The organism is Rhizobium sp. BK529 (genome assembly GCF_014194105.1).
Taxonomy (GTDB): domain Bacteria; phylum Pseudomonadota; class Alphaproteobacteria; order Rhizobiales; family Rhizobiaceae; genus Rhizobium.
Genome location: NZ_JACIAU010000001.1, coordinates 3,192,059 through 3,248,685 on the forward strand (window position 1 = coordinate 3,192,059; position 56,627 = coordinate 3,248,685).

Genomic DNA, 56,627 nt, shown 5'->3' on the forward strand with positions numbered 1-56,627 from the left:
TCCGTACGCGGATTGTAGGAGCGATATTCGTTCCGGCACCATTGCTGATGGCGGGTCTGATTGTCAGCCGAAGGCTGCACCCGCTGCACCGGCGGCGGGTCGTAGGTCAGTCTCGGCGGCGGTGTGCCGGGCGGCTGATAATATTTCGGACCGACGGCATTCGGCGGGCGATAGTTCGGCTGGACATAGGCCGGGCGATGCCATTGTTGCGGACCGAAACCAAAACAGCCTCGATAATCGCAGATCGTTGATCGCGTATCGACTGGCCCAAGCGACGGCGAGGCGGCCCCGGCCTCAGCAACAGGCACCGCGGCAAGTAGACCGACAAGAAGAGCAGAGCGAAGGTCGAACATGACATGTTCCTTTCCGATATCTCTTATATAGGTCGGAGAAACAGGCCGCGCCATCCGCAGGGCACGCTGCCGATAAGAGACCTCATGAAGCTTTTTCACCCACTGTCAGCAAAACTTCAAAAACACTGTTGACAGCAAAGAGCCACCCCCTTACATGGCTCTCCGTCGCCCAGATGGCGGAATTGGTAGACGCGCAGGTTTCAGGTACCTGTGCCGCGAGGCGTGGAGGTTCGAGTCCTCTTCTGGGCACCATTTCCTTTCGAAATAGCTTGTTTTAAAATAGCTTTTGTCATGAAGCTGGCCAGAGCGGCCCGCTTCAACATTGCCACATATATGCCAATATGCTCCATTTCTATGGCTCCATGCGGATTCAGGTCTACATCATCGCCTTTCTTCTGAGCGCCATCATGTGGGGCGTGACGTTCGATGCTGCGCGCGACGCGTATCGCGCTGCGCATACGGCCGGGCTCATGCCCAATCTGCAAATCAAGCGTATGCTATTCTAGTCTCCAGTGCGATCCTAACTGCCATTCTTCAACAATTCGCCGTCCGTCCGTTCCACGCGGTGGTTTTGGCTTCATGGCGCGGGCATACTATAAGCGCGATATCTAATTAGGCTTATTGATTCGGGCACTCGCTCGATCAAGGTCTCTGGAACTGGTGCATGACATCCGCTTCCCGGTAGGGTCACGCGTTTGCGGCTACACGCCAAATCGGAGCCTTGTGGAAGGTGAGACGCTAAGGGCAGCTCTGAGTGAACCTCTCGATGATCTCATCCATCCAAAACATCTCTCGCCTGAGAGATAGCCTCTCGCTCCATGCGGACCGTATCCTGTTTCACTGCGATGATGGAACAAACCTCTCCTATTCGAGCCAAAACCACCTGAACGAAAATTCCGCATTTCGCGACACCCGTCGTCGGCTCGTGTTTTGCATGTGCGATAACGAGCCGGGTGGATTGTCGGGTTATCTCAGCCTGCTGTCCGTCGATGCTGTTCCGCTCATGCTCGGGACAAATCTAGCGCCTGCACTATTCCAGAACCTAGTATCAGCCTATCGCCCGGCTTTTGCGTGGCTTCCGGAGAAGCGCGTCAGTGAATTTGTCGATGGAAGGGTGTTGCTCTCTCATTTGGGATACAGCCTCGTCGCCTCCGCAGAGGATGAGACCTATCCCATGGATGAATCCCTGGCATTGCTGCTCAGCACGTCGGGCAGCACCGGCACACCGAAATTCGTCCGACTTTCGCACGACAACATGCTCAGCAATGCCGCTGCAATCGGGCGATATCTCGATATCACGGCCGACGAACGTCCGATCACGACGCTGCCGCCCAGCTATTCTTTTGGCCTTTCGATTCTGCATAGCCACATACTGGCGGGCAGCACGATCGCGCTGACAAACAGGACCTTTTTTGATCGAGGCTTTTGGGACTTCCTGAAGTCGGCCGGGGCAACCAGCTTCGGCGGTGTGCCCTATCACTTTGAAATGCTAAAGAAATTGCGCTTCCACTTGATGGATCTGCCAAGCCTTAAGACATTGACGCAAGCCGGTGCGCGCATGGAGCCGGAACTGACGCGGGAGTTTGCTGAACACTGCGAGCGCAAGGGTATCCGTTATTTCAGCATGTATGGACAAACGGAGGCGACTGCCCGCATGTCCTATCTGTTGCCCGAGAAAACGCAGGCAAAAGCCGGCAGCATTGGACAACCGATCCCAGGCGGTGAGTTCTGGCTGGAAAACGAAGACGGAGAAATAATCGAAGGTCCGGGCGTGGCTGGCGAGCTCGTCTATCGGGGCCGCAATGTTTCAATGGGGTATGCCGAAGGATATCAAGACCTTGCGCTCGGCGATCAGCGCGATGGTGTTTTGCGCACCGGAGACGTTGCTTGCAGAGATTCAGACGGAGATTATTACATCGTTGGCCGTTTGAAGCGCTTCCTCAAGATGTTCGGTCATCGGATCAACCTGCAGGATGTCGAGGCGCAATTGCTGGCTGCCGGTCACACCGTTATTTGCGCCGGCCAGGACGATATGCTTGAGGTGTATATTCCTCAAGGTTCAGGCGAGGCAGGCAAGCTAATCAAGAGCAAAGTCGCCTCGGATTTCGGAATCAATCCAAAGGCAGTCAGCGTCTATGCGATCGCCGAAGTGCCACGAAGTGATGCCGGAAAAATTCTATATAGCCAGCTCAAGCTGCTCGCAGGAAACGCGCTCATATGAGTGGACCAGATCATTCTCACTGGCTTAATCTCGAGCCCTATTCGTTGAATGCTGCTGAAAAATCCCATTCGTTCACGCAGGCAATGCGCGATCTGACCGAATGGCATCGCGGTCGCTGTGGGGAATACAGCCGTATCCTCGATATCGTCTACGATGGGCAAGAGCAGGTGGACGAGCCGGAAGACGTTCCGTTCATACCGGTCCGCCTGTTCAAAGAACTCGATCTGATGAGTATCGAGAAGGACCAGATTTTCAAGACGATGACATCGTCGGGCACGTCCGGCCAACAGGTATCGCGTATCTATCTCGACAAGGAGACAGCGGCGCTGCAGAGCAAGGTGCTCTCCCGGCTGATGGCCGAGCTCCTTGGCAAGAAGCGCTTGCCGATGCTGGTCATCGATTCACCGAGCGTTCTGCGCAACAGAAACGCCTTTTCGGCCCGCGGCGCCGGCATACTCGGCTTTTCCTTTTTCGGCCAGGACGTGACCTATGCGCTCAACGATGAGATGCAGCTCGATCTACCGGCCATCGAAGCCTTTCTCGAACGCCACCCGAATCAGCCAATTTTTCTGTTCGGCTTTACCTTCATGATCTGGCAGCATTTCTACGCGCCGTTGAAAGCCTTAGGAAAACGCCTTGCGCTCGACAATGGCATCGTACTGCATGGCGGTGGATGGAAGAAGCTGCAGGATCAGGCCGTCGGCAATAGGGAGTTCCGGGCGGCCATTTCCGAATGTACGGGCATCGACAGGATCGTAAATTATTACGGGATGGTCGAGCAAACCGGGTCGATCTTTCTCGAATGCGAGGAAGGTCATCTCCACGCGCCGATCTACGCCGATGTCATTATTCGCGATCCCACCGACTTTCAGCCATTGGAAGCCGGAAGCAACGGCTTGATTGAGGTGATGTCCCTCATCCCCCGCAGCTATCCCGGACATGCGCTGCTGACGGAGGATATCGGCCGGATCGAAGGCGAGGATAACTGCCCATGCGGCCGACTCGGCAAATATTTCTCTGTGGCCGGTCGCGTCGCCAAGGCCGAGGTCAGAGGCTGCAGCGACACATATGAAGCAAATTCCTGAACTACCCGTCACGCTTCGCGTTGGTGATGCCTTAAGTGTGCTGGAATGCAGACCGCTGCCACCCTATTCGGAGCAGGCGGTGAACTTCCTATCGGCTCTTTCAAAAGCGCTGCTGGCTTTGCCTGCAAGCCGCCAATATCCCGATATCGCGACATTCGCCTATTGGTGCAGGTCGGCAAATCTCGCAAGGATGTCTCGCGATTTCGGCAAGCAATATCCGCGCCTTGGCCGCGGCCTGGTGTTGCACATCGCACCCGCCAACGTTCCCGTCAATTTTGCCTTTTCCTTTGCCTTCGGACTGCTCGCCGGCAACGCCAATATCGTGCGCATTCCGGAAGCCGACTTTCCGCAGGTCGAGATCATCTGCGATGAGATCAACAGGCTTTTCGCCATGTCGGAGCATAGCAGGATCGGCGCAATGAACCGCCTGATTCGCTATCCGCGCAGCGACGAGATTACCGGAATCCTTTCGGCCCATTGCCAGGCGCGTCTGCTATGGGGGGGCGATGCGACGATAACCCATCTGCGGAAACTTCCCACGCATCCGCGCGGCGTCGATATTGCCTTTGCCGACCGCTATTCATTCTGCCTGATGAACCCTGCGGCTGTTGTCGACGCGGATGACCGGGAGATAACCGAACTTACCAGAGGTTTCTTCAACGATACGTTCCTTCTCGATCAGAATGCCTGCTCATCTCCGCATCTCGTCATCTGGCAGGGAAATGAAGCGCAGGCCGAACGAGCCAAGGATCGATTCTGGTCGGCCATGGCCGAGTATCTGCAAGAGCGCTACAACATTGCACCCGTCCACGCCGTCGACAAGTTCGTCAATCTTTGCCGGGCGGCCAATACGCTGTCGGAAGCAACCGGCAGCAGGCGGCACGACAACCTGATCTATCGCGTCAGCCTGAACGCGCTGCCTGCCGATATCGAACGCCACCGTGGCCAGTACGGCTTCTTCTACGAATATATCACCGAGGATTTAAGCTGCTTGTCCGAGATCGTCGGTGAACGCTACCAGACGCTGACAAGCTTCGGTGTCGACCGGGATGGCCTGGTTCAGCAAATTATCGAACAGGGATTGACGGGTATCGATCGTATCGTGCCGGTCGGCAAGGCACTGGACATGGGTGTCATCTGGGACGGCTACAATCTCGTTCAGGAACTGTCGCGGATCGTCAGTACAGCCTAGCGCAAGGCAGGCGCGACATAGTCGGTCTGAACGTTCAGATCTCCGATGTGATCCGAACGCCTTTGAGCGAGGAAATCAGACTATGAGCAACCGCGAGAAATATCAGGCGGCTTTCACCGAAACCTTCATGCTGGAGCCCGGAAACCTGGGAAATCTGAGATATCAAGAGACCGCAGCCTGGGACAGTGTCGGCCACATGGCTCTGATGGCGGCGCTTGAGGAGACTTTCGGCATCGAGATGGACATCGATGATATCATCGAATTCTCCAGCTACGAGACCGGTCAGGTAATTCTCGCCAAATACGACGTCATCATCGAGCAGGCGGCATGAGCGGCGAACCGAGTTCGATCGCCTTCGACATCAACGGCATCATCCGCCACCAACGGAACCGCTATCCGGTCCTTCTGATCGATCGCGTCACCGCGGTCGATCCGGGCAAGAGCGCCTCCGCCGTGAAGTGCTACACCTACAATGAATGGTTCTTCCCCGGTCACTTTGACGATGAGCCGAACGTACCGGGCTTCGTGCAGATCGAGTCGTTGACGCAAACATTCATCATGACCTTCCTCTGCATGGAGGAATATAAGGGCATGAAAACGAACTTCGTCTCGGTCAACAACGTGAAGTTCAAGCGCAAGATCGTTCCTGGCGATGTGCTGAAGATCGACGCGACGCTGAATTCCTTCAAACGCGGCCTTGCCATGGGCTCTGTCCAAAGCTTCGTCGATGGCGAACCTGCCTGCAGTGCAGATCTAGTCGTCGCCATTCCGGAAATCCTGGACCGGTTCAAGCCCCGCACCGCCTGAGATGTTTTGATACGATGAGAGTTGCCGATTACATAATGCAGCGCCTCTCGCAAGCGGGGATCGGGTATGTCTTCCTTGTCACCGGGCGCGGAGCACTCTTCCTGACTGATGCGCTGGCAAAGCATACCGAGATCAACGCGGTTTCCGTACACCACGAACAGTCTGCTGCCTTCGCAGCGGTCGCCTATGCACACGAGACTCACGGCATCGGCGCCTGCCTCGTGTCAACTGGCTGTGCCTCGACCAACACGCTGACCGGCGTTCTCTCGGCGTGGCAGGATGGCATTCCCTGTATCTTCATCTCTGGCCAGAACATCCTGAAAGAGACAAGCCGTTACACCGGCATTCCGTTGCGCACTTTCGGACAGCAGGAAGCCGACATCATCTCGATCGTGCAGCCGATCACCAAATATGCCCGCATGATCACCTCCGGCGAGGAGATCGTCGAGGCCATGGAGACGGCGCTGGCACTTGCGAATTCCGGCCGCAAAGGCCCAGTCTGGATCGATGTGCCGCTCGACCTGCAGAGCGCACAGATCGATCCGGAGAAAATTCCGCTGCCCGATCTGACGCAGGTCCTTCCAACCGCATCGACCGACGATATCGAAAACGTGACGGCCGCACTTGCCGAGGCGAAGCGCCCAGTCGTCTTAATCGGCAGCGGCGTACGCTCCAGCGGCGCGGAGGCGGAATTCCGACAATTCGTCGAAAGCCGCAACATTCCAGTGACATTCGCGGCCTCGGCACCTGACACCTACGGCAGCGCCAATGTGCTTTCGATCGGATCGGTCGGCTCGATGGGCTGTTCGCGCGCAGGCAACTTTACCGTACAGAACGCCGATCTGCTGCTCGTGCTGGGATGCCGCCTGACATCACTGACGACAGGGCCGGATTTTTCCAAATTCGCCCGCGCCGCAAAGGTCATCGTGGTCGATATCGATGCCGTCGAGCACGACAAGGAAACGGTCCGAATCGACCGGTTCATCAACGGAGAGCTCGCTGATTTCCTGAAGCGGCTGAATGAGACACAAGGCACATCCGCCGACCCGGTCTGGATCGCCAAATGCCAGCACTGGAAGGCCATATTTTCAAGTGTCGAGCCGGCTTTTACCGATTCCGAACGCGTCGACCTCTACGAACTTGCGGCCTGCCTGACCGAGCTTATGCCGAAACCATCGACACTGGTCACCGATTCCGGACTGAACGAAGTCATTCTGCCAACCAACATGCAATTCTCTGATGGGATGACCTGTGTGCACCCTGCAATGCAAGGCGCGATGGGCTTTGCGCTGCCTGCCGCAATCGGCGCCTACTATGCCAGTGGCCAACCAGTAATCGCCGTGATCGGCGACGGCTCGATCATGATGAACCTGCAGGAACTGGAGACGATCCGCTACAACAAGCTGCCGATCAAGATCATCGTCATCAACAACAACGTCTATTCGATCATCAGGCGGCGCCAGCGGGATCTCTTCCGCAAGCGTGTAATCGGAACCGACCCGGCTAACGGCGTCAGCTGCCCCGAATTCTCAAAGGTCGCAGACTGCTTCGATCTCGACTACATCCGCATCGAGAGCCCGCAAGAGCTCCATGTCGGCATCAGAGACCTACTGCAGCGAGATCGGCCGGTACTCTGCGAGATTATGGGTCGCGACGATCAGGAATATATCGAGCTTGGCCAGACGCGCAGCGAAGTGGACAAGCGTTTTGTCCGCCGCCCGCTGGAGGATCAAATTCCATTCCTCGACCGCGACCTCTTCCTCTCAGAAATGGTCATTGATCCCATCGACCAGTAAGCAGCGAGCACATCATGGCAACGATCACCCTTCGCAGCGGCCGCGTCATTGGCGACTATCTCGCCCCCTATGTCATTGCCGAACTGAATACCAGCCATTTCGGCGACCTGACGATCGCACGATCAATGATCGACCATGCTAAGGAAGCCGGCTGCGACTGCGTAAAGTTCCAATCGTGGAGCACCGATTCGCTTTATGCCAGCAGCTACTATCGCGAAAACGCGATTGCAAAGCGCATCGTCAACAAGTTTGCGCTGACTGACGAGAAGCTCGCCGAACTTGCCGAATATGCTGGCAAGATTAGCATCGATTTTGCCTCGACCCCCTACTCGCGCGCCGAGGCTGCTTTCCTAGTTGAAACATGCAAGGTGCCCTTCATCAAGATCGCCTCGATGGAGTTGAATAACCTGTCTTATCTCACCTATCTTGGCAGCTTGGGAACACCGTTGATCCTGTCGACGGGGATGGGTACGCTTGAGGAGATTGTCAGCGCGGTTGCTGCTATCGAAGCAACCGGCAACAGACAGATCATCATCTTACATTGCACATCGGTTTATCCGGCCCCGCCGGAAACGATCCGGCTACAGAACATCCTCGGCTTGCGCAGCGAATTCCCAAACTATCCGATCGGCTATTCCGACCACAGCGTCGGTATCGAGATTCCAGCCGCTTCAATCGCGCTCGGCGCCTGCGCGATCGAGAAGCACTTTACTCTGGATAGCTCGCGCATTGGCATGGACAACCAGATGGCCACCGAACCTGATGAAATGAAGCGGATGATCGAGGCGTGCCGCTCGGTACATGCGGCGCTTGGAGGAACTGGTCGCATTCTTAATCCTTCGGAAAAGGACCAGATTCCAAAGATGCGTCGCAGCGTCATCAGTGCGCGCGCGCTCAAGATGGGCGAAGTGCTCACCGCCGACGATCTCGACGCCAAGCGACCGGGCACCGGCATTGCTCCTACCGAACTGCACACACTCATTGGCAAGCGGATGAAGACCGATCTCGCGGCAGACGAGGTCATCCTGCCGGACCATTTTGAATAGGGGCAGCCGGATGAACGAGACCCAGCAGTATATCCACGACATCGTGCACAATAAGATCACGGCCGTCATCGACCTGAAGGACGAGGCAGGAGAGGTGATCGGCAAGCTCGTGCCACTGACTATCCGGCATCTCGACGATCACGATGTCATCGAAAAGATGACGGAATGGCGCAATGCGAACATGGGTTTCTTCCTGACGCATTTCACAGCGACGGCGGAGCGCACACGTAACTGGCTCGCCAATGTCGTCTTTAAGAACCCGACACAGCTGATGTTCCTGATTTATTCACAAGACCAATTGATCGGCCATTTCGGCTTCAAGGATCTTAGGGATGACGAGGTGCTGCTCGACAACGCCATGCGCGGCGAACGTGGCGGACATCCGAAACTGCTGCCTGTCGCCGGCAGAACGCTGATCGACTGGCTCTTCGAGAAAACGAAGGTCAGTACGGTCTACGGCTACGTGCTGACGACCAATGCCGCCGCGATCATGCTGAACCGCGCAATGGGTTTCGGCCTATGGGAGAAATACCCACTGATCAAGTCCGACCACAATGGGGAAGCGCGTTGGGACATCGGGAAAAAGGGCGAGGTCAGCAACGACAATTCCTATTGCTACAGGGTCGAAGCCACCCGCAAGGGCTGAGGCACGAAGTCACCCGAGATATTCGCTATCCAAGCAACTGGTCGATCTGTTGCGCGCAAAGTAAAGACGACGATTACCCCACGTCAACCAAAGTCCCGGCAAGGCTCGCACAAGATGAATGGCCGATACCGGAATGAACTCGAACAGGTTGCTTTGATGAAACCTATTGCCCCATTTTTCGGAGTTTTCTCTCGATGAAAGTCGTCATTCTCGCGGGCGGCCTCGGTTCGCGGCTTTCGGAAGAGACCACTATTCGCCCAAAGCCACTTGTCGAAATCGGCGGCATGCCGATCCTTTGGCATATCATGAATATCTATGCTCATCACGGGCTGAATGATTTCATTATCTGTGCCGGCTATAAGGGTTATATGCTCAAGGAATACTTCGTAAACCTTGTGCTGCACCATAGCGATATCACCGTCGATCTCGCCTCCAACGCGATCGAATATCACGAAGGCAAGAAGCCGAACTGGCGCGTGACGGTCGTTGACACCGGCATGCATTCTATGACTGGCGGTCGCGTCGGTCGCGTGCGTAAATATCTGACCCCGGGCGAGCCGTTCTGCATGACCTACGGTGATGGCGTCGGCGATATCGATATCGCGGCCGAAGTCGCATTCCATCGCCAGCACGGCCTGAAGGCCACGATGTGCGCCGTGACTCCGCCCGGACGTTTTGGCGCGACAAATATCGAAGGCGAGCTCATCACCTCCTTCTTCGAAAAGCCGCGCGGCGACGGCCAACGTATCAACGGTGGCTTCTTCGTGCTCGACCACTCTGTGCTCGACCTCATTCCGAGCGACGACACGATCTTCGAAGCCGATCCCCTCGAATGGCTCGCGGCCAATCACCAGCTCGCCGCCTTCAAGCATGATGGCTTTTGGCAGCCGATGGATACGTTGCGCGAGCGCAATCATCTCGAAGAGCTCTGGAGCAACGGAAAAGCACCGTGGAAGGTGTGGAAGTGAACGAATTCTGGCAGGGGCGGCGGGTTTTTCTTACCGGGCAAACGGGTTTCAAGGGTTCCTGGCTCTCGCTATGGCTTGAGAAGCTCGGCGCAGAGATTGCCGCCATCGCCCTTGAGCCAGAAACAAGCCCTTCCCTTTACAGTCGTCTCTCGCCTTGGGATAAGCAACGCCACCACATTGCCGACATCAGAGATGCGGTCACATTCAAGCAACACCTCATCGATTTCAGGCCCGAAATCGTCATCCACATGGCAGCGCAGGCGCTGGTGCGGCGCTCCTATGCAAATCCGACCGAGACCTTCGCGACCAATGTGTTGGGAACTGCAAACGTTCTGGACGCGGTGCGCGATGCACCCTCCGTCAGGACAGTCCTCGTCATCACCTCCGACAAGGTCTACGCCAATAACGGTAGCGGCATTCCCTTTATCGAAAGCGATACGCTCGGCGGCAAGGACCCCTACTCCAATTCCAAGGCTTGCACCGAACTCGTCGTTCAGAGTTATCGCGACAGCTTCTTTAGGGAACGCGACATCAATATCGCGACCGTGCGTGCCGGCAATGTCATCGGCGGCGGCGACTGGTCGAAAGACAGGCTGATCCCAGATTTCATCCGCGCGTTTGAAAGCAATCAACCGATCCAGCTTCGTTACCCGCAAGCGATCCGGCCCTGGCAACATGTGCTGGAGCCACTCGGCGGCTACCTCGCTTTCGCCGAGGCGCTGACGCTTTCGGATGAAAATGAGCTGCCCGAGGCGCTCAATTTCGGACCGGACCCACAGAGTTTCGCGACCGTTGCCGAACTTGCCGAAGCGCTCGGCCTCGCCCATGGCGTCAACGATGTCTGGAAGCAAGCACCGGGAATGCATCTGCCGGAAGCTCCTGCCCTGACATTGAGTTCGGATTTGGCGCTTTCGGCTATCGGCTGGCGACCGCGCCTCACCCTGCAGCAGACAATCGACTGGACAGCCGCCTGGTACAAGGCCAACCGCGAAGGAGCCGACATGCGCGCCTTCTCGCTCGGTCAGATCGTGGCCTATGAGGAAGCAATATCATGACAGCGCATAATTGCCGGTTCTGCGGCGCTCCCTTGAAGCATCGTTTCGTCGATCTGGGCTCGACACCGCTTGCCAACGCCTATCTGACGGAAGAGCAGCTCAAGCAGCCGGAACCATCCTATCCGCTGCGCGCCTTCGTCTGCTCCGAATGCTGGCTGGTACAGGCCGATGCCTTCGTACCGCCGGAAGATATCTTCAGCCATTACGCCTATTTCTCATCCTACAGCGACAGCTGGGTGGAGCATGCCCGCCAATTTACCATCGTGGCCCGCAAGCGCTTCGGCCTTAATGAAAAATCGCAGGTTATCGAAGTGGCGAGCAATGATGGCTACCTGCTGAAGCATTTCGTCGAGGCGGGTGTGCCGGTGCTCGGTATCGAACCGGCCGAAAACGTCGCTGAGGTCGCCCGGCAAATCGGCGTGCCGACGGAAGCCCGCTTCTTCGGCAAGGAAACGGCTGCCGATCTCGTCTCGCGCGGCCTTGCTGCCGACATCGTCATCGGCAACAACGTGCTGGCGCATGTTCCTGATATCAACGACTTCGTCGGCGGGCTCTCTGCCGTTCTGAAGCCGGACGGTGTCGTCAGCGTCGAATTCCCGCACCTGTTGCGGCTGATGGAAAACATTCAGTTCGATACCGTCTATCACGAGCATTTCTATTATCTGTCGCTGCTGGCCGTCGAGAAGGTGTTTGCGGCGCACGGGCTCACGGTGTTCGACGTGGAAGAGCTGCCGACGCATGGCGGCAGCCTGCGCGTGCTCGCCTGCCGCGCGACGTCCAAGGCTCATGAGACTGGCCCAGGAGTTGCCAAGGTGCGCGCCGACGAGGCAGCTGCCGGCTTCGACAAGGTCGCGACCTATGAGGCCTTCCAGAGCCGCGTCGCACCCATCAAGGACGGGCTGCTCAGCTTCCTCACCGACGCCAAGCGCAATGGCAAGACGGTCGCTGCATACGGTGCTGCCGCCAAGGGCAACACGCTTCTGAATTTCTGTGGCATCGGCACCGACCTCATCGACTATGTCGTCGACCGTAATCCGCACAAGCAGGGCCACTTCCTGCCGGGCAGCAAACTGCCGATCTATGCGCCGGAAAAGATGGACGAGACGCAGCCGGACTATATTCTGATCCTGCCCTGGAACATCAAGAACGAAGTCGTTGCAGCCAATAGCAGGGTCGGCGCCTGGGGTGGACGCTTCGCCGTCGCCGTGCCGGAACTGACGGTGATCGGATGAAATTCGTTCCCACCGCGGTTTCCGGTGCATTTGTGGTGGAAGTCGATGCTCGTTCCGACGAGCGCGGGCTGTTCGCGCGGACCTTCGACGCCAAGAGCTTTGCCGACCACGGTCTCGTGCCTGTTTACCCGCAGTGCAACATTTCGCAAAACCACAAGCGCGGGACGTTGCGCGGCATGCATTATCAGGCCGCGCCGCGGCCGGAGGTCAAGCTGGTACGCGTGACGCGTGGCAGGGTCTTCGACGTGGCGCTGGATTTGAGACGTGATTCGCCGACTTATCTCAAATGGGCGGCCGTTGAACTCGATGCCACGCGATACAACGCCTTCTACATACCGGCCGGCTGCGCACACGGCTTCCTGACGCTCGAGGACGACTGCGAGCTCTTCTACCAGATGTCGGAAGTCTATGTGCCGGAGCTTGCCCGCGGCGTCCGCTGGGACGATCCCGCCTTTTCCATCGCCTGGCCCTTCACGCCGAGCGTCATCAGCGAGCGCGACGCCGCGCTTGCAAGCTACAGCCAGGAGACAGGCCTTTGAGCGGCATCAAACTCAGCATCTGCATTCCGACCTACAATCGCGAGCTCTTCTTGCGCAACACGTTGGGCTACTGCGAACGCGATTACAAGGCCTTCGACTTCCCGTACGAAATCGTCATTTGCGACAATGCATCCACCGATAGGACTCAGCAGGTGGCCGAGGAGTTCATCGCGCGGGGCCTGCCGATCCGCTACTTCAAGCGCGAAGAAAATGCTGGCGGCGGACCGAATTTCGCCAGCGCATTCCGTCTCGGCAAAGGCGAATATCTCATCTATCTCGCCGACGACGACATATTGATCGCAGATGCTGTGGCAGAGACCGTCCGATACATGGATAACAACTCCGATGTCGTCGCTGCGCAGGCGCCCTGGCTCCTCCATGACGAAGTCGCATCCAGAGATCTGGGGCAGTTTTTCGAACTCGACCAGGACTTCAAGTTTCCGCTGGGCAGCTTCGCCGAAGTGTTCAAGCTGCTATACGAACGGCATATTTTCCCCGAGATCGCGCTCTATCGCGCTTCGGCCCTTCGCTCGGCTTGGGTGCCCAGGGAGTTTTGCTTCTACCCCTTCTCGTTTCTCGCCCATTTCCTCGATCAAGGGGCCGTCAGTTTCCTCAAGAAGCCGTTTTATCGCTCCGTTACCAATCCAAGAACCGCCCGTGATCGTCCCCAGGCAGGCACCGACGAGGTGATGACGAGCTGGGATCGCTATCGCGCCGGTCTCGAATACTTCCTCTTCACCGGTGCCAAGCGTGGCGCGTTGAACCTCACCGGGGAAACGCGCTTTCTGTACGAGGAAATGTGCAAGATTTTCACCCTCAATCGCATGGCGGTCGCCTTCCGATTCTGGATCCAGCACAAGAACTTCCTCAAGGCATATGAACTCTACACCCGGATCGTCTGGGGAGGCATTGCCGACCATCCTGAGATCCGGCCATATAAAGAGAAACTGCCCCTCATGGTGGCAGTGCAAACGCTTGTCCGTGAGGTCAATTCTACGATCGGCGTCAATACGCTCCTGCTCTCGGGCTTTCCTGAAACATCCGGCCTCGAGAGACTGATGCGAGACGTAGGGCTGAAGCCGAACGTGAAGGTTACGACCGAAATCGGATCCGATCCCGTTGAGACAACTGCAGTCTTCATCGCCGAGAGCGGCAACCGAGAGGTTTTCGTTTCACGGGGCTACCTGCCTGGGATCACATTCCACGAGCATGATCTCACCCGTCACGTGATTATGTAAAGCCTGGCCTGCTTAACGCACGAGCTCGATCTGCCTGCCACGATTTTCAGTTTCCATCACGAAGAAGTCAGCGCCATGAACAACAGGATCTTCTACACAAAACCGTCGATCACCGAGCTTGAGACACGTTACGCAGCCGATGCTGCGGCGAATGGCTGGGGCGCGCGCTGCTACGACTATATCATCCGCTTCGAAAAAGAATTCGCGGCCTATCTCGGCAGCAACCATGCGATCGCGACATCGAGTTGTACGGGCGCCATGCATATGGGCCTGGCAGCGCTCGGCATCGGTGCGGGCGACGAAGTGATCCTGGCGGACACCAACTGGATCGCAACCGCTGCGCCGATCCAGCATCTTGGAGCCGAGCCCATCTTCGTCGATGTGCTGCCCGATAGCTGGTGCATAGACCCGGCTGAGGTCGAGCGTCATATCACACCGCGCACGCGCGCCATCATCGCCACCCATATCTACGGCAATCTCTGCGACATGGATGCGCTGCTCGATATCAGTCGCCGCACCGGCGTCCCTGTCATCGAGGATGCAGCTGAGGCCATCGGCTCCGTCTGGCATGGCCGTCGCACAGGCTCGATGGGCATTTTCGGCACCTTCTCCTTCCACGGCACGAAGACGCTGACGACCGGCGAAGGCGGTATGTTCGTGACAAGCGATGCCGACCTCTACGAAAAGGTGCTGACGCTCAGCAATCACGGTCGCGCCCGCGGCCAGACGAAGCAATTTTGGCCGGACGAGGTCGGATTCAAATACAAGATGTCGAATATTCAGGCGGCAATCGGCTGCGCGCAGCTGGAGCGCATTGAGGAACTGGTATCTCGCAAACGGGAAATCCTTGCCGCCTATATGGTACGCCTATCACACCTGAACGGCATTAGTATGAATCCCGAATACACGGGCACGGTCAACGGCGCCTGGATGCCCACAGCCGTTTTCCACCCTGCGATTGGCATCACCCGTGAAATGCTGCAGCAGGCTTTCGAAGCCGCCAATGTCGATGCCCGCGTTTTCTTCCATCCGCTTTCCAGTCTCCCCATGTTTGAGGAAAGGCCGGCCAACATCAACGCCTGGAGTATTCCGGAACGAGCGATCAACCTGCCAAGCTACCATGACATGAGTGAAGCCGACATTGAACGCGTGGCAAACGTTTTGATCGAGGTCGTCTCGGAGAAATTGGATCACGGTCGCGCGACTTTGTCCCGCTCCGCCTGAATGCGAACCCATCGGTCGGCTTTCACCGCACCGGCTGGTAATGGCCGCGCAGTGGTACCCGGCTGTCCATCGACACCACGCCGTCACGTTCGCAGACATACATCAGCGTCGGCATACCGCCGGAGCGGAAGATCTCGTCGTGACGGCGCCGGATCGGCACGGTTTCGGTGTGACAGGCATAGGATTCTTCCTCCTTCTTATCCGGCTGGGCCTTCACGCCCGGAAGATCCTTGTAGGGATACAGCGGCTGCACGGCCTGCTTGCCGGAACTCTGCCAGTCAATAGCAAAGGCGGGCGCGGCGGCAGCGCCGGCAGCAAGCGACAGCAGGAGAACCGCAACAAACCGCATTACAACCTCTTTTCCGGACATCATCCGTTCGTTGCCCGCTCCTGGGATGTAGGAAGATTGGAGGCCGCCATCAAGCGGACGTGCGGGCAGGCTTGCGGAAATAACTTCTGATGACCGGATGAGAGAAGAGGCCTGTGAGGATCGCAAAGCCTGCGCCGACAACAAAGCCGGCGAGCAGGCCGCCGATGATGCCTGCGACGAAGACGATTTTCTTGCTCGGCCCGTCCGGCTTTACCGGGACGTCGGCTGGCGAGACAACGCGGATATTGCTCTGAGTAAGGCTCTGTTCCTCACTGGTCTGGCCGGAGCGTTTCAGCACGGCCTCATAAAGTTCGCGGGTGGCTGTCGCCTTGCGTTGCAATTCGTTGAGCTGCACCTGCTTGTCCGAGGTGGTTGCCTGCAGCGCCTTTTGCACTGCCAGCTCCTTGGCAATATCGTCTTCAGCCTTCTTGGCCTGTTCGTAGTCCGCCCTTGCCGAGGTCGCGACGCGTTGCAGCTCATCCTTGATTTCCGCGCCGATGCTGCTCAGCGAAGAGCGGGCGGATTGAAGGCGTGGATGGCGGGCGCCCATCTGACTCTGCAGGCTGCCGACGACCGCCGCCTGCGCGGCATATTGCTGTCGCAGGCTGACAAGCGGCGATGTGCCGCCGGCCCCGTCCGTCTGACTGCCGGCAACGACATCTTCGACACGCAGGTTTGCCGCGGCATCGGCGCGAGCCTTGGCTTGAATGGTCTTTTCCTGAGCGGTAACGAGCAACGTGTTCAGCGAGGCAAGGCGCTGATCCGAGATCAGATTTCCTTCCGTCGCGGCCATATCATTGTCGGCGCGGAAGGTTTCAACTGCCTGCTCGGCATCCTGCACCTTCTGGCGCAGGTCATTCAGGCGGCTGTCGAGCGTCGATGACGTGCTTTCGTAAAGGCCGTTTGAAGCGCTGTTTTCCTCCTGCATGAAGGAGGTGACGACCTGATTTGCGAGCCTGGCCGATTTTTCCGGATCATGGGTCGTCGCCGCAAGCGAGACGACGTAGGTATTGTTCTCGCGGGTGATCAGCAGAGCTTTCTGAAGCGCGCCGATGACGGCGGCGCCGTCCGTCCTGCCTGCTGTAAATTCCGGATCCTGGTCGAGCTTCATGGCGTCGGCCACGCGGCGCAGCACATTGCCCGAGGTCAGGATTTGCACCTGGCTGTCGATCAGCGTCGAAATCATCTCCGGCGAGGGCGCTGCGTTCTGCGTGCCGCCGTCAGCGAGGCCGATCTGGCGCGGATCGAAATAAAGGGCGGCAACGGCGGTGAATTTCTGCGGTATGCGGGGCGCGATGACCGCGCCTGCGACAGCGCCGAGTACACATAGGCCGGCCACGGCGATGCGCCTGCTCCAGATGGCAGCAACTGCGGATCGTATGTCCAGGAGCGGCACGGCGGCGACCGGCGCCTCCGCGATAGCGGGTGCGGTTTGCGCCGGCACGACAACCGGGGGAACCATGCCGTGCGGCGGCGGAGCCTGCTCGGCGGGACGGCTTTCACGCATTGCCGAACGCACCCGAACGGGTTCGGGTTCAGGCGGCGGGGGAGGAACGAAATCGGTCGGCCGAATGATTGGGCTGCGCGCACGGGCGCCCTCAAGCGCAGGCTGAGACGACTCATAACTGCGCCAGGCAGGCAGACGGCTTACCCTGTTCCGGTCATTCTGATTCATAAACACCGCATCCGCCCGGCGAGAAAGCATGACCGGGACACGGCGACTTTAGAAATTCTTAGCTAACGGACCGTTAAGATGCCGCTATCGAAGCCGACGTGGCAACCTGCCGCGCCCTCGCAAGGACGGTCCATGAAACGGAAAAGACTGCTGCAAAGGCTGCTGCTTGCCGCCGTCACGGCCATTTCGTCCGCCGTCCATGCCGCCGACGGGCCACTCTGTTATTACGGCGTCAATCTCTCCGGCGCAGAATATGGCGAGCGCGGCGGCGTCTATGGCACGAATTACACCTACCCGAGTGAGGAAACGATCAGCTATTTCGCCCGGAAGGGCATGACGATCATCCGATTGCCCTTCCGTTGGGAGCGGCTGCAGCCGAGGCTTGGCACTAGGTTCGACGATGATGAACTGCAGCGCTTGAAGGATACGGTAGCGCTGGTCCGCAAGCACAAGATGAACGTACTGCTGGATCCGCACAATTTCGGCTATTACGACAAGGATCAGGTTGGTAAGCCACCCGCGACGAATGCAGCCTTTGCCGATTTCTGGGCTCGGCTTTCGCTAGAGTTTGCCAATCAGGACGGCGTGCTCTTCGGACTGATGAATGAGCCGCATGATATTCCCGCCAACGATTGGCTGAAAGCCGCCAATGCCGCGATCCGCGGCATTCGGGCTGTCGGCGCCCGCAATCTCATCCTGGTTCCGGGCACGGCCTGGAGCGGAGCGGCGAGCTGGGAACAGGATGTGATCGGCGGCGCGAACGGCACCGTCATGCTCGGCGTGCACGATCCGCTCAATTTCTACGCCTATGAATTTCATCAGTATCTCGATGCGGATTCCTCCGGCACGCACGATACATGCGAAGGCGCGAAGGCTGCGGCCGATGCCATCACCCGTGTGACCGCATGGCTGAAGAGAAACGGCAAGCGCGGTTTTCTCGGCGAATTCGGCGCATCCGCAAATGCGCATTGCCTCGACGGGCTGAAGACGATGCTGACGACCATGTCCGACAACAGCGATGCATGGATCGGCTTCTCCTATTGGGCGGCGGGGGAATGGTGGCCGGCCAACGAACCGTTCAATATACAGCCGCGTGATACCGACGAGCGCCCACAAATGCGTCTGCTCGAGCAGATGGTAGCCAAACATGCGCCCGTCTGCCTCGCGGTAAAACCTGTGGGGACATGACGTGGCAACAATCGGGGAGACCAGCGCGAGATTCGAATCGGCCGCAGATGCGGTCAGCCCGGCTTCGCGTCTCGATTACCCGATCCTGACTCTCGGGCTGCTCTCGGTTCTCTACAACGGCATCCTGGCCTTCATAAACCACAATGTCGTGCCGCTTTCGCTGACGCATGTGGCGGCCAGCGAAGGCCTGATCATGGCGAGCGCGATCATCTACATCCTGCACAAGGGCATCTACGAGGAGGACCTCCCAGCGTTCCTGTTCATGCTCTTCACGCTGATCGTGACGATCTATGTGAGCGTGCTCAACAAGATGGCCTTTATCGACCATTTCCGTAACGTGCTCATCATCTTCTGCTTCACCGGGCTTGGAAGCTGGTGCAACGAAAGAACGATGAAGCTGATCTTCCGGCTGGCCTGCTTCACGGTACTGCTCTTCCTGATCTTCGAAATCATCAGCGTACCCTTCTATGTCAGCATCGTGCATCCCTCCGACTATTTCGCCAATACGCGCGGGCTGTTCCCGCTCAGCTACAATAAGACCGGTCTGTTTCAGAATGCGCTCGGCTTCGAGGGCCGCTTCTCCTTCGGCTTGATCGACCATCGGTCTTCGTCGATCTTCCTGGAACAGGTGTCGCTTGCCAATTTTTGCGGCGTGATCGCTGTCTATCTTATTTCGCTGTGGAGCCGGATTTCCGTGCTGGATCGGGTGCTGGCGATCTCAACCGCCGTGCTGATCCTCACCACCAACGATACACGCACGATGCTCATCTTCTCCGGCTGCTGCATCATCGGCTATTTCATCTTTCCGAAAATCCCGAAAGTCTTCAATCTGGCGCTGATGCCGCTTATCGTTTGCGCCGGCTTCCTGGTTTACATGAAAGATCCTAATGCAGTCGGCGACAATTTCACCGGCCGCATCAATCTGACGATGAAGAAGCTGTTCGACCTCGATCCGCTTGCGGTCGTCGGGCTCTCCGTCGATCGCGTCGCAGAGTTCGCCGACAGCGGTTATGTCTATCTGATCTATGGTGCGACGATTTTTGGCGTCATCGCCTTCTGGCTTTTCGTCTGCCTCTTTCCGGCAGGGCGCACTCCGGCCCAATTGCGTTGCGCTCATTCACTTTCTCTTTTCATTTTTCTGAATATGATGATTGGCGGAACGGCGATTTTCTCCATGAAGATCGCCGGCCTTCTGTGGCTTATTATCGGGCACATGCGTTACTGCGACACGCCACGCGTCCGGCAGGGCCGTCCGGCAAATGTAGAGAGTTGACGAAGCGGCACGCCCGAGGCGGTTCCGCGAAAGCCCGTGGGAGCAAGGCGCCCGATGCTTGTCCAGCTGCAATACCTGCGCGCGTTTGCTGCGCTTATGGTCGTCTATTTCCATGCGATATTGCAGCTGCCGAAAATCAATCCCTCCATCGACGCGACCTCGTTCCTCTATGGCGAAACCGGCGTCGATATCTTCTTCGTGCTCAGCGGCTTCGTGATGTGGCTGACGACGAGTGGACGGGAAACGACACCAATCGACTTCGCCCGCAAGCGTATCCGCAGGATCGTACCGCTTTATTGGCTGGCAACGCTGTTTTCTGCAGTCGTTGCGCTCGTCGCGCCATCCGTTCTGAAGTCGACAATTTTCGACCTACCACATCTCCTCGCTTCGATGCTGTTCCTGCCGTGGGTCAACCCGGCCGATCCAACGACGATCACGCCGGTCGTTGTGCCCGGCTGGACGCTGAACTACGAGATGTTCTTCTATTTCGTCTTCGCGATGCTCCTGCCGATGCGTGAAGACTATCGCCTGCCTGCTCTGTTCGGCACCTTCGCGGCCATTCTCATTGTCTGCCATCTGCTGCCGGAAACGACGGCAACGACATTCTACGGCGAGCCGATCATTCTGGAATTTGCTGCCGGCACTTTTCTTGGCTGGCTCTATCTCCAGAAACTCCTGCTGCCGCAGCGCTGGGCCTGGCTTCTGCTTCTTGTCGGCTTCGCTTTTCTCTTCATCAACGAAAGTCTGGTACCGCCTGAAAACCGCTATTATGGCTGGGGCATACCGGCGATCTTCATCGTCTACAGCGCCATTTCCATCGACTTCTCGCGATTGCCTTTCGTCGGCGGGCTAAATTATCTCGGCGATGCTTCCTATGAGATCTACATCACCCACGCCTTCACGCTGGCACTCCTCAGAACAATCGCCAATCGCTTCCCCATCGGTGCACTTCAGCATCCTGTTATCTTCGTGATCCTCTGCCTCGTGCTCTCCTCCATCGTCGGGGCGATCATTCATGAAATCATCACGCCGCGCAAAAAAGTCCGGGTTGCCAGCCGGCCGACCGGTTGACGCCAAAAATACCGGAAGGCGAAGACGGAATTTCCGACGGCGCAGGCAGAACGGAATCCTGCACGGCCTGTCATAAGCTTGGCGCCATGAAAGCAAATGCCACAGGCATGAAAGTTCGGCTTGCAATTTATTGCAGAAATGAAAGCGTGCCGGCCTGTTCGTGGCCGCGGCTTTGATCTAAGCACTGCGCGGCGGCCGCAAGGAGGGCAGAGGACATGACGGACTATGTATTGACGGTAACCTGCAAGTCGACGCGCGGCGTCGTGGCGGCGATTTCGACCTATCTCGCCGAAAAGGGTTGCAACATCATCGACAGTTCGCAGTTCGACGACCTCGATACCGGCAAATTCTTCATGCGAGTGAGCTTCATCTCCGAAGAGGGCGCCACCCTTGCGGAGATTAAGGAAGGCTTCAAGCCGATCTACGAGAAATTCGGCATGGATGCGGAGGTGCACGACGGAAGCGAGCGCCTGAAGGTGCTCTTGATGGTCTCCCGATTCGGTCACTGTCTCAACGACCTGCTTTACCGCTGGAAGATCGGCGCGCTGCCGATCGATATTGTCGGCGTCGTGTCCAACCATTTCGACTACCAAAAGGTGGTCGTGAACCACGACATTCCCTTCCACCACATCAAGGTGACGAAGGAAAACAAGCCCCAGGCCGAAGCGCAGCTGATGGACCTAGTCGAGCAGACCGGTACGGAACTCGTCGTTCTCGCCCGCTACATGCAGGTACTGTCGGATGCCATGTGCCGGAAAATGTCGGGCCGCATCATCAACATCCACCATTCCTTCCTGCCGAGCTTCAAAGGCGCCAATCCCTACAAGCAGGCCTATGAACGCGGCGTGAAACTGATTGGTGCTACGGCCCACTACGTGACGGCCGATCTCGACGAAGGCCCGATCATCGAACAGGATACAGCGCGCATCACCCACGCGCAGAGCGCCGAGGACTATGTCTCGATCGGCCGCGATGTCGAAAGCCAGGTGCTGGCGCGTGCTATTCACGCCCATATTCACCGCCGTGTCTTCCTCAACGGCAATCGCACCATCGTCTTCCCCGCCAGCCCCGGGAGCTACGCCTCCGAACGCATGGGTTGAGGCGGACAACCCGTTTCCGCCAGATCCGCGGCTGGAGCGTCGTGCGTCCATTCGCACGCACGACGCTCTAAGTCTTTGAACCTACGCGTGAGGCTTTCCGAAAATCGGTTGCGATTTTCGGGCCGATGCCGTCGTGCAATCTTCCGTTGCTTGTCGGCAAGTGCCTGATTATCTGTTTTAATAGATAATCGAATCATGCCGCGGAGGGGGTGCCATGACCGAGGAAGCGCTTGTGGACCGCATGGCGCTGCCGCGCCCCGACATTACCACTTCCGAAGCCGCGGATATCCTGCTTTCACATTACGGGCTTTCCGGCACGTTGTCGGAGCTTGGCAGCCAGCAGGACCGCAACTACCGGCTCGATACCGACGACGGGCGTTATGTGCTGAAGATCTGCCATGCCGTCTACGAGGCCGAAGAACTCAAAGCGCAGAATGCGGCGATTCATCATTTACGCGCTAAGCCGGATGCGCCGCGTGTCCCAAATGTGATGACTTCCAGTGAGGGGCAGGAGATCGTTTCCGTCAGCGTACGGGAGCAGGATTATCAGGTCCGCTTGCTGGAATATCTCGAAGGCGAAGGCTTGACACATCGTGCCTATCTGGCGCCCGCCTCGGTCGCAGCGCTCGGCGCGCTCTGCGCGCGGCTGGCTCAGGCGCTTGCCGATTTTACGCATCCCGGACTCGACCGCAGCCTGCAATGGGACCTGCGCCGTGCGGGACCGGTGGCCGTGCAACTCCTTTCCTCCATTACCGACAGCGCCGCCCGCGACAGGATCGCCAAGACGATGGTCATGGCTGTGCGCCGGATCCAGCCGCTTGCGCCGTCGCTGCGGCTCCAGGCGGTTCATCACGATGTGACGGGCGACAATGTCGTCGGCCGGCCCGACGCGTATGGGCGGCCTCTGCCTGACGGAGTGATCGATTTCGGCGACATCATCCGCGGCTGGCTGGTCGGCGACCTTGCCGTGACCTGCGCCTCGCTGCTACATCAGGCAAACGGCGATCCCTTCTATATTCTGCCAGCGGTGAAGGCCTATCACGAGATCTATCCGCTGATCGAGGAAGAGCTGAAGGCGCTCTGGCCGCTCATCGTGGCGCGCGCCGTCATTCTCGTCGCCAGCAGCGAACAGCAGATCGCAATCGATCCGGATAACGCCTACGTCAGAGGCAATCTGGAGGGCGAAAGGCGGATCTTCGATACGGCGATATCCGTGCCGTTCGAATTGATGGAAGCGGCCATCCTGCAAACGGCCGGTCTCGATGTTGCCAGTGTCAAGATGGAAGACTGGCAGTCTCTCCTGCCGCAAGTTGATCCTGCATCCATCGCCTATGTCGATCTCGGCGTGCAGAGCCCGCATTTTTCTGATGGTAACTGGCTGGCGACCGACATGGATTGGCGGCTTCTCGCCCGCGCGGCAGCGGAAAAGGGAGCAGCAGCGACGCGCTACGGCGAATATCGCCTGTCTCGCACCGGCCTGCACCATGCAAAAGCCCAGGCGACCTATGCCCTGCATATGGATATTTGCCTTGCGGCGGGCAGTACCGTTGCCGCGCCCTTTGACGGCCGGATCACCTGGTACGACCAGCATTTGGTCCTCACCGGCACCGATGTAAAGCTGCATCTCGACGGTATCGAATTGTCCGTCGATGACGGCAGCGAAGTTGCTGCCGGTCAAGAACTCGGCACCGTCTCCGGCGAGATGTCGTCACTCGGCGGCTTGCGCCTGCAGCTTTGCAGCATCACTGGCTTCGAGCCGCCGCTCTTTGCGACACCGCGACAAGCCGCGGCGTGGTCCGCGCTCTGCCCGTCGCCTTCTGCGCTGCTCGGACCGGGCGCCGATGCGCCGAAACCTGAAACGGCAGCACTTCTCGAGCTGCGGCAGGCGCATTTCGCCAGTCCGCAGAAGAACTATTACGCGCACCCGCCGCAGATCGAGCGCGGCTGGAAGGAGCATCTCTTCGATGTCGAAGGGCGCGCCTATCTCGATATGGTCAACAATGTCACGATCCTCGGCCATGGCCATCCGCGCATGGCGGATGCGGTCAGGCAGCAGTGGCTGATGCTGAACACCAATTCACGCTTCCATTATGCCGCCGTCGCTGAGTTTTCCGAGAGCCTTGCATCGCTGGCGCCCGACGGCCTGGATGCGGTGTTCCTCGTCAACAGCGGCTCGGAAGCCAACGATCTGGCGCTGCGGCTTGCCCGGGCGCATAGCGGCCGACGCAACATGCTTTGCCTGCTGGAGGGCTATCACGGCTGGTCGGTGGCAAGCGACGCAGTCTCCACCTCGATCGCCGACAATCCGCAGGCTCTGACGACAAGGCCGGACTGGGTTCATTCGGTTATCTCTCCGAACACCTATCGTGGTCGGTTCCGCGGGCCGGAGTCGACTGCGGATTATCTCGGCGCCGTTATGCCGGTGCTGGAGGCCATCGATGCTAAGGGCGAAGGTCTGGCCGGCTTCATTGCGGAATCGGTCTATGGCAATGCCGGAGGCATTCCGCTGCCCGACGGCTATCTGACGGAGGTCTACCGGCAGGTGCGGGAACGCGGCGGCCTCTGCATTGCCGACGAGGTGCAGGTGGGCTATGGGCGGCTTGGCCATTATTTCTGGGGCTTCGAGCAGCAGGGCGTCGTGCCCGATATCATCACCATCGCCAAGGGCATGGGCAATGGCCACCCGCTCGGCGCCGTCATCACAACGAAAGAGATCGCCGCTTCGCTGGAGAAGGAAGGCTATTTCTTCTCGTCGGCCGGCGGCAGCCCGGTCAGTTGCGTTGCCGGCATGACTGTTCTCGACGTGATGGCCGAGGAGCGCTTGCAGGAGAACGCCCGCATGACAGGCGACCATTTGAAGGCGCGGCTGGCGGCACTCATCGACAGCTACCCGATCGTCGGCGCCGTGCACGGCATGGGTCTCTATCTCGGCCTCGAATTCGTGCGCGACAGAGTGACGCTGGAGCCGGCAACCGAAGAGACGGCGGCAATCTGCGACCGGCTCTTAGAACTCGGGGTCGTCATGCAGCCGACGGGCGATCACCTGAATGTGCTGAAGATCAAGCCACCGCTCTGCCTGACGGAACAGAGCGCCGATTTCTTCGTCGACATGCTGGAAAAGGTGCTGCGGGAAGGATGGTAGGCAGCGGTTTTTGCCGTTAGCGGATTTGAGTCTTTTCGGGACATTTCGATTTTTGACGAAACACCCATTGCCGGAATCAGATCGACTTCCTATGTCTGCCTCGATGATGACGAGAGCTCTCGCACCGTCACATGGATTGCACGAAGGCGTGATAGAATTCTTTCTGTAGATCGAAATGTGATGGAATGAAATTTTTCGGATCGTCGATATTTTGACATGTTTCGGAATATGTTTCTTATAGACGACCAGCTATTCTCTAGTAAGATTGTAGATTATAGAAATGGTCTTTCACCGGCCCGGGCTTTTCCGGGACCTCGCAAGTGCAACGCCAACGCAAGGAACGAGACATGATTGATTTCGCAATTCTCGCCGTACTGCCGGGGCGATCTGTGCTTGGCAATGACCGTCCGGGCGCCCTCTCCCGCCCGAACTGTCGAATGTGACCTTCGTCCCCCTTTCAACGGTACCAGACAAGTCAATTCGCCATAGCCAGCGCACCCGCGCGGCAGGAGTTCTATGCATGAAGAAAGAAGTTATCGAATATGCAGGCGTTCCCGTTGGGATCGTCGTTCCGGATGAAGATCGGCTGAAGTTTATCGCCGTCAAATTCCATGTCCATGATCTCGACGAGCAGCATTTCAGCTCACCCGCCGAGGTGAAGCTGGCCATTCACGATCTGATGACCCGTCGCGACCCGAAGCCCCTCCATGCCTGACGCGGAACGCGGCTTTGATACGACACGAGGATTTTCGACCGGCCCGGCAAGACGGGCCGGTCTTGTTTTTGCCCGTCTTGTCTTTTAACGGCATTTGACTTCCAATCGGCGCGCCTCCCTTTTCATGACAGGAATCCGCGCTTGTCCGATCTTCTCAATCTCCTCACCGATATCGACGGCGTTGCGGTCGGCCATGCGACCGATCCATCGCTCGGCTCCGGCGTCACGGCCATCGTCTTCGATGACCCGGCCATCGCGTCCGGCATCGTGCTCGGCGGCGCGCCGGGCGGACGCGATACCGCATTGCTTGATCCCTCCATGGTGGTCGATGCTGTCGACGCCTTCGTGCTGTCGGGCGGTTCGGCCTTCGGCCTCGATGCTGCAGGCGGCGTACAGGCGGGACTGCGGGAGATGGGGCGCGGATTCCAGGTCGGCCCTATACGGATTCCGATCGTACCGCAGGCGATCCTGATGGATCTGTTGAACGGCGGCGACAAGGATTGGGGCGTGCATTCGCCTTATCGCGAGATGGGATATGAAGCCGCCAAGGCGGCCAGCAAGGGGGGCTTCGCTCTCGGCACCGTCGGCGCCGGCACGGGCGCCACGACTGCGACCTTCAAGGGTGGACTCGGTTCGGCAAGCGCCATCAGTAGCGCTGGGTACCGCATCGCGGCCATCGTCGCCGTCAATGCCGTCGGTTCGGTGACAATCGGTGAAGGCCCGCATTTCTGGGCAGCCCCTTTCGAACAGGATGGAGAATTCGGCGGGTACGGCATGCCCGGAGAGATCGATTACCAGCTACGACTCAAGAGTGTGAAGACAACAGCCACGACGATCGGCGCTGTTGTCACCGACGCATCGCTCGTCAAGGCAGAGGCACACCGGCTTTCCATCGCCGCCCATGATGGGTTGGCACGCGCGGTGCTGCCCGCTCACCTGCCGCTTGACGGCGATACGATTTTTGCAGCTTCCACCGGCAAACGGAAGCGCGACGATATGGCAAGCCTGATGGAATTGTGCCATCTGGCCGGGATCGTCATGGCGCGGGCCATCGCACGTGGCGTCTATGAGGCGACGGCGCTTCCGGTGCCAGGCGCACAGATGGCGTGGCGCGACCGCTATGCGGTCGGGCGCTGATTACCTAGACTATCGTGAATTGCCTGACGGCGGAGAACGGGTGAATGCAGATTCGGGCGCTGATGTATTTCGACGAGCTGGTGCGAACCAACTCCATGCGCCAGGCGGCCGAAAACCTGAATGTCGCACCAACAGCGATCAGCCGGCAGATCGAGAATCTCGAATACCATTTCGGCGCGCCCCTCGTGGAACGCAGCGCCCGCGGCGTAAAGCTGACGGCTGCCGGCGAGCTCCTGGCGGCACGCGCCGGCCGTACGCTGCGCGAGCTCGACCATGTGCAGCAGCTGATCGAGGACCTGAAGGGCCTGCAACGCGGCCGAGTCAACATCTATGCGAACGGTGCGACCGTTGCCAATCTGCTTGCACCGGCGCTCGCCGAATTCAGCCTGAAATATCCGAAGCTGCGCTTTGCCGTGACGATTACCAGCGCACGAGCGGCCATCGATGCCGTCAACAGCGCCGAAGCCGATATTGCGGTGACCCTGTTTGCGCCACCGATGTCCGGCACCAAAGTGCGGCTGCGCTCGGAAATCGCCTATGATCTCATCACCTCGCCACGCCATCCGGCAGCGGCGCTTCCGGAGATTTCGCTTGGGGAACTGGCCGACTTTGCCCTGGCCCTGCCCGATCAATCCTTTGGTTTTCGCCAGGCCTTTGACGCGCTCTTCGAGAAGGAAGGGTTAAGCCTCGATCCGGTTTTCGTCACGAGTTCGCTGGAGATGCTCAAGGAACTGGTGTTGAGCGGCGCGGCAGTGACACTGCTGCCGGCGCTGACCGTCCGCCGCGAGATCGAGGCTGGACAGCTCTCGGCCATTCCCCTTGCCGGCAAGACCGGTATCCGCACGCATGTCGATCTCTGCGTGGCGCCCGATCGCCAGCTTTCCTTTGCCGCAGCGAAGCTTCTCGATTTCATCGAACGGTTCATGCGCGAGCGGTCGAACAGCAAGGCCGACACCAAAGAGTAGAATTCACGGACTTGCATTGGGGCAAAAATTGGTGTGTAGCCATTTCGGCTACACCGAGCACACAAAATCGTCATTGTGTGTGCACTGGCGTGGTGTCAATTTAACGTAAAAGGGTCCCGCCAGGCAGCGGAACCGGACAGGGGAACAGGATGATCAAGGTTTCGCTCGCGCCAACGGTGCGTCTTGCGCGGCATCTTTCCATGGGCGCGGCTCTTTCTGCAGGCATCATGATGCTGGCGCTGACACCCGCTGCAGCCGCCAAGACCACTCTCAATCTCGGCATGAGCGTCGAGCCAACCGGCCTCGACCCCACGATCGCCGCTCCCGTGGCCATCGGCCAGGTCACCTGGCAGAACGTCTTCGAAGGCCTGGTCAGGATCGACGAGGCCGGCAAGGTGCAGCCGCAGCTCGCAAAGAGTTGGGAGATTTCTCCAGATGGATTGACCTATACGTTCAAACTGCAGGGCGGTGTGAAATTCCATGACGGCGAGGCCTTTGATTCCTCTGCCGCCAAATTTGCCCTCGACCGCGCCCGCGGCAAGGATTCCGTCAACCCGCAGAAGCGCTTCTTCGCATCGATCGCATCGATCGACACGCCGGATGCCGAAACACTGGTGCTGCATCTTTCCAGCCCGACCGGAAGCCTGATCTATTGGCTTGGCTGGCCGGCTTCGGTCATGGTAGGACCGGCGTCTGCCGCAGACGACAAGACGACGCCGGTCGGTACCGGACCGTTCAAATTCTCCACCTGGGCCAAGGGCGATCATGTGGAACTGGTGAAGAATGCCGACTACTGGAACAAGGATGGCGCGGCAAAGCTCGACAAGGTCACCTTCCGCTTCATCAACGATCCGCAGGCACAGGCCGCCGCACTGAAATCCGGCGATCTCGATGCCTTTCCGGAATTTGCTGCACCGGAGCTGATGAGCTCCTTCGATGGCGATGCTCGTCTGGCAACCAGGATCGGCAACACCGAACTCAAAGTCGTGGCCGGCATGAACAATGCGCGCAAGCCCTTCGACGACAAGCGTGTGCGCCAGGCCCTGATGATGGCGATCGACCGCCAGACGGTGATCGACGGCGCCTGGTCCGGCCTCGGCACCGCGATCGGCAGCCATTACACGCCGAACGATCCCGGCTATCAGGACATGACCGGCGTCCTGCCCTACAATGTCGAGAAGGCGAAGGCGCTGCTTGCCGAGGCCGGCTATCCCAACGGTTTCACTTTCACGATCAAATCGCCCCAGATGGCCTATGCACCGCGCAGCGCGCAGGTGATGCAGGCCATGTTTGCGGAAATCGGCGTGACTGTTAACATTGAGCCCACGGAATTTCCGGCGAAATGGGTCAAGGATATCATGACCAGCCGCGATTACGACATGACGATCGTCGCCCATGCGGAACCGATGGACATCGACATCTATTCGCGCGATCCCTATTATTTCAACTATAAGAACCCCGCCTTCAACGACCTGATGAAGAAGGCGCAGGAAACCGCCGATCCGGCCGAACAGGCAAAGATCTATGGCGAAGCGCAGAAGATTCTCGCCGAGGACGTGCCGGCGCTCTACCTCTTTGTCATGCCCAAACTCGGCGTCTGGGACAAGAAGCTGAAGGGACTGTGGGAGAACGAGCCAATTCCCTCCAACGTCCTCAGCAACGTTTCCTGGGAAGAGTAGATATCGGATGCAGGCGACGGCTGACAGGGTGATGAACACGAAATGATCGCACTGCTTTCCCGCCGCCTCGCCGGCCTTGTCATTACTCTTCTCGTCGTATCGCTTGTCATTTTCGCCGTTATGGACCTGCTGCCCGGCGATCCCGCCTCGATCATGCTCGGCACGTCAGCCAGTCCCGAAACACTGGCGGCGCTGCGCCATGAGCTTGGCCTCGACCAGCCGCTTCTGTTTCGTTACGGCCAATGGCTTGCCGGCGTCTTCTCCGGCAATCTCGGGCAATCCTATACCTATGGAGTCCCCGTTGCGGGGCTGATCGTCGAGCGGCTGGCGGTGACGCTGCCGCTCGCTCTGATCGCCATCGTGCTTTCGGTGCTGATTGCGCTGCCGCTCGGCGTGCTGGCAGCAGCGCGGCGCAGCGGGATCATCGATGCGATCGCCACGGTCTTCTCGCAGATCAGCATCGCCGTGCCGGCCTTCTGGGTGGCGCTACTGCTGATCATGCTGTTTTCCACCACACTCGGACTGATGCCGGCAGGCGGATTCCCGGGGTGGGGCGCAGGGCTCTTGCCAGCACTGCAGGCGCTGCTGATGCCGGCTGTGGCGTTGGCGTTGCCGCAGGCCGGCGTTCTCACACGTGTGGCGCGGTCGGCGGTGCTCGACACCATGCACGAGGATTTCGCGCGCACCGCCGTCGCCAAAGGGTTGTCGCGCAACACGGTGCTCTGGCGGCATATCGTGCCGAACGCGCTGGTGCCGATCCTGACCATCCTCGGGCTGCAGTTCACCTTCCTCGTTGCCGGTGCCGTGCTGGTCGAAAACATCTTTAACCTGCCGGGTCTCGGACGGCTTGCATTCCAGGCGCTCTCGCAGCGCGACATTATCGTCATGCAGGATGTCGTACTGTTCTTCGCTTCACTGGTCATCGTCATGAATTTCATCGTCGACCTCTCCTATCTCGCGATCGATCCGCGCATGCGAAAGGCGGCGTGATGGCACCTATCGTCTCTTCCGCCATCATATCGCACCGCCGAAGCTTCAGGCTTAGCCGGCGAATGAACCTGATCAGCGGGACTATCGTCATTGGTTTTCTGGCAGCGGTTGCTCTGCTTTCGCTTTTCTGGACGCCATTGCCGCCGGCAAAGATGCAGATCATTCACAAGCTGCAGCCGCCGCTTGCGTTCGGCCTGCTCGGCACGGACCAATTCGGCCGCGATGTGCTCTCCATGCTGATGGCCGGATGCTGGAATTCTCTGTCGATCGCCATCAGCGCTGTCGCCATCGGCGGGATGCTCGGCTCGGTTGCCGGCATCTCCGCGGCTGTCATCCGTGGCCCTTACGAGGCGCTCCTGATGCGCGCCTGCGATGTGGTGTTTGCGCTGCCGCCAATCCTCTCGGCCATGATCCTCGGCGCATTTCTGGGATCGGGGCGCTTTACCGCAATCACAGCAATCGCAGTCTTCATGGTGCCCGTCTTTGCGCGCGTGACGCTCGCCACGTCTTTACAGGCCTGGAGCCGCGATTACGTTCTGGCGGCGCAGGCGCTCGGCAACAGCCGTTTTGGGATTTCGGTGCGGCATGTGCTGCCGAACATCCTGAGCCAGATCATCGTGCATGCAGCGATCCAGCTCGGTCTTGCGATCCTCACCGAAGCCGGCCTCTCCTTCCTCGGTCTCGGCATGGCGCCGCCGGCGCCGACTTGGGGACGAATGCTGGCGGATGCACAGACATTCCTGTCCCTCGCGCCATGGCTGGCGATCCTGCCCGGCCTTGCGATCGCGCTGACCGTCTTCGGCTTCAACATGCTGGGCGACGGGTTGCGTGACCTTTTAGATCCGCGCGAATCAAGCCGGTGATGTCCTCCCAAGGCAAATGTGCGAAAGATCAGCCTATGACCGAAACCGATTTCACCATCCCAGAACTCCGACGACGCTTCGCTGACAAAAGCCTCTCCCCGCTCGACTACTGGCTCGCCCTGGAAAAGCACATCGAGGCCTGGGAGCCATCGATCGCGGCCCTCTATCTCTACGACCCTGAGTCGGCGCGCGCGCAGGCGAATGCCTCGTCCGCGCGCTGGATGAAGGGCGAGACGCTTGGGCCGCTGGACGGTATCCCGGTCACGCTGAAGGAGCTGATCGCCACGAAGGGTCAGCCGGTGCCGCTCGGCACGAAGGCCGTCGAGCTGACGCCTGCGGACGCGGATGCGCCGGCAGCAGCACGGCTGCGCGAGGATGGCGCGATCATGTTTGCCAAGACGACCTGCCCCGATTACGGCATGCTTTCGTCCGGCCTTTCTAGCTTTCATCATCTCAGCCGCAATCCCTGGGACATCACGAAAAACCCCGGCGGTTCGAGTGCCGGAGCTGCGGCCGCTGCGGCGGCCGGCTACGGCCCGCTGCACATCGGCACCGATATCGGGGGCTCCGTACGCCTGCCGGCCGGCTGGACGGGCGTCTTCGGCTTCAAGCCAAGCCATGGGCGAATTCCGGTCGATCCCTATTATGTCGGACGCTGCGCCGGGCCGATGACCCGCACCGTGGAAGATGCCGCCTGGTCGATGGCGACGCTTTCGCGCCCCGACTGGCGCGACGGCACCAGCCTGCCGCCGAATGATTTCGACTGGATGGATCTCGACATCGATCTCGGCGGCATGCGGATTGGGCTGATGCTCGATGCCGGTTGCGGTCTTGCGGTCGATGAGGATGTGAGGATAGCCGTCGAAGAGGCTGCAAAGCTCTTCGAGAAAGCGGGCGCGACGATCGTTCCAGTTGCGCCCGTGCTGACGCGCGCCATGCTGGATGGGCTCGACAATTTCTGGCGCTCGCGTTTCTGGGGAGATATTGCCGGGCTCAGCGAGGAACGCCGGCAAGAGATCCTGCCCTATATTTACGAATGGGCGAGGGGTGGAGCCGATATCAGCGGCGTGGATGCCGTCAAGGGCTTCAACCAGACGATCGAGATGCGCAAGGCCTGCGGCCGGCTTTTCACCGAAGTCGATGCGGTGCTGTCACCGACCAACCCGATTGTTTCCTATCCGGCCGAATGGGCCTCGCCAACCAACGATCCGAAGCTGCCCTTCGAACATATCGCCTTCACGGTGCCGTGGAACATGTCGGAGCAGCCGGCTTCATCCATCAATTGCGGCTTCTCGAAGGGCATGCCGATCGGTTTGCAGATCGTCGGGCCGCGCTTCGACGATATGCGCGTACTGAGGCTCTCAAAGGCTTACGAGGATTGGACGGGCGGCGTGAAGGACTGGCCCAAGCCGCCAACCTGACGCTGTCAGGTGGCGTTAGAAGGGGCGACGATAGCCTGTCGGCTGCTCGTAGAGCCAGCCGATGCGCTCGACGGCAGCCTCGAAATTTTCGCGCGCGACTGTCATCGTATGACCGTTGGCATGAATGATGGTCTTCGGATCTTCGAAAACGGCAACGTGCCCCTTCCAGAAGACCAGATCGCCGCGGCGCAGGTCCGAACGGTCGATCGGCTCGCCAAGGCCTTCCGCCTGCATGTCGGTATCACGCGGCGCGTTTCTGCCGGTCATGAGCAGCGCAAGCTGGATGAGACCGGAGCAGTCGATGCCAAGGCCCGAGCGGCCGCCCCAGAGATAGGGCGTTTCCAGAAAATGAGAGGCGATATCGACATAATCGTGGCCGTCCAGCGCCCCAAGCGGCTGGAGGTGTTTCGCGAAGATCGCGGTACCGTCGCCGAGCACGAGATAGTGATTGCCCCGCGCCTCTACCTCACCGGTTATATGGACGCGGCTGCCCATGGAAAGCACCGCCTTGTAGGGCTTGCGAAGCTCCGGCTCCGGATAGAGGAAGGTGCGCTGCGGAACGACGATATGGGTCGGAGCGGGCGTTGCTTCCGCGATCGCTTGTTCGGGCAGGTAGCCGACATAGCCGTCGGATGCGGCCTTGACCCAGCACCAGCCGTCAGCGCGATCGAAGACCGTCACCTCCTCGCCGAAGAGCAGTTCCGTATCGATGCCGCGGGCAAGGACCGGCTGCGCGCGCAAGGCAATGACCGGGACGCAGACGCGGGCCGGCGTGCCGCTCACAAAGCGCATCGCCTCCACCTTGCCTTCTAGGCCGGCTTCCGCGAGATCCGGGCGGTAGGCATGGAGGCGGCGGTCGAGCATCGTCATGAGATTCCTTTCAATCGAGGCCTTTCAGACCGGAAGCTTGCGGCCCTGCTCGCGCACGAGGTCGCCAAGCTTTTCGAGATAGAGCGCGCCGCTGACGGTGCGCTTGATGATAACGTTTCGCCTGTCGGAATCGTCGCGAACGCGGTCGACGAGGCCCATTTGACCCATCGTATCCAGTGCGCGAGTGATGACCGGTTTCGTCACGTTGAGGGTCGCAGCCAGCCCGCGCACGGTATGCGGCGGCGGCACCAGATAGATATGCAGCAGGATCGCCATCTGGCGCAACGTCAAATCTCTGTTGTCGTGACGGACCAGATTGAGCGCCACCCCGTGCCAGAGGCCAAGCGCCTGCGAGGCAGTCAGTTCGATCGGCACGGCCCCTCCGGAAAGTCGTTACGCTGGCGTTTCATTTTCCGGTAGTTACAGTGCACAAGCAAGAGGCGGCACAGAATGCCGCCCCGCAAGGTGAATAAAATTTTAACGATTGCCTCAGCAAAGGCCTTGGCGGCTCAGCGGATGCTGTTGCGGATGTGATGATAGAGGGCGCGGATCGCTTGCGCCTCGCCGCCTCCCGGCGAATGGGCTCGCTCGTTCGGCGCCCAACCGAAAATGTCGAAATGGACCCAGCTTTTTGCCTTATTGACGAAGCGTTTCAGGAAGAGTGCTGCGGTGATCGCGCCCGCCATGCTGCCTGCCGGAGCATTGGTGATATCGGCGAACTTGGCGCGGATATCCTTCTCGTAGCCGGCGTAAAGCGGCAGGCGCCAAAGCGGATCGTCCGTCTCCAGGCTTGCCTCCATCAGATCGTGCGCGAGGTTCGCATCATCGGTGAAGAAGGGCGGCAGATCGGGGCCAAGGGCGACGCGGGCGGCGCCTGTCAGGGTCGCCATGTCGATAAGCAAATCCGGTTCTTCCTCGTCCGCATATGCAAGCGCATCGGCGAGAATCAGGCGGCCTTCGGCATCGGTATTGTCGATCTGGACTGTCAGGCCCTTGCGGCTCTTGTATATGTCACCGGGGCGGAAGGCATTCGACGAGATGGAATTCTCGACGACGGGGATGATGACGCGAAGATCGACCTTCAGCTTGGCGTCCATGATCATGAGCGCGAGGCCCATGACGTTTGCGGCACCGCCCATATCCTTCTTCATCAGCAGCATGGAGGATGCGGGCTTGATGTCGAGACCGCCGGTATCGAAGCAGACGCCCTTGCCGACCAGCGTTACCTTGCGATGGCCCTTCTTGCCCCAGCGCAGCTCCAAGAGACGCGGCGCGTCGGCGCTGGCGCGGCCAACGGTGTGGACCAGCGGGAAGTTTTCCTTGAGCAGGTCGTCACCAATGATGACCGACATCTCGGCCTTATAATGGGTGGCAAGGCTTCGGAAGGCGGCTTCAAGTTGCTCCGGACCCATGTCGTTGGTCGGCGTGTTGATGAGGTCGCGGGCGAGGAAGACGCCGGCAAGCTGGCGCTTGATCTCGTTGGCGTCGGCGTCGCGCGGGATCATCAGCGTCGCGGTCGGAGATTTTTCGGACTTGTAACGATCGAATCGATAGCTGCCGAGGCCGAAGCCGAGCGACAGGCGGTTTGCCGTCAACGGAGCGGTCTCGATGTGCCAGTCACCGGCCGGAAGCGCGCGGGCGAGCTTGCCGGTGATGTAGGGCTGCTCCGATGGATTCGTGCCGAGACCGAAAAGCGCGCCGCCGAGATGGCCGTCAGCTGTCGGGATCAGAAGCAGCGAGGCGCTTTCCGCCTTGTAGCCGGCTTTGCGAGCCCAATCGAGAGCGATCGGATCGATGGTGCCGGTTTCGATATGGGCGGGTGTGACAGCGAAGATCGGCAGCGTCGATCCACCCTTGGTGTTGAAAGGAGTCGATCTCTCGATGAACTGGAAGGGAGCCATGATTGTCCTTGGAGGCGGGGGGCGGAATCAATTCTTAACTGTCTGTTAGGGTTAACAGACTATTGCTGGAGCGAAGATTGCGTCAAACCTTTCCCTGTTCCGCTTTGAGGTCAGGCGCCGATTTCATTCAGGATCGCGCAATGCCCGTCTCGTCTTTCACTCCTCTCAAGAAGCGTATTTCGCAGGGAACCGCGGCTGCCCTCGTCATGCTGGCGCTTGCCGGCTGCTCGACGACGGCGAAGGACCGGATGACCACGGGCTCGATACCGAAGCTCGACAAGCCGGTAGAGCAGATGGACGCCAACGAATTGAGGGCTGCAACGGACCGCGTCGGCCAGGCCTATGGGAAAAACCCGCGCGATCCCGTCAACGGCGTCAATTACGCCAATCTGCTGCGCATGAATGGGCGCGATGCGCAGGCGCTTGCCGTCATGCAGCAGGTCGCCATCGCCAATCCTCAAGATCGCAACGTGCTTGCAGCCTATGGCAAGGCGCAGGCAGCTGCAGGACAGCTCCAGCAGGCGCTGGACACGATCGGTAGGGCGCAGACGCCAGACCGTCCCGACTGGCGGCTGATCTCGGCGGAAGGCGCGATTCTCGACCAGATGGGCCGGCCGAACGATGCGCGCCAGCGGTACCGCGATGCGCTCGACATCCAGCCGAACGAACCGTCGATCCTTTCCAATCTCGGCATGTCCTATCTCCTCACGGGGGATTTGCGCACGGCGGAAACCTACCTTCGTTCGGCGGCAGGCCAGCCTTCCGCCGACAGCCGCGTGCGCCAGAACCTCGCCCTCGTCGTTGGGCTGCAGGGCCGTTTTGCGGAGGCCGAGCAGATTGCGCGGCGCGAGCTTTCGCCGCAGCAAGCCGATGCCAACGTCGCCTATCTGCGCGGTATGCTTTCCCAGCAGAATTCCTGGCAGAAGCTTGCTGCGAAGGACGCGGCGTCGCCCGCCAGCAATACCAACTGACCTATTTGCTGCTCAATCCGGACAGGATGAGACGAAGGCCGAGGCCAGCCATGACCGCGCCCGCGGCCCTGTCAATCCAGGCTTTGGCGGCAAGATAGGCTCTGCGCGGCTGCTGGGCCGAAAAGGCGAGCGCTACGATCGCATACCATCCCGCTTCAACCAGGAAGACTCCGACGGGCAGCGCCAGCAAAAGCTCCACAGGCACGGTCTTCGGCAGCAGTGCCGCGAAGATACTGGCGTAGACGACGATTGCCTTGGGATTGCTCAGCTGCGTCAGCATTGCTGCCGTAAAACTGCGCGCCGGCATGCTCTTACCGGCGACATCGCCCGACAGCGCGAGCGGTTCGCTCGCACCCTTCCAGATCGCGAATGCTATGTAGATCAGATAGGCGCCACCGGCGATCTTCAGCACGATATAGAGCCACTCGAATTGGGACAGCAGCGCCGTCAGGCCGGCAAGAGCGAGCACGGCGAAGGTCACGCCACCAACACCCATACCGAGCGCCGCGGCAAGCCCATCAATGCGGGATCGGGAAATGGCGATGCGTGAGACGACCACAAAACTCGGACCGGGGCTCATGGCACCGATCATCAAGGCTGAAATGATGCTGATAAAAATTCCGAGAGAAGACATGGCTGACCTACGTTTTCATGCAATTCCGGACGCAAAATCGCTAAACACTTTTGCTGGCATTGTTCAGGCGATCGCGGATTGCCCTGGCAAGTCGTGAAAATTCGCACCTCGCCAGTCATGCAGGGTGCAAGCTAGCCGGATTCCGTTATAGCGGCAAGCGTCAGAACCGGTCGGCAACCTGGATGCCGGCGGGGCCAAGGATGACGGCGATCAGGACCGGCAGGAAGAAGAGGATCATCGGCACGGTCAGCTTTGGCGGCAGGGCGGCAGCCTTCTTTTCCGCTTCGTTCATGCGCTCGTCGCGACCCTCCTGCGCCAGCACACGCAGCGCCGTCGCAATCGGCGTGCCGTAGCGGTCTGCCTGAATGAGCGCCTGGGTGACCGATCGGACGAGATCGATCTGGGTGCGGGTCGCGAGATTCTCAAGCGCCACGCGCCGATCCGGCAGGAAGGACAGCTCAGCGGTCGTCAGCACCATTTCTTCGGCGAGCGGCGGCGACTGTTCGCCGAGTTCTTCGGAAACACGGCGCATGGCCGCTTCGATCGAAATGCCCGATTCGACGCAAATCAGCATCATGTCCAGCGCGTCCGGCCAGGCGCGCTTGATGGACTGCTGACGCTTGGTCATACGGTTGGAGATATAAATGTTCGGGGCATAGAAGCCGATATAGGCGATACCGATGACGATAAAGAGCCGTATTGGCAAACCCTTGTCGACAAGGTTGCCGAGGCCGAACATCCAGAAAGCGGCAACAGCAAGGAAGAGAAATGGCAGAAGAAAGCGTGCAACAAGGAAGGTGTTCAACGCATTTTCCGAGCGAAACCCGGCTGCACGCAGCTTGTTCATCGTGTTGTCGTCGACGAGCGCCTTGCGTAGGTTGAAACGCTCGACGATCTGGCGGACAGGCCGGTTGTTCTGGCTTCTGAGCGTGGCTTTGGCGCCGGCATCGGTGTTCAGACGAGCGCGTTCGCGGGCACGGATCTGCTCGCGCTCCGTGGAGACTGCCTTCATGCGCTTGTTGAGATCGCCGCGCTCGAAAAAGGGAACCGCAAGCGTGTAGAAGGTGGCAAAGACGGCGATGGCGACCAGCACGGCCACGATGTTGGCGGGATCGGTCAAGCTTGCGGCGAGTTCCTGCGACATGCTGCTTTCTCCCGCTAGATATCGAAGTTGATCATGTTGCGCATCACGAAGATGCCGATCGACATCCAGACGGCCGAAAAGCCCAGAATGAAGTGGCCGCGCGGATCGGTGAACAGGACCATCATGTACTGCGGCGAGGTCAGATAGACGAGCAGGGCGACGATGAATGGAAGGGCGCCAATGATCACGGCAGATGCCTTGGCTTCCATGGACAGTGCCTGGACTTTGGCCTTCATTTTCTTGCGGTCGCGCAGCACCTTGGAAAGATTGCCGATCGCCTCCGACAAGTTGCCACCGGCCTGTGACTGGATGGCGATGACGATAGCGAAGAAATTGACTTCCTGCAGCGGCATCTGATTGGTCATGCGGGCACAGGCTTCGGGCACACTGAGACCGACCTGCTGCGATTCGACGATACGGCGAAATTCGCTCTTGACGGGCTCAACCCCTTCGGTCGCGACGAGACGGATCGCGTCGTTCAGCGGGAGGCCGGAGCGGATGGAGCGGACGACGACGTCGAGCGCATTCGGAAATTCGTCGAGGAACTTGTTCTGGCGGCGTGAGACCAGGAAGCCAAGCACCCAGCGCGGCAGGCCAAGCCCTGCGGCCACGGGAATACCAAGCATGATCGGCGTTGATGCACCGGCGAGGAAAAGCACGACCAGCAGCACAAACGCGAAGAGCGCGCTGAACAGATAGAAGCGGGCCGGCGTGATCGGCAGTCCCGCCTGCACCAGGCGGGATTTGAGCGATAGCGTTTTCTTGGTCTTTTCGTGCTGTCGCTTTTCAAGATCCTTCAGGCTGTCCTGCACCGATTTGCGGCGCTTCGACAATTCCTGCACGCGGTCGCGAGCGGCCTTGACCTTGGTGCGATCAACTTCGGCCGATTTGACGCGATTGATGCGGGTTGCCGATTTCTTGTCGCTCTCGATCCGCGAGAACAATACGGCATAGCTCACCGCGGCGGCCGCAACAGCTGCAAGAACGATGATTGCCAACACTGTCGGATCGATGCCGAACATCTCAATCCTTCGATTTCGATTCCATCTCGTCGAGCGCAGCGGCGAGGCGTTTTTCTTCGTTATAATAGCGGGCGCGATCCCAGAAATGCGGCTTGCCAATACCAGTCGACATGTGACGGCCAATCAGGCGTCCGCTCGCGTCCTCGCCCTCGATTTCGTAGCGCATCAAGTCCTGAGTGATGATGACGTCACCTTCCATGCCGACCACCTCGGTGATCTGGGTAATGCGACGCGAACCGTCGCGCAGGCGCTGTGCCTGGATGATGACGTCAATCGAGGAGGAGATGATCTCGCGCACGGTCTTTGCCGGCAAGGTGAAGCCACCCATGGCGATCATCGATTCCATGCGGCTCAGGCATTCGCGCGGGTTGTTGGCATGGATGGTGCCCATGGAACCGTCGTGGCCGGTGTTCATAGCCTGCAGGAGGTCGAAGACTTCCGGTCCGCGCACTTCGCCGACGATGATGCGTTCGGGACGCATACGCAGGCAGTTCTTGACCAGGTCGCGCATGGTAATCTCGCCCTCGCCTTCAATATTGGGCGGTCGGGTTTCGAGACGCACGACATGCGGCTGCTGAAGCTGCAATTCGGCGGTATCCTCGCAGGTGATGACGCGCTCGTCGCGGTCGATATAGTTCGTCAGGCAGTTCAGGAGCGTCGTTTTACCCGAACCCGTACCGCCCGAGATGATGACGTTGCAGCGGACGCGGCCGATGATCTGCAGAACGGTCGCGCCTTCGGGTGTAATGGCGCCGAAGCGCACCAGCTGATCGAGCGTCAGCTTGTCCTTCTTGAATTTGCGGATGGTGAGTGCCGGGCCATCGATGGCGAGCGGCGGCGCGATGACGTTGACACGCGAGCCGTCGGGAAGGCGCGCGTCGCAGATCGGGCTCGATTCATCGACGCGGCGGCCGACCTGGCTGACAATGCGCTGGCAGATCGACAGAAGCTGCGAATTGTCCCGGAAGCGGATTTCGGATTCGATCGTCTTGCCGCCGACTTCGATGAAGGTCTGGCCTGCGCCGTTGACCATGATATCGGCGATGTCGTCACGCGCCAGCAGCGGCTCGAGCGGACCATAACCCAGGACGTCGTTGCAGATATCCTCGAGCAGCTCTTCCTGCTCGGAGATCGACATCGCGAAATTCTTGATGGTGATGATATCGTTGACGATATCGCGGATTTCCTCTCGCGCGCTTTCGCCATCCAGCTTGGAAAGCTGCGAGAGGTCGATCGTATCGATCAGCGCGGAAAAGACCTGTGCCTTGGTGTCGTAATATTCGTCGGTGCGGGCCGGGCGCCTGCGCTGCGGCGTCTGCATCGGCGGAGGCGCCACCTGCTGGCGAACGGGTTCACGGGACGGCTCGACCAGCACCGAAGGGCCGGATGACGCTACCGAAGCGGCAACCGGCATCGGCGGCGGGGGAGCGGCGATGCCGCCGACACCGGCCTTTCCGAAACCATCATTTCCGCGTTTTCCGAACATGGACCCGATCCAATTCTGCTCGTTCACTTGCGCTTCAGAAGGCCGAGCAGGCCGCCCTTGCGGGATTTCTTCACTGCCACGCGACCCGTCACGATGTGCGAGATCTGCGAAAAGGTCTCCGATGTGGGCGACTTCGGATCGACCTCCGAGATCATCCGGCCGCTATTGGCGGCGTTTCCGAAGAGGCCGATATCGAAGGGGATGATGGCAATCGGCTCGACTTCCAGCGGCTCGCAGAAATCGGAAATCGAGATTTCCGGCCGTTTCGGCATGCCAACCTGATTGAGAATGAGGTGCGGTAGCTTGTCATTCGGGCGTATCTTGCGAAGCGCATCGAGCATGTTTTTGGTGTTGCGCAGGTTGGCGAGATCGGGAACCGCGCAGATCACCACTTCGTCTGCGTTCGACAGTACCGAGCGGGTCCAGTCCGACCAGGCATGTGGAACGTCGAGCACCGAGACCGGCGCGCTGCGCTGCAAGACATCCATGACAGGCTGGAAGGCCTGACCGTCGAAATCATAGGCGCGATCAAGAAGCGAGGGGGCGGCCAGCAGCGAAAGGTGATCTGAGCATTTCGTCAGCAGGCGATCGAGGAAAACCTCGTCGAGCCGTTCCGGTGCGAAGACGGCCTCGGCAATGCCCTGGGCCGGATCCTGATCGAAATCGATGTTCGCCGTGCCATAGGGCAGGTCGAGATCGGCCAAAATCGTTTCGGTCGAGAAGAGGTTCGAGATGCCGAAGGCGCAATTATGAGCGATGGTCGACGCGCCGACGCCACCCTTGGCACCGATAAAGGCAATGCTGCGGCCGAGCGGCTCGGCTTCCGGATCGACGAAAATCGCCGCCATCGCGCCCATGATGTCGGGCATGGCGAGGGGCTGAACGAGATATTCGGAAATGCCGTTGCGGATCAGATCGCGATAGAGGCCGATATCGTTGTAATAGCCGACGATGATGACCTTGGTCGAGGGATCGCAGACGGCAGCGAGCGGGGCGAGCTCGGCAAGCAGGTTGGCCGGGTTCGCCCTGGTTTCCAAGATGATCAGGTTCGGTGTCGGTGCGTTCGAGAACATGTTTGCGGCAGCAGCCGTGCCGCCGCTGGTGATGCGCATCGTGACTTTCGACAGGCGCCGATCACTGGCGCAGCGCTCCATGACCCGTTGCAATCCTTCGCTTTCGCAGAAGGCGTGAACGGAGATGCGCGGCAGCGGCCGCATGTTTTCCAATTCGCCCATACGCACTGCCTCCTCGGCCTGCCGGAGCTCGCTGGTGTTCTTGATCTCGTATTCGACGGTGCTCATCGTTTCATTCCGCCTGATCAGAAACCGGTCTGACCGGATTCGACATCTTCGATCGTGCTGGTGGTCGTCCGGTATTCCTGGATCGCCTCGTTACGCCGCTCTGCGTCGATCGGAGTCATGCCGCGCGGAGCGATGAAATCTTCCGGATTGGCGACCTGAGCGGCTAGGTTGTTCTGCGAGGCGCAGCCGAAATTATAGTAATTCTGGTTTGTGAAATCGGCGGCAATATCCCGCGGCCACTGGCCGCACTGGGTCGTCACCGCGGTCGTGCCGGTAAAGCTCAGTCGCAGCGGTGCAGAATCCAAAACGCCCGTTGCCGCATAGGATGTATTGATGATCTTGTTGCTGGCGATGCCGCGCGAGGCAAGTTCGGCACGGACCTGGCTGCGCAAGGCGCGGGCGGCTCCCGCATTCGGCGAGCCTTCCGGAGACAGGATATAGACCGGGCCGGATGCCCGCGACAGGTAGTTCTGCGCAAAGCCGCGGATCATCTCGCGCTGGGCAATAGAGAGGCGGCGATCGGTAGAGGCGACGGGGATGTCTACGGTTTGCTCGGCTTCGGTAACGACGATCGGATGACGCTCCCGGTAGTCGTCGGGAATCCCGCCGGTCGTCAGCTGATCGCGCGGTCCGGCGCAGCCGGAAAGCATTGCAACGGCTATGGATGCGGCCACCAGCAGAGGTTTTGCAGCGCAGAAATGTCTCGCATTCAGATGGACCATCGCCTGATCTCTGTTCTTTCTCATCGGTTCAGACTGCGCCCCGCTCATTTGTAGATAAATCCGATGGAACCGTGGAACTGCGCGTCGGCGATCGGCGCCTGGGGGCTGCCGTAAACCTTGTTGACGCGATTCATGAAGAAGGCGGACGCATCATTCGTCGGGCTGAAATTATCGTCCGGCCGATTGAGTTGATTGCGGGCCACCGGACGCACCAGGTAGGGCGTCGCAATGATGACGAGCTCTGTTTCCTGGCGTTCAACTCCCTTCTGGCGGAAGAGCGTGCCGAGAAGCGGTAACTTCGAGACGCCGGGCGTGCCGTTCATCGTCTGGGAAATGTTGTCGCGGATGAGGCCTGCAAGAGCGATCGAACCACCGGAGGGAAGTTCGACCGAAGTTTCGGCCGACCGGCGCTGATAGGTTGGCGCAGCGCCCGATACCGAGGGCGCCGGTTCGGAAACATTGGTCTTGATCTGAAGGCTGATGCGACCGGAAGACAGGACCACCGGCTTGAAGGCCAGATTGATACCGTAATTATAGGGAACGACCGTGACGTTGCCCTGATTGTCCGTCGTCGAATAGAGAACCTGACCGCCGGAATTGAACGTCGCAGCTTGACCGGAGATCGCCGTCAACGTGGGTTCAGCCAGCGTGCGCACGACCTTCCCCTGCTCCAGTGCATTCAAGTAGGTCGATATATCGTACTTGCCGATCGAATTCTTGAAGAGCGCGGCAAGGCCCCCACCGACGACGGATGTGGCGCTATCAGCAGATGGGCTGCCGAGCTGTGCGACCGTCATGCCCGAGGAGTTGGTGACGAGATTGTCGAAGCCTAGCTGCTTCAGCACTTCGCGGCGAACCTCGGCGATCGTCACCTTGAGCGTAACCTGGTCTTCGCCCTGGATCTGCAGGAGATTGACGACCTGAGAGACCTGGCGGTTTTCGGCAAACAGTGCAACGGCGCTATCGCCCCCCGTACCGGAGGCCGTCTCCGTGCGCGTCGTGGCTTCGCCGCCTTTCAGGAAGGCTTCGGCAAGCGAGGCTGCCTGGGTCGCATCCTGCGGCGTGCGGACGGTGCCTGTCAGAACGATATTGTCGGAGACGATCTCGACCTTGATAGCGGAGTCCGGAATGAAGCGGCGCAGATTGGCTTCGAGACCGGAGACATCGCGCTCAATCTCGATGTCGAGGCTGACGACCTCCTCGCCGCTCGCGCCGAAGACAAAGATATTCGTCTGCCCGACCTTCTTGCCGAACAGATACATGCGCCGCGAGGTGCGTGTCACGGCATCCGCCATGCTCGGATCGGAAACGAGAATGTCATGTGCGTCTTCCGGCAGGTCGACGACCAGAGCCTTGTTGAGGCCGAGTTTCAGACGACGATGTGCGCCCGGGCCACTTTGAGAAATGCGGATGAGGCTTTCCGATGCGGCGCTCGCCTGCTCTACGCCCAGGAGCGCGGGAAAGGATAGCGGCATAATACCCGTCGCGGCCATTGCCAGCGAAAGGCAGCCGGTCAGGAAAAGCCTGGCGCGCTGTTTTGAGTTGCCCATCTGCATTTCCCTTACTCTGGCTTCACTGAGCCGGTGGCATCCGTGACGATGGAGCCGGATTTGATGACCTGAATGATTGCGCTGCCGTTATCGCCGCTCAGCAGATAGTCTGCCGCGCTGGTATCCTGCTCCTGCGCATCGGCAACCGAGCGCAGGGCAAGCGACAGGCGATCTGCCATTTGTTGGGCAACGGCCAGAACCTTTGTCTGATCGGGAGTCAGTTCCAGCGTTGCGGTGGTGCCGACGGCTGCCTTGCTGCCGTCCTCCTTTTCCTCGATCTGCTGGTCGATGGCGAGGACGCGAACGTTGCTGAGCACGGTCTCGGTGATGTATTTGTCCGTGCCCTGCCCCTTGCGCACCATGATGACGTCGACGCGGTCATTGGGGAGGATGAAGCCGCCGGCGCCGGTCGCAACGGAGATTTCGGTCGCAACGGCCCGCTTGCCGGCGGGCAACAGTGAAGACAGGATGCGGCTGTTGGAATCGGCGACTTTTTCCGGACGGATCGGCTCTCCTTCGAAGACGGGCAAGCGCACAACAGCCCCTTGCAGATCCTTGATGGCGTCCGGCTGATCAGTCTCGGTGATAAAACCCTGGACAACGCCATTCTGCGGCCAGGCCATCCAGTGAACGGCTTTTTCGTCCAGCCTGGCACCAACGGGAAGATTGGCACTTGAGACCAGGACGTTGACGGTCGGCTCCTTCTCGATGACGGACTGGATTTTCGTCACGACGCCTCGATTGCCGGCCATGTTCATTGCGAGAAAACCGGCAAGGCCGGCTGCCACCACAGCGACAGCTAGGATAATAAGGCGGGCCGGTTTCATTGATCATTCCTTAGGGCACGACGCGTTCGCCCCGCAGAATGCTCAGGAATTGGTATAATTATGGTTAATGGAACACTTACACTTTAAGTTAACGGCCGATTAAAATGCCGTTATTTCAGGCTTTCCAGTGCTGCGATGAACAGCGGTGAGGATGGGAAAGCCAGAAAGCCGCCGATCGCGATGGCAATGCCATAGGGAATCTTCTTGGCGAGCAGGAGCGAATTGGGCACGGGGAGACCGATGGCCAATATCATATTCGACTGCGACCGGATCAACAGGATCGCCAACGTGACCAAGCCACCGATGACACCAACATAGGTCAGAAACGACAAGAGAGCGGGATCATAACCAAACCAAATCGCGGTCGCGCTCAAGAGTTTCGCGTCTCCGCCGCCCATCACATTGAGGGCAAAGAGAGCAAAGCAAATGCCGAAGACGATGGCGGCAGCAAGGGCGTGCATTCCGATAGCGGGAACAGCAAGGCCGCTCAACGGCGCCAGCAGGGCGAATGAAATTACCAGGATCAACGATACCCTGTTGGGGATCGTCATCGTCAACAGATCGGATATGGCTGCAAAAGCAAGGCAAAGCGGAAAAATCAGAAGGATTGCGGCTACGATCATCTTCTCACCTCCCTAAGTCCTCCAGTGCCCGTGCCCAAAACAAATAGGCTCACGGCGGTTCGCTCGTGAGCCAGATGCTTTTAGACCGGAGCCGTGCCCCGCATCTATCCGGGCTTAGTTGACTGCAGAGTCCAGCTTGTTGCCCAGCTCGACGAACGTAGAGTTCAGCTTACCACCGAGCGTGGTGGCGCCAGCAACGAGGGCTACGGAAATCAGGGCGGCGATCAGGCCGTATTCGATTGCGGTCGCGCCGGATTCATCCTTCAGAAAACGGCTAAAAAGCTTGGTCATGGCTACTTCTAACTCCAGTTGATGTTCAGCACGTCCGCCAACTGTTTGCCGTTGATCGGATGCCCGCAACGTATCGAATGGCCGTTTCCATCGACTTAATGAAATGCGTTAACAGGATATAAACGAGACAACCGCCCCACTCAGGGTAAGTAACTCCTTACCGCGTTGCTTGCATTTTTAAATGAATTTCCGGAAGAAATGTGGACCAATAGCTTCCAGGCATCCAGTAACGGCACAGATTTCTGCCACTCGTCGATTTCACGCCCCGCCGGCGCGAACCGAAACGATCCAATGCGTTTCACTCGTGAACATGGCATTGGAAGCTTAAAGCTTCGTTCACCATTTTTTTCCATTCTATCTGCAATTTGCATTGCGATCGTGAAAGAGGCCAAAATGCCATCGAACGGCAAGACCGTTTTCTTTGCCTGGGTGATTGCGGCTCTCACGGCATCCACAGCCTTCGCCCAGGAAGACATGCTGCGCGTCTATATGGATCACGCGCGCGTTTTGAAGCTCGACCGTCCGGTCAGCAAGGTCATCGTCGGCAATGCCAAGGTTGCCGATGCGACGGTTGCCGATGCCAGGACGATCGTGTTGACAGGCCGCAGTTTCGGCACGACCAACATCGTGCTGCTCGACGGCGATGGCAACGCCATTCTGGACGAACGCATTCTCGTTTCCATCGACGAAGGCAATACGGTGCGTGTCTATCGCCAGACAGAGCGCTCGGTTCTTTCCTGCACCCCCAACTGCGAACAGCATGCGCAGCAAGGAGCCGCTTCCACAAACTAGCCGATATGAAAGAAACTCACGCGCATTCGTTAAAATAGCTGCTCCGGCCTGAAACGGAAAATCAACGAACACGCCCTAGTGTGGCGCCCGAAGAACATTTTCGAGGCCAGACTATGGCGATCAGTGAGCAGGAGACGGGCAAGGTGCGTGTGTCCCTCCGTTTATCCAGACTTCGCGCCCTGGCCCGCTCGCGCGATGGTTCCGCCGCTATCGAATTCGCGTTGCTGGCTATCCCCTATTTCATCGTCATATTCGCCATCCTGGAAACCTTCATCGCCTTTGCGGCGGAAGAACTCGTCTCGAACGCCGTCGATACGATGAGCCGCCAGATGAGGACAGGGCAGATCACCTTCATCGATTCCACCCGCCCGACCTATAAGACGCAGACGCAGTTCCGACAGGCTTTCTGCAACGAGATCTCGATCATCATCCGTTGCTCGGAAACGGAGGCGGCAACACCCAGTAAGCTCTACCTGGATGTACGGAGCTTCACGACCTTCGCGTCAATTCCAACCACCATCCCGAGAGTATCTGCGGACAAATATTCCGATCTCAAGATTTCGGATTTCAAGTTCACGCCCGGCGGCCCCGGCACGATCAATATGGTGCGCGCCTATTATCGCTGGTCCATCATTGTCGACCTCGTCCGTCCCTATGTCACCGGCCTTCGCCCTGTCGGCAGTTCCATGCCGAGCGAATACCTCATCGTTGCGACGGCAGCTTTCCAGAACGAACAGTATCCATGATGGCGCGCTGCGGACTTCTCGTATGGCTGGCTTCGACGACGCGGCGCTTCGCCCGCGACAGGAAGGGCGTCGGCGCCATCGAGTTTGCAATCATCTTCCCGGTTCTGATCATGCTCTATCTGGGCGCGTTCGAGATCACGATCGGGCTCAGCGTCAGCAAGCGCACGACACGTGCCGCCGGCGCGATCGCCGATATCATCACCCAGCAGCAGAATGTCACCAAAAGCTCGCTCGCCGATATCGCCAAAGCCGCCCCGGCAATCTTCGCGCCTTATGACAGTTCCGATCTGTCGCTGAAGGTCACAGCAATCCAGATCGACGGCAGCGCAAATCCCACGGTTCTCTGGTCCTGGGCCCCGAGCGGTACGGCGCCCTATGCCAAGAACAGTGCGGTTTCCGGTGTGCCTACGGAAATGAAGAAGGCAAACAGCTTCCTCATCCGCACCGAACTCAGCACGCCTTATACGCTGTTCGTCTTTGCCCCCGATTTCATGCCGTCCGGGATGCGCACCATCACGATCAGCCGCAGCTATTTTTATCGCCAGCGGCAGAACGACAATATCCCCTGCGGCGACTGCTAGAGTCTGGCGCGCCTTTGCGCGACATGCTCTCTGTCTAGCGCATGTCGTTATCCCAAAAACCGCTACGCACTATTGCGCGACATGCGCGCGCTTCCACACCTCAGATTTGCCAAGCGGTTTCCGTCATTATATGGCTGGGCGTTATTCAGATCGTTCCAGCCGAGGCTGACGACAGTAGATAATGCGGGTGAAAAATGGCGCGTGCCTTTCTCTTCGTTCTGGATTCCTTCGGTGTCGGTGGGGCGCCGGATGCGGCAGCCTATGGCGATGAAGGCGCCGATACGCTCGGCCATATCGCCGAATTTTGTGCGGCAGGTGCCGCTGACCGGACGGGTCTGCGTTCCGGTCCCCTCTCGCTGCCGAACATGTCGGCGCTCGGCCTATTGCATATTGCGCGGGCGGCTTCCGGCCAATTTCCCGCCGGCATGCCGCTGCCGGACAGGATTTACGGTATCTATGGCGCCGCCAACGAAACCTCGCGCGGCAAGGATACGCCGTCAGGACATTGGGAAATTGCCGGAACGCCCGTTACCTTCGACTGGGGCTATTTTCCGAGCGAGGGCGATGCCTTTCCACCGGTGCTGATCGAAGCGCTCTGCCGGGCGGCCGACGTGCCCGGCATTCTCGGCAATTGCCATGCTTCGGGGACCGAGATCATCGCCCGCTACGGCGAAGAGCATATGCGCAGCGGCAAGCCAATCTGCTACACATCAGCGGATTCCGTGTTCCAGGTCGCAGCTCACGAGGTCTATTTCGGCCTCGATCGCCTGCTCAAGTTTTGCCAGATCGCCCGCAGCCTGCTCGATCCCTACAATATCGGCCGCGTCATCGCCCGGCCCTTCATCGGCCAGAGCGTCGCGACCTTCCAGAGAACGGGCAACCGCCGCGACTTCTCGGTGCCGCCGCCGGAACCGACGCTGCTCGACCGGCTGGTCCAACATGGCCGGAATGTGCATGCGGTCGGCAAGATCGGCGATATCTTCGCCCATCAGGGCGTTTCCCGGGTCATCAAGGCAAACGGGAACGATGCGCTGATGGATGCTTCCCTGGCTGCCATCGACGAGGCGGAGGACGGCGATCTGGTCTTCACCAATTTCGTCGATTTCGACATGATCTACGGCCATCGCCGCGACGTGGCGGGCTATGCCGCCGCGCTCGAAGCCTTCGATGCGCGCCTGACGGAGGTTCATCAGAAGCTGCGGGAAGGCGACCTTGTGATCCTGACGGCCGACCACGGCTGCGATCCGACCTGGCGCGGCACCGACCATACGCGCGAGCGCGTGCCTGTTATCGCCTACGGTCCCGGCATCCGGTCACGCTCTGTCGGCGTGCGCCGGACCTATGCCGATATCGGCGAAAGTGTTGCGCGCCATCTCGGCATTCCCGTAGGCCCGCATGGAAGGAGTTTTTTGTGACGTCGCATTTGAAGAAGGTTGAGTTGCATTGCCATCTGGAGGGTGCGGCCCCCCCAGACCTGACGGCTTCGCAGGCCCGTAAATACGGCATCGACATCAGTGCCCATCTGCAGGATGGCGTCTACGTCTGGCACGATTTTGCGAGCTTTCTGGAATGCTATGACAAGGTGTCCGAGGTCTACAAGACCGAGGAGGACTATGCGCTGCTGACAGAGACCTATCTGGAGGAGCTTGCCGGCATCGGCACGATCTACAGCGAACTCATCGTTTCCCCCGACCACGGCAAGCGCATCGGCCTCGGCGCGGATGCCTATATCGCCGGTGTGTGCGAGGGCATTCGGAGGGCAAAGGCAAAGAGCGGCATCGAGGCCCGGCTGATCGTGACCGGGGAACGGCATTTCGGCCCGGAAAGCGTGATCGGCGCTGCCGAATATGCAGCAAAGGCCGATAATCCGCTGATTACCGGCTTCAATCTCGCCGGCGAGGAGCGGATGGGCCGCGTTGCCGACTATGCGCGTGCCTTCGACATCGCCCGCGACGCCGGGCTTGGCCTGACCATCCATGCCGGCGAAGTCTGCGGCGCCTTCAGCGTCTCGGATGCACTGGACGAGGTTCGCCCCGCGCGCATCGGCCATGGCGTACGGGCAATCGAGGATGCCGAACTCGTCAAGCGTCTGGCTGATCTCGGCACCGTGCTGGAAGTCTGCCCCGGTTCGAATATCGCGCTCAGGGTTTTTGAGAATTTCAGTTCGCACCCGCTGCGCAGGCTGAAGGACGCGGGCGTCAAGGTGACGATCAGCTCCGACGACCCGCCGTTCTTCCATACGTCGCTCGAGCGGGAATACGAGCTGGCCTCCGGTGCTTTCGGCTTCAACGATGCCGATATCGATGCGATGACGCGCACAGCTATCGAGGCAGCGTTCGTCGATGAAGAGACCCGCAAGGCGCTGCTCGCGCGCCTTTAACGGGTGCGCTGGATTGTTAATGGTCCAGGCAAATCAGCCTCCGCTCTTGAAGTGGAGGCGGTTTCCATGGAAGAAACAGCCGATAAGAACAAAGAATTGGAAGGTTTCCCTATGGACGGCGTCACAGTCATTGATCATCCGCTCGTGCAGCACAAACTCACCATCATGCGGCGCAAGGAAACCTCGACGGGCAGCTTCCGCCGGCTGTTGCGCGAGATCTCGACACTGCTCTGCTACGAGGTGACGCGCGATCTGGAATTGACCATGGAGACAATCGAAACGCCGATCCAGGAGATGCAGTCGCCGATCCTGGAAGGCAAGAAGCTGGTTTTTGCCTCCATCCTGCGCGCCGGCAACGGTCTCTTGGAAGGCATGCTCGATCTCGTACCGTCTGCCCGGGTTTCGCATATCGGCGTCTACCGCGACCATGAAACGCTGCAGCCGGTGGAATATTACTTCAAGGCGCCCGAAGATGTGGCCGAGCGCCTGATCATTGTCGTCGATCCGATGCTGGCGACCGGCAATTCCTCGATTGCCGCCATCGACAAGCTTAAGGAGCGCGGAGCGCACAATATCCGCTTCCTCTGCCTGTTGGCCGCTCCCGAGGGCCTCAAGAACTTCCGCACCGCGCATCCCGACGTTCCGGTCTTTACCGCCGCCATCGACAGCCATCTGAACGAGAGGGGCTATATCGTGCCCGGTCTCGGCGATGCGGGCGACCGGATGTACGGCACTAAATAATTTCGACTTCGTTTACCAAATCGAAAGACTTCCAAGGCCCGGTCGTCCATTCCGGGCCTTTTTAGTGTTGCGATTAGCAACTTCTCAGCACTTGCGGATTAGCTGCTTGAAGCATGGGGTTCCGCATGAGGCGGGGTTATACAGGAAGGATTTCTGTTCATGCTCATGCGAGCTGTCCTATTTGCCGGCATAGCGGCGGTGCTGGCGACACAAGTGCCTTCCCTGCTCGCAGTCGCGACACGGCAGCCTGGCAATACGATCTCCCCCAACTTCGTCTCGACCGAAGATGACCCACCTGACGCTTCTGCACCGATCGCCAATGGTGGCACGATGCGCCTGCAGGCCGATGCGCAGGGTCACTATACAGGCAACTTCAGGATCAACGGTAAGCCGGTGCAGGGGCTGATCGATACAGGCGCCACCTATGTCGCGCTGAACGAAAGCCTTGCCCGCAGGCTCGGTTACAGCGGCAACCAGCTTGACTTCCGCTACGCGGTCAATACGGCCAACGGCCAGACCAAGGCCGCGCATGTGACGCTCGACCGCGTGGAAATCGGCGGCATCCGTGTTCGCAGCGTCGAGGCCTTCGTGCTGAAAGACGAGGCGCTGAGCGGCACGCTGGTCGGCATGAGCTTTCTGCGGAAGCTGGCCTCCTACTCCGTCGCCGACGGTTCGCTCAGCCTCAAACAGTAGTTCGATCAGATCCGGCCGGCGATAACCGGAAGCAGGGCCGGTTTCTCGTCGGCAATGCGATAGTTTGCGGCAAGTGCGGCCACAGCTCTTTCGGCGGAAGCCTCGTCGGCCGCGTGAACGAGCGCGATCGGATCGCCTTCATGCACATGCGTTCCAAGCGGCAGCAGGCCGGTGAAGCCGACGCTGTGGTCGATTCTGTCGGCTGGATGGCGTCGCCCGCCGCCGAGGTCGATGACGCTCACGCCGACGTCGCGGGCGTCGCAGGCAGCGAGCCAGCCGCCGCGGGATGCCGGAATAGCCCGCTCTATGGGGGCTCTGCGCAGGTAGGCATCCGGCCGCTCCAGAAGATCGGCGGGGCCGCCAAGCATATGCACCATGCGTGCGAAGATCTCCGCAGCCCTGCCGGACGAAAGTGCCTCCTGCGCCTTGCTCTCCGCCTCGATGAGCGAGCCGGCAACACCCGATTGCACAAGCATTTCGGCGGCAAAGGCGAGGACGACGGTTTCAAGCCGGGTGCCGGCCTTTCGGCCTGCCAGAAAATCGAGGCAGTTGCGTACCTCCACGGCATTGCCGGCACTGTCGGCCAGCGGCTGGTTCATGTCCGTTATCAGCGCCGATGTCTTCACGCCCGCGCCGTTTGCGACCTCGACCAGCGAATGCGCCAGAACAGCCGCCTGCTCCGGATCGGCCATGAAGGCGCCGTTGCCGGTCTTGACGTCGAGCACCAGCGTCTGGAGACCAGCAGCGAGTTTCTTGGACAGGATCGACGCCGTAATCAGCGGGATGGAATCGACGGTCGCCGTCACGTCGCGCACGGCATAGAGCCGGCCATCTGCTGGCGCCAAGGCGCCTGTCGGGCCGATGATGGCGCAGCCGACGTCCTTCACCACCTTGCGAAAGAGCGTGGCATCCGGATTGATCGTATAGCCTGGAATAGATTCGAGCTTGTCCAGCGTACCGCCGGTATGGCCGAGGCCGCGGCCGGATATCATCGGCACCGCCAGACCGCAGGCGGCGGCGATCGGGGCAAGCATCAGCGAGACGTTGTCGCCCACCCCACCGGTCGAGTGTTTGTCGGCAACGGGGCGGTCAACGCCTGCCCAGGAGAGCATGTCGCCGGAGCGCGCCATGGCGAGCGTCAGCGCCACCGTTTCCGTGCGCGACATGCCCTTGAACCAGACCGCCATGGCGAAGGCACCGATCTGGCCTTCCGACAACTCGCCTGCCGCAAGCGCCGAGATGAAGGCATCGATATCGCCTGACGGCAGTTCGGCGCCGTTGCGCTTCTGGCGGATGATCTCCTGCGGGATCATCTCAATAGCTCGAGGCAACCGCCGGCTTCGGTTCCGTGCCGCTGAGCACGGCGAGGATATTGTCGAGCAGGCCAGAGGCGCCGAAACGGAAGGTGGAGGGCATCGGCCAGTCCGGCGTCATGATAGTTTCGGCCAAACTCAGATAGAGTGCCGCATCGGCGACGGTCGAGATACCGCCGGCGGGCTTGAAACCCACCTTGCGGCCGCTCTCCCTGATGGCGCGGATCATGATGTCGGCGGCTTCCAGCGTGGCGTTGACGGAAACCTTGCCCGTGGAGGTCTTGATGAAATCGGCGCCTGCGTCGATCGCCAGCTGCGAGGCGCGTCGGATGAGGGCCGCGTCCTTCAGTTCGCCGGTCTCGATGATCACCTTCAGGAGCACAGGTGCTACGCATTCGGCGCGTATGGCCGAAACCATGTCGATGACGGCCTTCTCGTTGCCCGCAATCAGCTTACGATAGGGAATGACGAGATCGATCTCATCGGCACCGTCGGCGATCGCCTCGCGGGTTTCGGCGGCGACATCGGCGATTTCCATATCGCCGGACGGGAAATTGACGACGGTTGCGATGCGGACTGGGTGACCTTTGCCGAGCACGGTGCGGGCATGGGCGACGAAACGCGGCCAGATGCAGATTGCGGCGCTGTTGCCATAGGGCGTCTGCGCACGGGCGCAAAGTGCATCAATCTGTTCCTGCATGCAGTCGTCCTTCAGGTTGGTGAGATCGAGAAGGGAAAGGGCGACAGCGGCCGTTTCCCGGCTGGAATGGCTATTCATTTCGCTTCCTCCACCGGCAATCAGCTTCCGGCAATCATTTCTTTGAGTATAGCGGCAAGACGGGCACCGCCAACCGGCGCCATATCCTTGGTTTCTTCGTGGCTCAGCTCGTTTCCGGTCATGCCAGCCCCATAGTTGGTGATTACGGAGGCAGCCGCAACCCTCAGCCCCAGCATTCTTGCAATGATGACCTCCGGCACGGTCGACATGCCGACCGCATCGGCGCCGAGAATACGGGCCAGGCGGATTTCGGCCGGCGTCTCGAAGCTCGGGCCGGAGAACCACATGTAGACGCCGCTTGCGAGCGGGATATCCAGCTTCTTTGCTGCATCTCGCATGGCCGCCGAAAGCTCAGCGTCATAAGCATTGGTCATACCGACGAAACGATGATCGCTCTCTTCGCCGATCAGCGGGTTCATGCCGGAATAATTGATATGATCGGCAATCTGCATCACCGAGCCGGGCGGTATCTCCTCTTTCAGAGAACCGGCCGAATTGGTGAGGATGAGGGCTTCGACGCCGAGCGCCTGCAGGACCTCGATCGGCAGGCGCATGGCGTTTGGGTCGCCCTTTTCGTAATAGTGGACGCGGCCCGAGAGCATGATGACCGGCACCGAACCGAGATGGCCGGCGACGACTTCTCCGGCATGACCGGAGACGGCGCTGACGGGAAAACCCGGCAGATCCTTATAGGGGATGCAAACCGCACCGGTGATCTCTCCGACGAGCGAGCCAAGGCCGGAGCCGAGCACGATGCCGTATCGCGGCTTCAGCCCGCCGAGCAGCGCCGTGAGCAGATCGATAGTCGCAATCATCCGAGTTCGGTCTCAAAGCTGAAGGGAAGAAGCTCATCCATGGTCATGGTCTTCTTCACGCCGGTCTCGTCGCAAAGGTAGATCTTCGTGCCCTTCGAGGCGAATTCCGAAATCTTCTGCCGGCAGCCGCCGCAGGGCGGGCAGAGCGGCAGCTTTTCGGCGATGACGGCCATTTCGACGATCTTCTTGGCGCCGCCCATGATCATGGCGCTGATTGCCGTCGGCTCGGCGCACCAGCCCTGCGGGAAGGAGAGGTTCTCGATATTGGCGCCGGTATAAACCTTGCCGTCTTCGGCGCGGATCGCCGCACCGACCGGAAACTTGGAATAGGGCGCGTGCGCGAAGGCCATGGCGCCGCGAGCGGCTTCGAACAGGTCGTGGGACATATCAACGCTCCTTTACATAGGGCACGCCGCCGGCCTTCGGCGGGATGGCGACGCCGATGAAACCGGCGAGCAGCACGCAGGTCAGAATATAGGGCAGCGCCTGGAAAACCTGAACGGGCACCTCACCAATCAACGGTACCGACTTACCCTGCATGAAGTTCGACAATGCATCGAGGAAGCCGAAGAGCAGGCAGGCGAACATGACCGGGACCGGCTTCCACTTGGCGAAGACCAGTGCCGCAAGCGCGATATAGCCCTTGCCGGCTGACATGTCCTTGATGAACGCAGCAGACTGGGCGATCGACAGATAGGTGCCGGAGAAGCCGCAGAGAATGCCGGCGCACATGACGGCGCGGTAGCGCAGCCAGCTTACCGAAATGCCTGCCGTATCGACTGCACCCGGATTTTCACCGACGGCACGCAGGCGAAGGCCGAAACGCGTGCGATAGAGAACCCACCAGGAGAAAGGCACGGCGAGGAAGGCAAGATAGGTGAGGATATTGTTGCCGGAGATCACGCCGGCATAGAGCGGGCCAATGATCGGCACGTCGCGAATGGCATCCGCACCCGGAAGCACGATCGGCGCGAAACGCGCTTGCGGGTCCAGTTGCGGCGTGCGGCCGCCCTGCCCGAACCAGGCCTGACCGAGCACGATGGTGATACCGGCGATGAAGAAGTTGATGGCGACGCCCGAGATGATTTGATTGCCGCGATTGGTGATCGAGGCAAAGCCGTGCACGAGGCTGAGCGCCACCGAGCAGACCACGCCGGCGCCAAGGCCGGCCCAAGCCGAGCCGGTGAGATAGGCCACACAGGCGGCGGCGAAGGCCGAGCCCAGCATCTTGCCTTCGAGACCGATATCGAAAATGCCGGCGCGCTCGGAAAACAGGCCAGCAAGTGCGGTGAAGATCAGGGGAATGGAGAGCCGGATCGTCGAGCTCAGAACGCTGATGAAAATTTCATAATATTCCATCGTCCGTTCCTCAGGCTCGCTTGAACTGCTGGTAGATATGCACCATCGCCGGGCGGAACATATATTCCAGCGCGCCGGCAAACAGGATCACCAGAC

Annotated in this window: 57 protein-coding genes and 1 tRNA gene (2 of these 58 running past the window's edge); 36 read left to right on the forward strand and 22 right to left on the reverse strand. The window is 59.6% G+C overall.

Annotated elements, in window-relative coordinates:
• Positions 1-353, reverse strand: the 5' portion of a protein-coding gene (locus tag FHX08_RS16025; RefSeq protein ID WP_132652993.1) for a BA14K family protein. It extends 55 nt beyond the left edge of the window; the window shows 353 of its 408 coding nt (coding positions 1-353); its start codon is at positions 351-353; the stop codon falls past the left edge of the window.
• A 167-nt stretch (positions 354-520) separates the two neighbouring features.
• Here FHX08_RS16025 and FHX08_RS16030 point away from each other — a divergent pair.
• The 15 genes from FHX08_RS16030 to FHX08_RS16100 all read left to right on the forward strand — a co-directional run bounded on the left by FHX08_RS16030 (position 521) and on the right by FHX08_RS16100 (position 15,402).
• Positions 521-605 (forward strand) — tRNA-Leu (locus tag FHX08_RS16030).
• Between the two features lie 514 nt (positions 606-1,119).
• Positions 1,120-2,574 (forward strand): AMP-binding protein, encoded by a 1,455-nt coding sequence (locus FHX08_RS16035; RefSeq protein ID WP_132652994.1) that lies wholly within the window; start codon positions 1,120-1,122, stop codon positions 2,572-2,574.
• Positions 2,571-3,659, forward strand: coding sequence for an acyl-protein synthetase (locus FHX08_RS16040; RefSeq protein ID WP_132652995.1), 1,089 nt, complete (start codon positions 2,571-2,573; stop codon positions 3,657-3,659). The genes FHX08_RS16035 and FHX08_RS16040 overlap by 4 nt, the downstream gene beginning before the upstream one ends.
• Positions 3,643-4,851, forward strand: coding sequence for an acyl-CoA reductase (locus FHX08_RS16045; RefSeq protein ID WP_132652996.1), 1,209 nt, complete (start codon positions 3,643-3,645; stop codon positions 4,849-4,851). Before FHX08_RS16040 ends, FHX08_RS16045 begins: the two co-directional genes overlap by 17 nt.
• An 82-nt stretch (positions 4,852-4,933) precedes the next feature.
• Entirely contained in the window at positions 4,934-5,182 is a 249-nt protein-coding gene (locus tag FHX08_RS16050) for an acyl carrier protein (RefSeq protein WP_132652997.1), read from the forward strand.
• The gene (gene fabZ / locus FHX08_RS16055) at positions 5,179-5,658 is read left to right on the forward strand and encodes a 3-hydroxyacyl-ACP dehydratase FabZ (RefSeq protein ID WP_132652998.1); all 480 of its coding nucleotides are present in this window, start codon (positions 5,179-5,181) and stop codon (positions 5,656-5,658) included. Before FHX08_RS16050 ends, fabZ begins: the two co-directional genes overlap by 4 nt.
• A gap of 14 nt (positions 5,659-5,672) precedes the next feature.
• The gene (locus tag FHX08_RS16060) at positions 5,673-7,454 is read left to right on the forward strand and encodes a thiamine pyrophosphate-binding protein (protein ID WP_132652999.1); all 1,782 of its coding nucleotides are present in this window, start codon (positions 5,673-5,675) and stop codon (positions 7,452-7,454) included.
• Between the two features lie 14 nt (positions 7,455-7,468).
• Entirely contained in the window at positions 7,469-8,500 is a 1,032-nt protein-coding gene (locus FHX08_RS16065; RefSeq protein WP_132653000.1) for an N-acetylneuraminate synthase family protein, read from the forward strand.
• 10 nt (positions 8,501-8,510) lie between these two features.
• Positions 8,511-9,146, forward strand: a complete 636-nt coding sequence (locus FHX08_RS16070) for a GNAT family N-acetyltransferase (RefSeq protein ID WP_132653001.1) — start codon at positions 8,511-8,513, stop codon at positions 9,144-9,146.
• 194 nt (positions 9,147-9,340) lie between these two features.
• A complete protein-coding gene (gene rfbF, locus FHX08_RS16075) occupies positions 9,341-10,114 on the forward strand; it encodes a glucose-1-phosphate cytidylyltransferase (protein ID WP_132653002.1) in 774 nt (257 codons plus the stop codon).
• Entirely contained in the window at positions 10,096-11,169 is a 1,074-nt protein-coding gene (gene rfbG / locus FHX08_RS16080; protein WP_409527397.1) for a CDP-glucose 4,6-dehydratase, read from the forward strand. The genes rfbF and rfbG overlap by 19 nt, the downstream gene beginning before the upstream one ends.
• On the forward strand, positions 11,166-12,401 hold the full coding sequence (locus tag FHX08_RS16085; protein WP_132653003.1) for a class I SAM-dependent methyltransferase: 1,236 nt from the start codon (positions 11,166-11,168) through the stop codon (positions 12,399-12,401). The genes rfbG and FHX08_RS16085 overlap by 4 nt, the downstream gene beginning before the upstream one ends.
• Positions 12,398-12,940, forward strand: a complete 543-nt coding sequence (gene rfbC, locus FHX08_RS16090) for a dTDP-4-dehydrorhamnose 3,5-epimerase (protein ID WP_132653004.1) — start codon at positions 12,398-12,400, stop codon at positions 12,938-12,940. Before FHX08_RS16085 ends, rfbC begins: the two co-directional genes overlap by 4 nt.
• Positions 12,937-14,178: a glycosyltransferase family 2 protein gene (locus FHX08_RS16095; RefSeq protein WP_132653005.1), complete on the forward strand. Its 1,242-nt coding sequence runs from the start codon at positions 12,937-12,939 to the stop codon at positions 14,176-14,178. The genes rfbC and FHX08_RS16095 overlap by 4 nt, the downstream gene beginning before the upstream one ends.
• A gap of 75 nt (positions 14,179-14,253) precedes the next feature.
• Complete coding sequence (locus FHX08_RS16100) at positions 14,254-15,402, forward strand: DegT/DnrJ/EryC1/StrS aminotransferase family protein (RefSeq protein ID WP_132653006.1); 1,149 nt, start codon at positions 14,254-14,256, stop codon at positions 15,400-15,402.
• Between the two features lie 22 nt (positions 15,403-15,424).
• On the opposite strand, the gene FHX08_RS16105 is transcribed toward FHX08_RS16100, so the two are convergent.
• Positions 15,425-15,751, reverse strand: coding sequence for a hypothetical protein (locus FHX08_RS16105; RefSeq protein ID WP_132653007.1), 327 nt, complete (start codon positions 15,749-15,751; stop codon positions 15,425-15,427).
• A 70-nt stretch (positions 15,752-15,821) separates the two neighbouring features.
• A complete protein-coding gene (locus FHX08_RS16110) occupies positions 15,822-17,447 on the reverse strand; it encodes a GumC family protein (RefSeq protein ID WP_132653008.1) in 1,626 nt (541 codons plus the stop codon).
• A gap of 132 nt (positions 17,448-17,579) precedes the next feature.
• On the opposite strand from FHX08_RS16110, the gene FHX08_RS16115 reads away from it, so the two are divergent.
• The 12 genes from FHX08_RS16115 to FHX08_RS16170 all read left to right on the forward strand — a co-directional run bounded on the left by FHX08_RS16115 (position 17,580) and on the right by FHX08_RS16170 (position 32,991).
• Positions 17,580-18,635 (forward strand): glycoside hydrolase family 5 protein, encoded by a 1,056-nt coding sequence (locus FHX08_RS16115; RefSeq protein WP_132653009.1) that lies wholly within the window; start codon positions 17,580-17,582, stop codon positions 18,633-18,635.
• A 1-nt stretch (position 18,636) separates the two neighbouring features.
• Positions 18,637-19,908 (forward strand): hypothetical protein, encoded by a 1,272-nt coding sequence (locus FHX08_RS16120; RefSeq protein ID WP_132653010.1) that lies wholly within the window; start codon positions 18,637-18,639, stop codon positions 19,906-19,908.
• A gap of 54 nt (positions 19,909-19,962) precedes the next feature.
• Positions 19,963-20,979 carry an acyltransferase family protein gene (locus FHX08_RS16125; RefSeq protein ID WP_132653011.1) on the forward strand — a complete coding sequence of 339 codons (1,017 nt, stop codon included), beginning with the start codon at positions 19,963-19,965 and terminating at the stop codon, positions 20,977-20,979.
• 215 nt (positions 20,980-21,194) lie between these two features.
• Positions 21,195-22,079 carry a formyltetrahydrofolate deformylase gene (gene purU / locus FHX08_RS16130; RefSeq protein WP_132653012.1) on the forward strand — a complete coding sequence of 295 codons (885 nt, stop codon included), beginning with the start codon at positions 21,195-21,197 and terminating at the stop codon, positions 22,077-22,079.
• A gap of 214 nt (positions 22,080-22,293) precedes the next feature.
• Entirely contained in the window at positions 22,294-25,221 is a 2,928-nt protein-coding gene (locus tag FHX08_RS16135) for an aminotransferase (RefSeq protein ID WP_132653013.1), read from the forward strand.
• Between the two features lie 520 nt (positions 25,222-25,741).
• Complete coding sequence (locus FHX08_RS16140) at positions 25,742-25,936, forward strand: hypothetical protein (RefSeq protein WP_132653014.1); 195 nt, start codon at positions 25,742-25,744, stop codon at positions 25,934-25,936.
• 141 nt (positions 25,937-26,077) lie between these two features.
• Positions 26,078-27,073 carry a P1 family peptidase gene (locus FHX08_RS16145; RefSeq protein ID WP_132653015.1) on the forward strand — a complete coding sequence of 332 codons (996 nt, stop codon included), beginning with the start codon at positions 26,078-26,080 and terminating at the stop codon, positions 27,071-27,073.
• 44 nt (positions 27,074-27,117) lie between these two features.
• On the forward strand, positions 27,118-28,038 hold the full coding sequence (locus tag FHX08_RS16150; RefSeq protein ID WP_132653016.1) for a LysR family transcriptional regulator: 921 nt from the start codon (positions 27,118-27,120) through the stop codon (positions 28,036-28,038).
• 149 nt (positions 28,039-28,187) lie between these two features.
• Positions 28,188-29,717 (forward strand): ABC transporter substrate-binding protein, encoded by a 1,530-nt coding sequence (locus tag FHX08_RS16155; RefSeq protein WP_132653017.1) that lies wholly within the window; start codon positions 28,188-28,190, stop codon positions 29,715-29,717.
• A 42-nt stretch (positions 29,718-29,759) separates the two neighbouring features.
• Positions 29,760-30,707, forward strand: a complete 948-nt coding sequence (locus FHX08_RS16160) for an ABC transporter permease (protein WP_132653018.1) — start codon at positions 29,760-29,762, stop codon at positions 30,705-30,707.
• Positions 30,707-31,570, forward strand: coding sequence for an ABC transporter permease (locus FHX08_RS16165; RefSeq protein ID WP_184327311.1), 864 nt, complete (start codon positions 30,707-30,709; stop codon positions 31,568-31,570). Before FHX08_RS16160 ends, FHX08_RS16165 begins: the two co-directional genes overlap by 1 nt.
• 35 nt (positions 31,571-31,605) lie before the next feature.
• Positions 31,606-32,991 (forward strand): amidase, encoded by a 1,386-nt coding sequence (locus FHX08_RS16170; RefSeq protein ID WP_132653020.1) that lies wholly within the window; start codon positions 31,606-31,608, stop codon positions 32,989-32,991.
• 15 nt (positions 32,992-33,006) lie between these two features.
• Here FHX08_RS16170 and FHX08_RS16175 read toward each other — a convergent pair whose 3' ends face one another.
• The 3 genes from FHX08_RS16175 to FHX08_RS16185 form a co-directional block, all read right to left on the reverse strand.
• Positions 33,007-33,861, reverse strand: a complete 855-nt coding sequence (locus FHX08_RS16175; RefSeq protein ID WP_132653021.1) for an NlpC/P60 family protein — start codon at positions 33,859-33,861, stop codon at positions 33,007-33,009.
• A gap of 24 nt (positions 33,862-33,885) precedes the next feature.
• The gene (locus FHX08_RS16180) at positions 33,886-34,236 is read right to left on the reverse strand and encodes a MarR family transcriptional regulator (protein ID WP_132653022.1); all 351 of its coding nucleotides are present in this window, start codon (positions 34,234-34,236) and stop codon (positions 33,886-33,888) included.
• A 134-nt stretch (positions 34,237-34,370) separates the two neighbouring features.
• A complete protein-coding gene (locus FHX08_RS16185) occupies positions 34,371-35,762 on the reverse strand; it encodes a M17 family metallopeptidase (RefSeq protein WP_132653023.1) in 1,392 nt (463 codons plus the stop codon).
• 140 nt (positions 35,763-35,902) lie between these two features.
• Between FHX08_RS16185 and FHX08_RS16190 the strand changes: the two genes are divergently transcribed.
• The gene (locus tag FHX08_RS16190; RefSeq protein WP_132653024.1) at positions 35,903-36,733 is read left to right on the forward strand and encodes a tetratricopeptide repeat protein; all 831 of its coding nucleotides are present in this window, start codon (positions 35,903-35,905) and stop codon (positions 36,731-36,733) included.
• A 1-nt stretch (position 36,734) separates the two neighbouring features.
• Here FHX08_RS16190 and FHX08_RS16195 read toward each other — a convergent pair whose 3' ends face one another.
• On the reverse strand, positions 36,735-37,367 hold the full coding sequence (locus FHX08_RS16195) for a LysE family translocator (RefSeq protein WP_184327312.1): 633 nt from the start codon (positions 37,365-37,367) through the stop codon (positions 36,735-36,737).
• Here FHX08_RS16195 and FHX08_RS16200 point away from each other — a divergent pair.
• A complete protein-coding gene (locus tag FHX08_RS16200; RefSeq protein WP_165911852.1) occupies positions 37,312-37,464 on the forward strand; it encodes a hypothetical protein in 153 nt (50 codons plus the stop codon). The genes FHX08_RS16195 and FHX08_RS16200 overlap by 56 nt on opposite strands.
• Before the next feature lie 63 nt (positions 37,465-37,527).
• Here FHX08_RS16200 and FHX08_RS16205 read toward each other — a convergent pair whose 3' ends face one another.
• From FHX08_RS16205 to FHX08_RS16245, 9 genes are all read right to left on the reverse strand, one after another.
• Positions 37,528-38,511: a type II secretion system F family protein gene (locus FHX08_RS16205; RefSeq protein WP_184327313.1), complete on the reverse strand. Its 984-nt coding sequence runs from the start codon at positions 38,509-38,511 to the stop codon at positions 37,528-37,530.
• A 14-nt stretch (positions 38,512-38,525) separates the two neighbouring features.
• Entirely contained in the window at positions 38,526-39,533 is a 1,008-nt protein-coding gene (locus FHX08_RS16210; protein WP_184327314.1) for a type II secretion system F family protein, read from the reverse strand.
• 1 nt (position 39,534) lies between these two features.
• Positions 39,535-41,019, reverse strand: coding sequence for a CpaF family protein (locus FHX08_RS16215; protein WP_184327315.1), 1,485 nt, complete (start codon positions 41,017-41,019; stop codon positions 39,535-39,537).
• Positions 41,020-41,042: 23 nt separating this feature from the next.
• Positions 41,043-42,320 (reverse strand): CpaE family protein, encoded by a 1,278-nt coding sequence (locus FHX08_RS16220; RefSeq protein WP_132653029.1) that lies wholly within the window; start codon positions 42,318-42,320, stop codon positions 41,043-41,045.
• A gap of 17 nt (positions 42,321-42,337) precedes the next feature.
• Positions 42,338-43,090, reverse strand: coding sequence for a CpaD family pilus assembly protein (locus FHX08_RS16225; RefSeq protein ID WP_184327316.1), 753 nt, complete (start codon positions 43,088-43,090; stop codon positions 42,338-42,340).
• A complete protein-coding gene (locus tag FHX08_RS16230; protein ID WP_409527398.1) occupies positions 43,087-44,598 on the reverse strand; it encodes a type II and III secretion system protein family protein in 1,512 nt (503 codons plus the stop codon). The genes FHX08_RS16225 and FHX08_RS16230 overlap by 4 nt, the downstream gene beginning before the upstream one ends.
• A gap of 5 nt (positions 44,599-44,603) precedes the next feature.
• A complete protein-coding gene (gene cpaB / locus FHX08_RS16235; RefSeq protein WP_184327318.1) occupies positions 44,604-45,419 on the reverse strand; it encodes a Flp pilus assembly protein CpaB in 816 nt (271 codons plus the stop codon).
• 110 nt (positions 45,420-45,529) lie between these two features.
• On the reverse strand, positions 45,530-46,042 hold the full coding sequence (locus tag FHX08_RS16240) for a prepilin peptidase (protein WP_184327319.1): 513 nt from the start codon (positions 46,040-46,042) through the stop codon (positions 45,530-45,532).
• Between the two features lie 114 nt (positions 46,043-46,156).
• Positions 46,157-46,333 (reverse strand): Flp family type IVb pilin, encoded by a 177-nt coding sequence (locus tag FHX08_RS16245; protein WP_184327320.1) that lies wholly within the window; start codon positions 46,331-46,333, stop codon positions 46,157-46,159.
• Positions 46,334-46,726: 393 nt separating this feature from the next.
• Here FHX08_RS16245 and FHX08_RS16250 point away from each other — a divergent pair, with 393 nt between their 5' ends.
• The 7 genes from FHX08_RS16250 to FHX08_RS16280 all read left to right on the forward strand — a co-directional run bounded on the left by FHX08_RS16250 (position 46,727) and on the right by FHX08_RS16280 (position 52,266).
• Positions 46,727-47,125, forward strand: a complete 399-nt coding sequence (locus tag FHX08_RS16250) for a pilus assembly protein N-terminal domain-containing protein (RefSeq protein WP_184327321.1) — start codon at positions 46,727-46,729, stop codon at positions 47,123-47,125.
• 113 nt (positions 47,126-47,238) lie between these two features.
• Positions 47,239-47,871 carry a TadE/TadG family type IV pilus assembly protein gene (locus FHX08_RS16255; RefSeq protein ID WP_184327322.1) on the forward strand — a complete coding sequence of 211 codons (633 nt, stop codon included), beginning with the start codon at positions 47,239-47,241 and terminating at the stop codon, positions 47,869-47,871.
• Positions 47,871-48,452 (forward strand): TadE/TadG family type IV pilus assembly protein, encoded by a 582-nt coding sequence (locus tag FHX08_RS16260; protein ID WP_184327381.1) that lies wholly within the window; start codon positions 47,871-47,873, stop codon positions 48,450-48,452. The genes FHX08_RS16255 and FHX08_RS16260 overlap by 1 nt, the downstream gene beginning before the upstream one ends.
• A gap of 194 nt (positions 48,453-48,646) precedes the next feature.
• The gene (locus tag FHX08_RS16265) at positions 48,647-49,867 is read left to right on the forward strand and encodes a phosphopentomutase (RefSeq protein ID WP_184327323.1); all 1,221 of its coding nucleotides are present in this window, start codon (positions 48,647-48,649) and stop codon (positions 49,865-49,867) included.
• Positions 49,864-50,832 (forward strand): adenosine deaminase, encoded by a 969-nt coding sequence (locus FHX08_RS16270; RefSeq protein WP_184327324.1) that lies wholly within the window; start codon positions 49,864-49,866, stop codon positions 50,830-50,832. The genes FHX08_RS16265 and FHX08_RS16270 overlap by 4 nt, the downstream gene beginning before the upstream one ends.
• Positions 50,833-50,943: 111 nt before the next feature.
• Positions 50,944-51,573, forward strand: coding sequence for a uracil phosphoribosyltransferase (upp, locus tag FHX08_RS16275; protein ID WP_132653234.1), 630 nt, complete (start codon positions 50,944-50,946; stop codon positions 51,571-51,573).
• A gap of 159 nt (positions 51,574-51,732) precedes the next feature.
• Positions 51,733-52,266, forward strand: a complete 534-nt coding sequence (locus FHX08_RS16280; RefSeq protein WP_132653040.1) for a TIGR02281 family clan AA aspartic protease — start codon at positions 51,733-51,735, stop codon at positions 52,264-52,266.
• A 5-nt stretch (positions 52,267-52,271) separates the two neighbouring features.
• Here the strand turns inward: FHX08_RS16280 and deoA are convergent, their stop codons facing one another.
• The 6 genes in view from deoA to FHX08_RS16310 are tightly spaced (at most 20 nt apart) and all read right to left on the reverse strand, a layout consistent with a single transcriptional unit that may run on beyond the window.
• Positions 52,272-53,579: a thymidine phosphorylase gene (gene deoA, locus FHX08_RS16285; RefSeq protein ID WP_132653041.1), complete on the reverse strand. Its 1,308-nt coding sequence runs from the start codon at positions 53,577-53,579 to the stop codon at positions 52,272-52,274.
• 1 nt (position 53,580) lies between these two features.
• The gene (gene deoC / locus FHX08_RS16290) at positions 53,581-54,357 is read right to left on the reverse strand and encodes a deoxyribose-phosphate aldolase (RefSeq protein WP_132653042.1); all 777 of its coding nucleotides are present in this window, start codon (positions 54,355-54,357) and stop codon (positions 53,581-53,583) included.
• 20 nt (positions 54,358-54,377) lie between these two features.
• Positions 54,378-55,172: a purine-nucleoside phosphorylase gene (locus FHX08_RS16295; RefSeq protein WP_132653043.1), complete on the reverse strand. Its 795-nt coding sequence runs from the start codon at positions 55,170-55,172 to the stop codon at positions 54,378-54,380.
• A complete protein-coding gene (locus FHX08_RS16300; RefSeq protein WP_132653044.1) occupies positions 55,169-55,558 on the reverse strand; it encodes a cytidine deaminase in 390 nt (129 codons plus the stop codon). Before FHX08_RS16300 ends, FHX08_RS16295 begins: the two co-directional genes overlap by 4 nt.
• 1 nt (position 55,559) lies before the next feature.
• The gene (locus FHX08_RS16305; RefSeq protein WP_132653045.1) at positions 55,560-56,531 is read right to left on the reverse strand and encodes an ABC transporter permease; all 972 of its coding nucleotides are present in this window, start codon (positions 56,529-56,531) and stop codon (positions 55,560-55,562) included.
• A 10-nt stretch (positions 56,532-56,541) separates the two neighbouring features.
• On the reverse strand, positions 56,542-56,627 hold the end of the coding sequence (locus FHX08_RS16310) for an ABC transporter permease (protein WP_132653046.1). 1,018 nt of this gene lie beyond the right edge of the window; the window shows 86 of its 1,104 coding nt (coding positions 1,019-1,104); its start codon lies off the right edge, out of view; its stop codon occupies positions 56,542-56,544.

Bases quoted from the DNA above. Each gene is read 5' to 3' on its own strand.
- FHX08_RS16060 (WP_132652999.1), top strand. From the start codon at position 5,673: ATGAGAGTTGCCGATTACATAATGCAGCGCCTCTCGCAAGCGGGGATC.
- FHX08_RS16175 (WP_132653021.1), bottom strand. From the start codon at position 33,861: ATGACGATGCTCGACCGCCGCCTCCATGCCTACCGCCCGGATCTCGCG.
- FHX08_RS16070 (WP_132653001.1), top strand. From the start codon at position 8,511: ATGAACGAGACCCAGCAGTATATCCACGACATCGTGCACAATAAGATC.
- FHX08_RS16280 (WP_132653040.1), top strand. From the start codon at position 51,733: ATGCTCATGCGAGCTGTCCTATTTGCCGGCATAGCGGCGGTGCTGGCG.
- FHX08_RS16085 (WP_132653003.1), top strand. From the start codon at position 11,166: ATGACAGCGCATAATTGCCGGTTCTGCGGCGCTCCCTTGAAGCATCGT.
- FHX08_RS16050 (WP_132652997.1), top strand. From the start codon at position 4,934: ATGAGCAACCGCGAGAAATATCAGGCGGCTTTCACCGAAACCTTCATG.
- deoC (WP_132653042.1), bottom strand. From the start codon at position 54,357: ATGAATAGCCATTCCAGCCGGGAAACGGCCGCTGTCGCCCTTTCCCTT.
- FHX08_RS16255 (WP_184327322.1), top strand. From the start codon at position 47,239: ATGGCGATCAGTGAGCAGGAGACGGGCAAGGTGCGTGTGTCCCTCCGT.
- FHX08_RS16220 (WP_132653029.1), bottom strand. From the start codon at position 42,320: ATGAGCACCGTCGAATACGAGATCAAGAACACCAGCGAGCTCCGGCAG.
- rfbF (WP_132653002.1), top strand. From the start codon at position 9,341: ATGAAAGTCGTCATTCTCGCGGGCGGCCTCGGTTCGCGGCTTTCGGAA.
- FHX08_RS16155 (WP_132653017.1), top strand. From the start codon at position 28,188: ATGATCAAGGTTTCGCTCGCGCCAACGGTGCGTCTTGCGCGGCATCTT.
- FHX08_RS16250 (WP_184327321.1), top strand. From the start codon at position 46,727: ATGCCATCGAACGGCAAGACCGTTTTCTTTGCCTGGGTGATTGCGGCT.
- FHX08_RS16065 (WP_132653000.1), top strand. From the start codon at position 7,469: ATGGCAACGATCACCCTTCGCAGCGGCCGCGTCATTGGCGACTATCTC.
- deoA (WP_132653041.1), bottom strand. From the start codon at position 53,579: ATGATCCCGCAGGAGATCATCCGCCAGAAGCGCAACGGCGCCGAACTG.
- FHX08_RS16035 (WP_132652994.1), top strand. From the start codon at position 1,120: ATGATCTCATCCATCCAAAACATCTCTCGCCTGAGAGATAGCCTCTCG.
- FHX08_RS16245 (WP_184327320.1), bottom strand. From the start codon at position 46,333: ATGACCAAGCTTTTTAGCCGTTTTCTGAAGGATGAATCCGGCGCGACC.
- FHX08_RS16105 (WP_132653007.1), bottom strand. From the start codon at position 15,751: ATGCGGTTTGTTGCGGTTCTCCTGCTGTCGCTTGCTGCCGGCGCTGCC.
- FHX08_RS16265 (WP_184327323.1), top strand. From the start codon at position 48,647: ATGGCGCGTGCCTTTCTCTTCGTTCTGGATTCCTTCGGTGTCGGTGGG.
- FHX08_RS16300 (WP_132653044.1), bottom strand. From the start codon at position 55,558: ATGTCCCACGACCTGTTCGAAGCCGCTCGCGGCGCCATGGCCTTCGCG.
- FHX08_RS16210 (WP_184327314.1), bottom strand. From the start codon at position 39,533: ATGTTCGGCATCGATCCGACAGTGTTGGCAATCATCGTTCTTGCAGCT.
- FHX08_RS16115 (WP_132653009.1), top strand. From the start codon at position 17,580: ATGAAACGGAAAAGACTGCTGCAAAGGCTGCTGCTTGCCGCCGTCACG.
- FHX08_RS16110 (WP_132653008.1), bottom strand. From the start codon at position 17,447: ATGAATCAGAATGACCGGAACAGGGTAAGCCGTCTGCCTGCCTGGCGC.
- FHX08_RS16205 (WP_184327313.1), bottom strand. From the start codon at position 38,511: ATGTCGCAGGAACTCGCCGCAAGCTTGACCGATCCCGCCAACATCGTG.
- FHX08_RS16150 (WP_132653016.1), top strand. From the start codon at position 27,118: ATGCAGATTCGGGCGCTGATGTATTTCGACGAGCTGGTGCGAACCAAC.
- FHX08_RS16170 (WP_132653020.1), top strand. From the start codon at position 31,606: ATGACCGAAACCGATTTCACCATCCCAGAACTCCGACGACGCTTCGCT.
- FHX08_RS16040 (WP_132652995.1), top strand. From the start codon at position 2,571: ATGAGTGGACCAGATCATTCTCACTGGCTTAATCTCGAGCCCTATTCG.
- FHX08_RS16140 (WP_132653014.1), top strand. From the start codon at position 25,742: ATGAAGAAAGAAGTTATCGAATATGCAGGCGTTCCCGTTGGGATCGTC.
- FHX08_RS16165 (WP_184327311.1), top strand. From the start codon at position 30,707: ATGGCACCTATCGTCTCTTCCGCCATCATATCGCACCGCCGAAGCTTC.
- FHX08_RS16225 (WP_184327316.1), bottom strand. From the start codon at position 43,090: ATGAGCGGGGCGCAGTCTGAACCGATGAGAAAGAACAGAGATCAGGCG.
- FHX08_RS16305 (WP_132653045.1), bottom strand. From the start codon at position 56,531: ATGGAATATTATGAAATTTTCATCAGCGTTCTGAGCTCGACGATCCGG.
- FHX08_RS16200 (WP_165911852.1), top strand. From the start codon at position 37,312: ATGGCACCGATCATCAAGGCTGAAATGATGCTGATAAAAATTCCGAGA.
- FHX08_RS16195 (WP_184327312.1), bottom strand. From the start codon at position 37,367: ATGTCTTCTCTCGGAATTTTTATCAGCATCATTTCAGCCTTGATGATC.
- FHX08_RS16185 (WP_132653023.1), bottom strand. From the start codon at position 35,762: ATGGCTCCCTTCCAGTTCATCGAGAGATCGACTCCTTTCAACACCAAG.
- fabZ (WP_132652998.1), top strand. From the start codon at position 5,179: ATGAGCGGCGAACCGAGTTCGATCGCCTTCGACATCAACGGCATCATC.
- FHX08_RS16045 (WP_132652996.1), top strand. From the start codon at position 3,643: ATGAAGCAAATTCCTGAACTACCCGTCACGCTTCGCGTTGGTGATGCC.
- FHX08_RS16160 (WP_132653018.1), top strand. From the start codon at position 29,760: ATGATCGCACTGCTTTCCCGCCGCCTCGCCGGCCTTGTCATTACTCTT.
- FHX08_RS16135 (WP_132653013.1), top strand. From the start codon at position 22,294: ATGACCGAGGAAGCGCTTGTGGACCGCATGGCGCTGCCGCGCCCCGAC.
- FHX08_RS16240 (WP_184327319.1), bottom strand. From the start codon at position 46,042: ATGATCGTAGCCGCAATCCTTCTGATTTTTCCGCTTTGCCTTGCTTTT.
- FHX08_RS16125 (WP_132653011.1), top strand. From the start codon at position 19,963: ATGCTTGTCCAGCTGCAATACCTGCGCGCGTTTGCTGCGCTTATGGTC.
- FHX08_RS16215 (WP_184327315.1), bottom strand. From the start codon at position 41,019: ATGTTCGGAAAACGCGGAAATGATGGTTTCGGAAAGGCCGGTGTCGGC.
- FHX08_RS16100 (WP_132653006.1), top strand. From the start codon at position 14,254: ATGAACAACAGGATCTTCTACACAAAACCGTCGATCACCGAGCTTGAG.
- rfbC (WP_132653004.1), top strand. From the start codon at position 12,398: ATGAAATTCGTTCCCACCGCGGTTTCCGGTGCATTTGTGGTGGAAGTC.
- FHX08_RS16295 (WP_132653043.1), bottom strand. From the start codon at position 55,172: ATGATTGCGACTATCGATCTGCTCACGGCGCTGCTCGGCGGGCTGAAG.
- upp (WP_132653234.1), top strand. From the start codon at position 50,944: ATGGACGGCGTCACAGTCATTGATCATCCGCTCGTGCAGCACAAACTC.
- FHX08_RS16190 (WP_132653024.1), top strand. From the start codon at position 35,903: ATGCCCGTCTCGTCTTTCACTCCTCTCAAGAAGCGTATTTCGCAGGGA.
- cpaB (WP_184327318.1), bottom strand. From the start codon at position 45,419: ATGAAACCGGCCCGCCTTATTATCCTAGCTGTCGCTGTGGTGGCAGCC.
- FHX08_RS16230 (WP_409527398.1), bottom strand. From the start codon at position 44,598: ATGCAGATGGGCAACTCAAAACAGCGCGCCAGGCTTTTCCTGACCGGC.
- purU (WP_132653012.1), top strand. From the start codon at position 21,195: ATGACGGACTATGTATTGACGGTAACCTGCAAGTCGACGCGCGGCGTC.
- FHX08_RS16260 (WP_184327381.1), top strand. From the start codon at position 47,871: ATGGCGCGCTGCGGACTTCTCGTATGGCTGGCTTCGACGACGCGGCGC.